The 55,723-nt window shown below is 61.3% G+C and carries 57 protein-coding genes (2 of these 57 cut by a window edge); 16 read left to right on the top strand and 41 right to left on the bottom strand.

All coding sequences use genetic code 11. The annotated features are described in order from the left end of the window. The 8 genes from rarD to cysS all read right to left on the bottom strand — a co-directional run. Positions 1–60: the 5' portion of an EamA family transporter RarD gene (rarD, locus tag G9X64_RS10015; RefSeq protein ID WP_168309778.1), read on the bottom strand. It extends 852 nt beyond the left edge of the window; the window shows 60 of its 912 coding nt (coding positions 1–60); it begins with the start codon at positions 58–60; its stop codon lies off the left edge, out of view. A gap of 208 nt (positions 61–268) precedes the next feature. Continuing rightward, positions 269–1,891, bottom strand: coding sequence for a citramalate synthase (gene cimA / locus G9X64_RS10020; RefSeq protein WP_171376508.1), 1,623 nt, complete (start codon positions 1,889–1,891; stop codon positions 269–271). Between the two features lie 41 nt (positions 1,892–1,932). Further along, the gene (gene pip, locus G9X64_RS10025; protein WP_168309780.1) at positions 1,933–2,895 is read right to left on the bottom strand and encodes a prolyl aminopeptidase; all 963 of its coding nucleotides are present in this window, start codon (positions 2,893–2,895) and stop codon (positions 1,933–1,935) included. After that, a complete protein-coding gene (locus G9X64_RS10030) occupies positions 2,892–3,368 on the bottom strand; it encodes a GFA family protein (RefSeq protein ID WP_168309781.1) in 477 nt (158 codons plus the stop codon). Before G9X64_RS10030 ends, pip begins: the two co-directional genes overlap by 4 nt. Further along, on the bottom strand, positions 3,365–3,853 hold the full coding sequence (locus tag G9X64_RS10035; protein ID WP_168309782.1) for a GFA family protein: 489 nt from the start codon (positions 3,851–3,853) through the stop codon (positions 3,365–3,367). Before G9X64_RS10035 ends, G9X64_RS10030 begins: the two co-directional genes overlap by 4 nt. Next, complete coding sequence (locus G9X64_RS10040; protein WP_168309783.1) at positions 3,850–4,329, bottom strand: GFA family protein; 480 nt, start codon at positions 4,327–4,329, stop codon at positions 3,850–3,852. Before G9X64_RS10040 ends, G9X64_RS10035 begins: the two co-directional genes overlap by 4 nt. Next, the gene (locus tag G9X64_RS10045; protein WP_168309784.1) at positions 4,326–4,694 is read right to left on the bottom strand and encodes an endonuclease domain-containing protein; all 369 of its coding nucleotides are present in this window, start codon (positions 4,692–4,694) and stop codon (positions 4,326–4,328) included. The genes G9X64_RS10040 and G9X64_RS10045 overlap by 4 nt, the downstream gene beginning before the upstream one ends. A gap of 241 nt (positions 4,695–4,935) precedes the next feature. Then, positions 4,936–6,327: a cysteine--tRNA ligase gene (gene cysS, locus G9X64_RS10050; protein ID WP_168309785.1), complete on the bottom strand. Its 1,392-nt coding sequence runs from the start codon at positions 6,325–6,327 to the stop codon at positions 4,936–4,938. 308 nt (positions 6,328–6,635) lie between these two features. On the opposite strand from cysS, the gene G9X64_RS10055 reads away from it, so the two are divergent. Then, the gene (locus G9X64_RS10055) at positions 6,636–7,214 is read left to right on the top strand and encodes a hypothetical protein (protein ID WP_168309786.1); all 579 of its coding nucleotides are present in this window, start codon (positions 6,636–6,638) and stop codon (positions 7,212–7,214) included. Between the two features lie 134 nt (positions 7,215–7,348). Beyond that, positions 7,349–8,098 (top strand): glycoside hydrolase family 25 protein, encoded by a 750-nt coding sequence (locus G9X64_RS10060; protein WP_168309787.1) that lies wholly within the window; start codon positions 7,349–7,351, stop codon positions 8,096–8,098. A 27-nt stretch (positions 8,099–8,125) separates the two neighbouring features. Here G9X64_RS10060 and G9X64_RS10065 read toward each other — a convergent pair whose 3' ends face one another. The 4 genes from G9X64_RS10065 to radA all read right to left on the bottom strand — a co-directional run bounded on the left by G9X64_RS10065 (position 8,126) and on the right by radA (position 12,701). After that, positions 8,126–8,866, bottom strand: a complete 741-nt coding sequence (locus tag G9X64_RS10065) for an SDR family NAD(P)-dependent oxidoreductase (protein WP_017993518.1) — start codon at positions 8,864–8,866, stop codon at positions 8,126–8,128. 78 nt (positions 8,867–8,944) lie between these two features. Next, on the bottom strand, positions 8,945–10,435 hold the full coding sequence (purF, locus tag G9X64_RS10070; protein WP_003547013.1) for an amidophosphoribosyltransferase: 1,491 nt from the start codon (positions 10,433–10,435) through the stop codon (positions 8,945–8,947). A gap of 148 nt (positions 10,436–10,583) precedes the next feature. Continuing rightward, entirely contained in the window at positions 10,584–11,210 is a 627-nt protein-coding gene (locus G9X64_RS10075; protein WP_003547015.1) for a CvpA family protein, read from the bottom strand. A 90-nt stretch (positions 11,211–11,300) separates the two neighbouring features. Next, the gene (gene radA, locus G9X64_RS10080; protein WP_168309788.1) at positions 11,301–12,701 is read right to left on the bottom strand and encodes a DNA repair protein RadA; all 1,401 of its coding nucleotides are present in this window, start codon (positions 12,699–12,701) and stop codon (positions 11,301–11,303) included. A 163-nt stretch (positions 12,702–12,864) separates the two neighbouring features. Between radA and G9X64_RS10085 the strand changes: the two genes are divergently transcribed. Next, the gene (locus G9X64_RS10085) at positions 12,865–13,500 is read left to right on the top strand and encodes a LysE family translocator (protein ID WP_168309789.1); all 636 of its coding nucleotides are present in this window, start codon (positions 12,865–12,867) and stop codon (positions 13,498–13,500) included. A gap of 12 nt (positions 13,501–13,512) precedes the next feature. On the opposite strand, the gene alr is transcribed toward G9X64_RS10085, so the two are convergent. From alr to G9X64_RS10120, 7 genes are all read right to left on the bottom strand, one after another. Further along, positions 13,513–14,682, bottom strand: a complete 1,170-nt coding sequence (gene alr / locus G9X64_RS10090) for an alanine racemase (RefSeq protein WP_171376509.1) — start codon at positions 14,680–14,682, stop codon at positions 13,513–13,515. An 89-nt stretch (positions 14,683–14,771) separates the two neighbouring features. Then, entirely contained in the window at positions 14,772–16,268 is a 1,497-nt protein-coding gene (locus tag G9X64_RS10095; protein ID WP_026188341.1) for a replicative DNA helicase, read from the bottom strand. Between the two features lie 375 nt (positions 16,269–16,643). Continuing rightward, positions 16,644–17,222, bottom strand: a complete 579-nt coding sequence (gene rplI / locus G9X64_RS10100) for a 50S ribosomal protein L9 (protein WP_168309791.1) — start codon at positions 17,220–17,222, stop codon at positions 16,644–16,646. 22 nt (positions 17,223–17,244) lie between these two features. Then, positions 17,245–18,231, bottom strand: a complete 987-nt coding sequence (locus tag G9X64_RS10105) for a DUF2232 domain-containing protein (protein ID WP_168309792.1) — start codon at positions 18,229–18,231, stop codon at positions 17,245–17,247. A 159-nt stretch (positions 18,232–18,390) separates the two neighbouring features. After that, positions 18,391–18,639 (bottom strand): 30S ribosomal protein S18, encoded by a 249-nt coding sequence (gene rpsR / locus G9X64_RS10110; protein ID WP_168309793.1) that lies wholly within the window; start codon positions 18,637–18,639, stop codon positions 18,391–18,393. A 14-nt stretch (positions 18,640–18,653) separates the two neighbouring features. Then, entirely contained in the window at positions 18,654–19,121 is a 468-nt protein-coding gene (rpsF, locus tag G9X64_RS10115) for a 30S ribosomal protein S6 (RefSeq protein ID WP_003547040.1), read from the bottom strand. Positions 19,122–19,436: 315 nt separating this feature from the next. Further along, complete coding sequence (locus G9X64_RS10120) at positions 19,437–20,480, bottom strand: aldo/keto reductase (protein ID WP_168309794.1); 1,044 nt, start codon at positions 20,478–20,480, stop codon at positions 19,437–19,439. Positions 20,481–20,693: 213 nt separating this feature from the next. On the opposite strand from G9X64_RS10120, the gene fabD reads away from it, so the two are divergent. The 7 genes from fabD to gmk all read left to right on the top strand — a co-directional run bounded on the left by fabD (position 20,694) and on the right by gmk (position 27,257). Then, entirely contained in the window at positions 20,694–21,638 is a 945-nt protein-coding gene (gene fabD, locus G9X64_RS10125) for an ACP S-malonyltransferase (RefSeq protein WP_168309795.1), read from the top strand. Between the two features lie 30 nt (positions 21,639–21,668). Continuing rightward, positions 21,669–22,406, top strand: a complete 738-nt coding sequence (gene fabG / locus G9X64_RS10130) for a 3-oxoacyl-[acyl-carrier-protein] reductase (protein ID WP_168309796.1) — start codon at positions 21,669–21,671, stop codon at positions 22,404–22,406. 286 nt (positions 22,407–22,692) lie between these two features. Beyond that, on the top strand, positions 22,693–22,929 hold the full coding sequence (locus tag G9X64_RS10135; protein WP_003547058.1) for an acyl carrier protein: 237 nt from the start codon (positions 22,693–22,695) through the stop codon (positions 22,927–22,929). A gap of 93 nt (positions 22,930–23,022) precedes the next feature. Next, the gene (gene fabF / locus G9X64_RS10140) at positions 23,023–24,285 is read left to right on the top strand and encodes a beta-ketoacyl-ACP synthase II (protein WP_168309797.1); all 1,263 of its coding nucleotides are present in this window, start codon (positions 23,023–23,025) and stop codon (positions 24,283–24,285) included. A gap of 182 nt (positions 24,286–24,467) precedes the next feature. Further along, positions 24,468–25,685, top strand: coding sequence for an endolytic transglycosylase MltG (gene mltG / locus G9X64_RS10145; RefSeq protein ID WP_168309798.1), 1,218 nt, complete (start codon positions 24,468–24,470; stop codon positions 25,683–25,685). An 18-nt stretch (positions 25,686–25,703) separates the two neighbouring features. Further along, positions 25,704–26,591: a YicC/YloC family endoribonuclease gene (locus G9X64_RS10150; RefSeq protein ID WP_168309799.1), complete on the top strand. Its 888-nt coding sequence runs from the start codon at positions 25,704–25,706 to the stop codon at positions 26,589–26,591. 3 nt (positions 26,592–26,594) lie between these two features. Then, on the top strand, positions 26,595–27,257 hold the full coding sequence (gmk, locus tag G9X64_RS10155; RefSeq protein WP_025393970.1) for a guanylate kinase: 663 nt from the start codon (positions 26,595–26,597) through the stop codon (positions 27,255–27,257). A 48-nt stretch (positions 27,258–27,305) separates the two neighbouring features. Here the strand turns inward: gmk and rsmA are convergent, their stop codons facing one another. The 7 genes from rsmA to G9X64_RS10190 all read right to left on the bottom strand — a co-directional run bounded on the left by rsmA (position 27,306) and on the right by G9X64_RS10190 (position 35,763). Continuing rightward, complete coding sequence (gene rsmA / locus G9X64_RS10160; RefSeq protein WP_168316259.1) at positions 27,306–28,133, bottom strand: 16S rRNA (adenine(1518)-N(6)/adenine(1519)-N(6))-dimethyltransferase RsmA; 828 nt, start codon at positions 28,131–28,133, stop codon at positions 27,306–27,308. Next, positions 28,133–29,161, bottom strand: coding sequence for a 4-hydroxythreonine-4-phosphate dehydrogenase PdxA (gene pdxA / locus G9X64_RS10165; protein WP_168309801.1), 1,029 nt, complete (start codon positions 29,159–29,161; stop codon positions 28,133–28,135). The genes rsmA and pdxA overlap by 1 nt, the downstream gene beginning before the upstream one ends. 6 nt (positions 29,162–29,167) lie before the next feature. Next, complete coding sequence (locus G9X64_RS10170; RefSeq protein WP_168309802.1) at positions 29,168–30,112, bottom strand: SurA N-terminal domain-containing protein; 945 nt, start codon at positions 30,110–30,112, stop codon at positions 29,168–29,170. 183 nt (positions 30,113–30,295) lie between these two features. After that, positions 30,296–32,623: an LPS-assembly protein LptD gene (locus tag G9X64_RS10175; RefSeq protein ID WP_168309803.1), complete on the bottom strand. Its 2,328-nt coding sequence runs from the start codon at positions 32,621–32,623 to the stop codon at positions 30,296–30,298. Continuing rightward, on the bottom strand, positions 32,623–33,711 hold the full coding sequence (gene lptG / locus G9X64_RS10180) for an LPS export ABC transporter permease LptG (RefSeq protein WP_168309804.1): 1,089 nt from the start codon (positions 33,709–33,711) through the stop codon (positions 32,623–32,625). Before lptG ends, G9X64_RS10175 begins: the two co-directional genes overlap by 1 nt. Continuing rightward, positions 33,708–34,889 (bottom strand): LPS export ABC transporter permease LptF, encoded by a 1,182-nt coding sequence (gene lptF / locus G9X64_RS10185; RefSeq protein WP_168309805.1) that lies wholly within the window; start codon positions 34,887–34,889, stop codon positions 33,708–33,710. Before lptF ends, lptG begins: the two co-directional genes overlap by 4 nt. A gap of 100 nt (positions 34,890–34,989) precedes the next feature. Continuing rightward, positions 34,990–35,763, bottom strand: coding sequence for a phosphatase PAP2 family protein (locus G9X64_RS10190; protein WP_168309806.1), 774 nt, complete (start codon positions 35,761–35,763; stop codon positions 34,990–34,992). Positions 35,764–35,907: 144 nt separating this feature from the next. Here G9X64_RS10190 and G9X64_RS10195 point away from each other — a divergent pair, with 144 nt between their 5' ends. Together G9X64_RS10195 and G9X64_RS10200 are read left to right on the top strand one after the other, a co-directional pair. Beyond that, positions 35,908–37,398: a leucyl aminopeptidase gene (locus G9X64_RS10195; protein WP_168316263.1), complete on the top strand. Its 1,491-nt coding sequence runs from the start codon at positions 35,908–35,910 to the stop codon at positions 37,396–37,398. After that, positions 37,398–37,847, top strand: coding sequence for a DNA polymerase III subunit chi (locus tag G9X64_RS10200; RefSeq protein WP_168309808.1), 450 nt, complete (start codon positions 37,398–37,400; stop codon positions 37,845–37,847). Before G9X64_RS10195 ends, G9X64_RS10200 begins: the two co-directional genes overlap by 1 nt. 117 nt (positions 37,848–37,964) lie before the next feature. Here the strand turns inward: G9X64_RS10200 and G9X64_RS10205 are convergent, their stop codons facing one another. The 6 genes from G9X64_RS10205 to G9X64_RS10230 form a co-directional block, all read right to left on the bottom strand. Then, positions 37,965–38,468 carry a hypothetical protein gene (locus G9X64_RS10205; protein WP_168309809.1) on the bottom strand — a complete coding sequence of 168 codons (504 nt, stop codon included), beginning with the start codon at positions 38,466–38,468 and terminating at the stop codon, positions 37,965–37,967. 72 nt (positions 38,469–38,540) lie between these two features. Then, positions 38,541–39,467, bottom strand: coding sequence for a Gfo/Idh/MocA family protein (locus G9X64_RS10210; RefSeq protein ID WP_168309810.1), 927 nt, complete (start codon positions 39,465–39,467; stop codon positions 38,541–38,543). 98 nt (positions 39,468–39,565) lie between these two features. Further along, the gene (locus G9X64_RS10215; protein ID WP_168309811.1) at positions 39,566–41,608 is read right to left on the bottom strand and encodes a prolyl oligopeptidase family serine peptidase; all 2,043 of its coding nucleotides are present in this window, start codon (positions 41,606–41,608) and stop codon (positions 39,566–39,568) included. Between the two features lie 150 nt (positions 41,609–41,758). Beyond that, positions 41,759–43,642, bottom strand: coding sequence for an ABC-F family ATP-binding cassette domain-containing protein (locus G9X64_RS10220; RefSeq protein ID WP_168309812.1), 1,884 nt, complete (start codon positions 43,640–43,642; stop codon positions 41,759–41,761). A gap of 158 nt (positions 43,643–43,800) precedes the next feature. Next, on the bottom strand, positions 43,801–44,838 hold the full coding sequence (locus tag G9X64_RS10225; protein WP_171376510.1) for a GGDEF domain-containing protein: 1,038 nt from the start codon (positions 44,836–44,838) through the stop codon (positions 43,801–43,803). 208 nt (positions 44,839–45,046) lie between these two features. After that, positions 45,047–45,556: a DinB family protein gene (locus G9X64_RS10230; RefSeq protein WP_171376511.1), complete on the bottom strand. Its 510-nt coding sequence runs from the start codon at positions 45,554–45,556 to the stop codon at positions 45,047–45,049. A gap of 139 nt (positions 45,557–45,695) precedes the next feature. On the opposite strand from G9X64_RS10230, the gene G9X64_RS10235 reads away from it, so the two are divergent. Both G9X64_RS10235 and ndk read left to right on the top strand, forming a co-directional pair. Next, positions 45,696–46,385, top strand: a complete 690-nt coding sequence (locus tag G9X64_RS10235) for a glutathione S-transferase family protein (RefSeq protein ID WP_171376512.1) — start codon at positions 45,696–45,698, stop codon at positions 46,383–46,385. A gap of 81 nt (positions 46,386–46,466) precedes the next feature. Then, positions 46,467–46,889 carry a nucleoside-diphosphate kinase gene (gene ndk / locus G9X64_RS10240; RefSeq protein ID WP_003547097.1) on the top strand — a complete coding sequence of 141 codons (423 nt, stop codon included), beginning with the start codon at positions 46,467–46,469 and terminating at the stop codon, positions 46,887–46,889. An 84-nt stretch (positions 46,890–46,973) separates the two neighbouring features. Here the strand turns inward: ndk and G9X64_RS10245 are convergent, their stop codons facing one another. Together G9X64_RS10245 and G9X64_RS10250 are read right to left on the bottom strand one after the other, a co-directional pair. Then, positions 46,974–47,477, bottom strand: coding sequence for a hypothetical protein (locus G9X64_RS10245; RefSeq protein WP_011651264.1), 504 nt, complete (start codon positions 47,475–47,477; stop codon positions 46,974–46,976). Next, positions 47,474–48,019 carry a CGNR zinc finger domain-containing protein gene (locus G9X64_RS10250; RefSeq protein WP_171376513.1) on the bottom strand — a complete coding sequence of 182 codons (546 nt, stop codon included), beginning with the start codon at positions 48,017–48,019 and terminating at the stop codon, positions 47,474–47,476. Before G9X64_RS10250 ends, G9X64_RS10245 begins: the two co-directional genes overlap by 4 nt. 65 nt (positions 48,020–48,084) lie before the next feature. On the opposite strand from G9X64_RS10250, the gene G9X64_RS10255 reads away from it, so the two are divergent. Then, complete coding sequence (locus tag G9X64_RS10255) at positions 48,085–48,981, top strand: branched-chain amino acid ABC transporter permease (RefSeq protein WP_171376514.1); 897 nt, start codon at positions 48,085–48,087, stop codon at positions 48,979–48,981. A 9-nt stretch (positions 48,982–48,990) separates the two neighbouring features. On the opposite strand, the gene G9X64_RS10260 is transcribed toward G9X64_RS10255, so the two are convergent. From G9X64_RS10260 to G9X64_RS10280, 5 genes are all read right to left on the bottom strand, one after another. Further along, a complete protein-coding gene (locus G9X64_RS10260) occupies positions 48,991–49,452 on the bottom strand; it encodes a molybdenum cofactor biosynthesis protein MoaE (RefSeq protein WP_168316274.1) in 462 nt (153 codons plus the stop codon). 261 nt (positions 49,453–49,713) lie between these two features. Beyond that, positions 49,714–49,968 carry a molybdopterin converting factor subunit 1 gene (gene moaD, locus G9X64_RS10265; RefSeq protein ID WP_168316275.1) on the bottom strand — a complete coding sequence of 85 codons (255 nt, stop codon included), beginning with the start codon at positions 49,966–49,968 and terminating at the stop codon, positions 49,714–49,716. Further along, positions 49,965–50,555: a CDP-diacylglycerol--glycerol-3-phosphate 3-phosphatidyltransferase gene (gene pgsA, locus G9X64_RS10270; RefSeq protein ID WP_003547103.1), complete on the bottom strand. Its 591-nt coding sequence runs from the start codon at positions 50,553–50,555 to the stop codon at positions 49,965–49,967. Before pgsA ends, moaD begins: the two co-directional genes overlap by 4 nt. A gap of 192 nt (positions 50,556–50,747) precedes the next feature. Beyond that, complete coding sequence (gene uvrC / locus G9X64_RS10275) at positions 50,748–52,790, bottom strand: excinuclease ABC subunit UvrC (RefSeq protein ID WP_171376515.1); 2,043 nt, start codon at positions 52,788–52,790, stop codon at positions 50,748–50,750. Continuing rightward, positions 52,787–53,554 (bottom strand): SDR family oxidoreductase, encoded by a 768-nt coding sequence (locus tag G9X64_RS10280; RefSeq protein WP_168309821.1) that lies wholly within the window; start codon positions 53,552–53,554, stop codon positions 52,787–52,789. The genes uvrC and G9X64_RS10280 overlap by 4 nt, the downstream gene beginning before the upstream one ends. Positions 53,555–53,919: 365 nt before the next feature. Between G9X64_RS10280 and G9X64_RS10285 the strand changes: the two genes are divergently transcribed. Beyond that, on the top strand, positions 53,920–54,555 hold the full coding sequence (locus G9X64_RS10285; protein ID WP_018070534.1) for an outer membrane protein: 636 nt from the start codon (positions 53,920–53,922) through the stop codon (positions 54,553–54,555). Between the two features lie 66 nt (positions 54,556–54,621). On the opposite strand, the gene G9X64_RS10290 is transcribed toward G9X64_RS10285, so the two are convergent. After that, positions 54,622–55,218, bottom strand: coding sequence for a glutathione S-transferase (locus tag G9X64_RS10290; protein WP_168309822.1), 597 nt, complete (start codon positions 55,216–55,218; stop codon positions 54,622–54,624). A gap of 59 nt (positions 55,219–55,277) precedes the next feature. Continuing rightward, positions 55,278–55,723: the 3' portion of a 23S rRNA (adenine(2030)-N(6))-methyltransferase RlmJ gene (locus tag G9X64_RS10295; protein WP_171376516.1), read on the bottom strand. Its footprint extends 424 nt past the window's final position; the window shows 446 of its 870 coding nt (coding positions 425–870); its start codon lies off the right edge, out of view; the stop codon is at positions 55,278–55,280.

Genomic DNA, 55,723 nt, shown 5'->3' on the forward strand with positions numbered 1-55,723 from the left:
GGCAAAACCGCGCGGACTGTCTTCGTTCTTGGCCAACGGAACGGATGCATCGGTCGACATCGGTGTTTCCATCTTTGTTCTTCTTCTGATCCGGCCTAGCTTAAGCGCCGTGAATAGGCCAATTCATTTCGTTGAATGAAGGGTGAGAGGATTTGAAACGGGAGACGACGCAATGATCCCGCACTCTGCGATAGAAGGCGGAGTCCGAGGAAGCGAATGGTATTCCGGCGAGGGGCTGGGACCCCGTCGCCGAGCCGGCGGAATAGGTTTATTCCGCCGCGATCTTGCCCGCCAGCTGCCGGTTCTTCATCAGCTTGTAGATGACCGAATCCATGAGCGCCTGGAACGAAGCGTCGATGATGTTCTCCGAAACGCCGACGGTCCACCAGCGTACACCGTCACTGTCGGTGGATTCGATCAGCACGCGGGTGATCGCCTCCGTGCCGCCATTGAGGATACGCACCTTGAAGTCGGCGAGCACCAGATCGTCGATCTCGTGCTGGTACTTGCCGAAATCCTTGCGCAGCGCGAGGTCGAGTGCGTTGACGGGGCCTTCGGCATCGGCAACCGACATCAGCGTCTGACCGTCGATGGTGATCTTGACCACCGCCTCTGAGACGATCTTCACACGGCCGAGACTGTCGAAGCGGCGTTCGATCATCACGCGGAAGCCTTCGATGGTAAAGAATTCCGGGATCGTGCCGAGCGTTCGGCGCGCCAGCAACTCGAAGCTCGCATCCGCGCCCTCATAGGCATAGCCGATGGATTCACGTTCCTTGACGATCGAGATCAGCAGGTCGAGCTTCGGGTCGTCCTTGGCGACCGCGATGCCGCGCCGCTTCAGCGCATTGATGAAGTTAGCCTTGCCGCCCTGGTCCGACACCATGACCTTGCGGAAATTACCGACGGTCTCCGGCGGCACGTGTTCATAGGTCCGCGGATCCTTGAGCAAGGCTGATGCATGGATGCCGGCCTTGGTGGCGAAGGCGGAGGCGCCGACATAGGGCATCTGGTGGTCGGGCGAGCGATTGAGGAGTTCGTCGAAGGCATGCGAGAGCCGGGTGAGGTTGAGCAGCCGCTCTTCGTCGATCGCCGTTTCGAAACGTGTGTTGTAGGCGCTTTTCAGCGCCAGTGTCGGGATCAGCGTCACCAGATTGGCATTGCCGCAGCGCTCGCCGATACCGTTGAGCGTGCCCTGGATCTGCCTGACGCCGGCTTCGACGGCGGCAAGCGAATTGGCGACCGCCTGGCCGGTGTCGTTATGCGCATGGATGCCAAGACAGTGGCCGGGAACGCCTGAGTCGATCACTGCCTCGACGATCGCCCGCACCTCCGGCGCCTGCGTGCCGCCATTGGTGTCGCAGAGCACGACCCAGCGCGCGCCGCTCTCATAGGCCGTCTTGGCGCAGGCGAGCGCATAGGCCGGATTGGCCTTGAAGCCGTCGAAGAAATGCTCGCAATCGACGATCGCCTCCTTGCCCGCGCCAACCGCCGCCTTGACGCTTTCGGCGATGCATTCGAGGTTTTCCTCGTTGGTGCAGCCGAGCGCCACCGCGACATGATAATCCCAGCTCTTGGCGACGAAACAGATGGCGTCGGATTTTGCCTGCAGCAGCCCGGCAATGCCGGGATCGTTGGAGACCGAAACGCCCGCCCGCTTCGTCATGCCGAAGGCGACGAAGCGGGCCTGGCTGGTGCGCTTCTCGTTGAAGAAGGCGGTGTCCGTCGGATTGGCGCCGGGATATCCGCCCTCGACATAATCGAGGCCGAACTCGTCCAGCATGGCGGCGATCGCAATCTTGTCCTCGACGGAAAAATCGATGCCGGGCGTCTGCTGCCCGTCCCGGAGCGTCGTGTCGAAGAGATAGATTTTTTCCTTGGTCACCACCATGCCTCCCAGGCATTAACTGCTTTTATGCGGGGCTTACCCCCTCAGTCTTGCTTCCCGGCAAACTTATCCGTGGCCCGGATCAACTGATCGAGAATCCCCGGCTCCGAATAGGCATGGCCCGCCCCCTCGATCAGGTGGAACTCTGCCTTCGGCCAGGCCTTGTGCAGCAGCCAGGCATATTTGGCCGGGCAAGGCATATCGTAGCGTCCATGCACGATGACACCGGGAATGTCCTTGAGCCTGCCGGCATCGCGGATCAACTGTCCCTCGTCCATCCAGCCGGCATGGACGAAGAAGTGGTTTTCGATGCGCGCAAATGCATAGGCGAATTCCGGCTCCTCGAACTTGCCGCTCGTCGAAGGTTCCGGCAGCAGCGTAATCGTTTCGCCTTCCCAGATGCTCCAGGCCTGTGCGGCCGCGAGGCGCACGATCTTGTCCTCATGCGTCAGGCGACGATGATAGGCATGCATCATCTCATGCCGCTCTTCCGCCGGAATGGGAGCGATGAACCGCTCCCACTTGTCAGGGAACATTTCCGAGACGCCGAATTGGTAGTACCAGTCGAGCTCCGCCTTGGTCAGCGTATAGATGCCGCGCAGGATGAGCTCGGAGACGTGCTCCGGATGTGTCTCGGCATAGGCGAGCGCCAGCGTCGAGCCCCAGGAACCACCGAACACCTGCCAGCTGTCGACGCCGGCCATCTCGCGCAGCCGCTCGATATCGGCGACGAGGTGCCAGGTCGTGTTGGCATGGAGTTCCGCATGCGGCGTCGACCTGCCGCAACCGCGCTGGTCGAACAGCATGACGTCGTAGAGAGCAGGGTCGAAGAGCCGGCGATGGGCGGGCGAGATGCCGCCGCCCGGACCGCCATGCAGGAAGACGGCGGGCTTGGCGCCGGGCATGCCCGAGCGCTCCCAATAGATCACATGGCCGTCGCCGACATCGAGATGGCCGGAGGCATAGGGCTCGATTTCGGGATAGAGCGTGCGTAGTATCTCGGTCATATCTTCACGCCTTTTGCGGGCCACACTTCGGTGTCGTGGTCGGGATGCTGGAAGGAGATGATCGCTTCCTGCCGTGCGTAGAAATCCTGATCCTTCAGTGCCGGCGCCTTGAAGATTTCCTCGACCCAGGGGAGGCGAGCCTCGTAATTGACCTGGATCTGCGGTGCGAGGTCGCTGCGATCGTCGAAGGTGCCGATCGCAAGCTCCAGCCCGCCCGGATGACGATAGGTCATCGGCGTGCCGCAATTGCTGCAGAAGCCGCGCTCGATATTGACCGAGGATTGGAAGTAGCTCGGCTCGCCGCGCGTCCATTCCATGCCTTCCTCAGGCGCGGTGACGAGCGCGGAGAAGAAGCCGCCGAACTGCTTCTGGCACATGCGGCAATGGCAGATCGAGGGGCGCCCCAACTTGCCTGAGATGCGGAAGCGCACGGCGCCGCACTGGCATCCGCCTGTCTTGATCGTGTCAGTCATGAGGTCTCTCCGAGGGGCCAGCTTTTCGTGTCGTGGTCGGGGTGCTGATGGTTGCTTGCCGCGATCGCGGTCTCGCGGTCGGGCGTTTCAGGCTCTGGTTCCAGCGGCAGGCCGTCCAGCGCATGAAACCAGGACATCTTACGGCCGGTGTTTGATTGCATCACCGGCTTGACCGCATCGGGATCGTCCAACGAGCCGAGTGTGAGGTTGATGAAGTCTTCGCCCGGAATGTCGTAGAATAGCGGCGTGCCGCAATCGCCGCAGAAACCGCGTCGCACCAGATCCGAGGATTGGAACCATTTCGGCGCGCCGCGCGTCAGGGTAAAATCGCTGCGCCTCACGCCGGCAAGCGGCATGAAATAATTGCCCGCCGCCTTCTGGCACATGCGGCAATGGCAAAGATGGGGATAGCTGAGTTCGCCTTTGGCGCGGTAACGCACTGCCCCGCACTGGCACCCGCCGCTTCTGTCCGCTTCCGCCGTCATCCGAGCTCCTTGGGTGGCCATGCCTGCGTCTCATGATCGGGATGCTGGTAGGAAACGAGTTCGTGCAGGAAAGAGCCCGCCGTCAGATCCGCCTCGGTTCTTTCTCCAGGCAGTTCGTGCAGATGATCGACGAATCCGATCTTGCCTTCCACACCCCATTGAATGGTCGGCGGAAACGCCGAAGGATCGTCGAATGCGCCCGCGGCAATCGCCATTCCATCCGGTGCCTCATAGGTCAGCGGCGTGCCGCAATCGCCGCAGAAGCCGCGCTCGACGAAATTGGAAGAGCGGAATTTCTTGCGCTGGCCCCGTGTCCATTCGAATTCCATCCCGCGCACGGAAACCAGCGGCGCATAGTAGGCGCCGAACGCCTTCTGGCACATGCGGCAATGACAGATCGACGAATCCGATGGCGTCCCTCGCGCTCGGAACCGGATCGCCCCGCATTGGCAGCCGCCGGTGTAAGTCTTTGTCATGGCAGGTCCTTTCCGATCGTTCGGATGATATGGCTGCACACGTTGTCAATATCGCGAAGGATGTCCTCGTTCCAGAAGCGCAGGATAGTCCAGCCGTCTACCTGGAGACGTCGACTCCTGATGTCGTCATAGGAGACGTTCGCACCAAGCGCGTGCTGCGAACCGTCTATTTCGACAACAAGGCGATGGGCGGGGCAAACGAAATCGACGATGTAACCGGCGATAGGCATCTGTCGGCGGAAGCCGAGACCCATCAAACGATGAGCACGAAGCTCGTTCCAGAGTTTCAGTTCGGCATCGGTCATGGTTTTGCGCATGCGCCGGGCGTTTGCCCGCCGTAGCGGCGGAACTGGTGCGTGCGACATGTCCTGCCTTCCGCTCTGAAACGTTGGGGCTACACCCCCCTCTGCGCTGCCGGGCATCTCCCCCACAAGGGGGGAGATCGGCAAGACGCGGCGGCCTCGCCAAATCTTGATCGTGTGCCAAGCGGCTTCGGCCACTTGTGATCTTTGATCCGGGCGAGCGGGCGCTCCCAGCCAATCTCCCCCCTTGTGGGGGAGATGCCCGGCAGGGCAGAGGGGGGTATGTCTCGCCGCCGAACCCATCCTACCGCTTGACCTCCCACGTCGTCACGCGCTCGCCGGTCACCGCATCCTTGCCGTCCTTCAACTGGATACCCTTCGCCGTCAGCTCGTCGCGGATTTTGTCGGCCTCAGTGAAGTTCTTCGCCTTCAGCATTTCGAGACGCATCGCGACCAGCGCATCGATTGCCGATGCGACGGCCTCGTCGATCTCCATCTTTTTCGGCAGCAGGCCCAGAAGGTCGGCCGTTGCGGCAAAGACGGCACGGACTGTGGGATCCGCATGGGCAGCCTGCGCCAGCGCATGCAGCGCCTGCACCGCAGCGACCGTGTTGAGATCATCAGCCAGCGCGTTCAGCACGGTTTCGTCGGGCGTCGCGTCGCCAGCCTCGGCCGCCGGCCACTTGGCAAGCAGCCGCTCCGCCTCTTCGAGACGCTTGATCGAGAAGTCGATCGGCTCGCGGTAGTGCGTCATCAGCATGGCAAGACGCAGCACTTCGCCCGGCCACATGCGGCCGCCGAAGACTTCGGTGTGCAGAAGGTCGTAGATGGTGACGAAATTGCCCTCGGATTTCGACATCTTGCGGCCTTCGACCTGCAGGAAGCCGTTATGCATCCAGACATTTGCCATCACCTCGGTCCCGTGAGCGCAACGCGACTGGGCGATCTCGTTTTCATGATGCGGAAAGATCAGGTCCAGCCCACCGCCATGAATGTCGAAGACATCGCCGAGATAGCGCTTGCTCATCGCCGAGCATTCGATGTGCCAGCCGGGCCGGCCGCGGCCCCAGGGGCTCTCCCAGCCGGGCTCGTTATGGCTCGACAGCTTCCAGAGCACGAAATCACCCGGGTTCTTCTTGTGCGCGTCGACAGCGATGCGGGCGCCGGCTTGCTGCTCGTCGAGCGGGCGCTTCGAAAGCTGACCGTAATCCGCCATGGATTTGGTGTCGAACAGCACTTCGCCTGATGCGACATAGGCATGGCCGTTGCCGATCAGCTTTTCGATGATTTCGGTCATCTCTTCAATATTGTCGGTGGCGCGCGGCTCGAAGCTCGGCTCCAGGCAGCCTAGTTCGGCGACATCGGCGTGAAACTGCGTCTCGGTCTTTTCGGTGACCGCGCGGATCGCATCGTTCAGCGGCAGGCCCGGATGATCTCTCAGCGCCCGCGCATTGATCTTGTCGTCGACGTCGGTGATGTTGCGGGCATAGGTGACGTGATCTGCGCCATAGATATGGCGCAGCAGCCGGAACAGCACGTCGAAGACGATGGCTGGCCGGGCATTGCCGATATGAGCGAAGTCATAGACGGTCGGGCCGCAGACATACATGCGGACATTGTCGGGATCGATCGGCGAAAAGACCGATTTTTCCCGTGTCAGCGTGTTGTACAGCTTCAGTTCCGGCGTCGCGTCCATTTCACTCTCCCAAATGCACGATCAGAAAAATATCGCGACCGGCGGACCGGGGCGTTTCGCATCTTGACTATTTGGGAGACGAAAACGGCCGGGCCAGCGCTCGCGCTAGCGAATAATCTTCCGGCAGATAATGCAGATAACCGTTTTCATGGCGAAGGTTATGGCTTGCGCCGGAAAAAAGGTCAAGGGTCTGCTGTTTGTTCTGGCGGCAGTCGGACACCTAACAACTTCCGGAGGAATGAGGTGATGTCTGTTCGTTTCAGGAAATTTCGAATACGAAGCGAAGCTATCATCTAGGAGGGCGGAGAATGTTGGGTCTATTTGGAAAATCCAAAAAGAAGACGATTGTTGTCGTCACACTGAATGCTCGCCTTCAACCCATGGATAGGGCGCCGCTGGAGGATGCTCTGGACGCCTATATGGAGCAACGCGGGCATGGCATGAGGGTGGTTGGGGGTGGAACGCTGCAGCAACCGAGCGGCGAGATCAAAGAATGCGACATCGAAATGGAAGTCGACAATCCCACAGATGCACGATTGACCCTGCTCATCAACGTCTTGGAATCCATGCTTGCGCCAATCGGATCGACTCTGCACATCCCAGGTCAGCAGGGGATCGATTTCGGGCGCCAGCATGGTCTGGCGATCTATGTCAACGGAACCGATTTACCGGCCTCGGTCTACGAAACTTGCGATATCAATCACGTGGTGGATGAATTCGGACGGCTTCTTGAAGACGTTGGTTTGGTCGCAAGTAATTGGCAAGGTCCACAGGACACGGCGCTTTACATATATGGCGATGATTTCGAAACGATGGTATCGCGCCTGAAACCATTCCTCGACAGCTACCCGTTGCTCGAACGGTGCCGGATGGAAAGAATCGCGTAAAAGCCCATGCCGCTCGAACTGGGCATAGCCCTGGTTCACGCTCCGAGCGGTGCGCACGCTGGAGCTCGTCCGCCATTTTCACGGCGCAAATCGCGAATAGCCAATTGGCAGACTGCTGAAAATAGGGGGAATGAGTGAGAAGCTTAGTCTGGGGAACGATCGGAGCGACTGCAGTTCTGGCGGTCGCATTCGCTGCATATTTCGCATACGATTTCGGGATGCTTCGCTTCAACAATCCCTCTCTAAGCAACTATCCGATCCAAGGCATCGATGTCAGCCATCACCAGGGCGATATCGATTGGAAGGTTGTTGCCGCGCAGCCGAATGTCCGTTTCGCCTTCATGAAGGCGACCGAAGGCGGAGACCATCGGGATTCCAAGTTCGCAGACAACTGGCAGCGCGCCGGAGATGCGGGAATGGTCCGGGGCGCTTATCACTTCTTCACCTTCTGCCGTCCGGGTAAGGATCAGGCGCAGAATGTCCTGGCGACCGTGCCGAAGGAGCAGGGAACTCTGCCGATCGCCGTCGACCTGGAGTTTGTCGGCAATTGCAGCAAAGTCCCGACGCTCGAGGAAATGGTTGCCGAGGTGAACGCCTTCTTCACCGAGCTGAAGGGCACTTTTCCGGAAAAGCCTATTTTCTACGTCACGAAGGAGTTCTTTGATCAATATATGAAAGGCAATGAATCACGCTTCCCCGACCACTATCTGTGGCTGCGCAGCGTGTTCAGAGAGCCGAGGCAGGAAGAGTGCAGTCGTTGGTCGATCTGGCAATTTGCCGATAACGGCGCCTTGGACGGCATCCAGGGACCGGTTGACCTCAATGCACTATGCCCGTCGGAAACGGCCCTGGCGCATCTGTTCCCCGCCGTTGCAGCGAATTGAAACGTCCGGCCTATCTGAAACGCCGGCCTATTCGGGCAGCCGGTAATCGACGAGCTTGTTCTCCCGGACGATGAACAGCTTGCCCGTCTCCGTCACACCAGGCCCGAGCAACGGCAGGATCGCCTTTGCGACCTCGGACGGGTGCGGCAGTGACTGTGGATCTTCGCCCGGCACCGCCTGTGCCCGCATCGCCGTGCGTGTCGCCCCCGGATCGACGCTGGTGACCCGCAGCGGGGTGCTTTGACTTTCGCCGGCCCATGTGCGTGCCAGCGCTTCGACCGCGGCCTTGGAAGCGGAATAGGCGCCCCAGAAGGGGCGGCACTTGTGAGCGGCACCCGAAGACAGGATCACCGCACGGCCGGCATCGGAGCGGGCAAGCAGCGGGTCGACCGAGCGGATCAGCCGCCATGTCGCGGTGACGTTGATGGTCATCACCTTCTCGAACACCTTCGCTTCGATATGACCGATCGGCGAAATGACGCCGAGCACGCCGGCATTGGCGACGAGGATGTCGAGCTTGCCCCAGCGCTCGAAGATTGAGCCGCCGAGCGCATCGATCGCATTCATGTCGGCAAGGTCGAAGGGCACGAGCGTCGCCGTGCCGCCGACAGCCTTGATCGCATCGTCCAGGTCCTCAAGCCCGCCGACCGTGCGTGCGCAGGCAATCACATGGGCGCCGGCTTTGGCAAGTTCCAGCGCCGTGAAATAGCCGATACCGCGCGACGCACCGGTGACGAGTGCGATCTTGCCCTCAAGATTGATATTCATAATGTTGTGTTCCCTCACGAAGGGAGAGGGGTGCGATGCACCCCTCGGAATGGACAATGGAAAAACCGGCGCGCCGTGTCAGCCGTTGCTGGCAAGCATGGAAATCTTGTTGCCCATGGACTCGCCGTTCTTGTCGAGCAGGCGGGTCGGATAGTCGCCGGTGAAATAATGGTCGGTGAACTGCGGCCGGACCGGATTGCGATCCTCACCGCCAACGGCGCGATAGAGGCCGTCGATCGACAGGAAGGCGAGCGAATCCGCACCGATATATTTGGCCATGGCTTCGACATCGGCATATTGGTTTGCCAGCAGCTTGTCTGCGTCAGGCGTGTCGATGCCGTAAAAATCCGGGAAGAAGATCATCGGGCTTGCGACGCGGACATGGACTTCGCGCGCCCCGGCTTCACGGATCATCTGGACGATCTTGAGAGACGTTGTGCCACGCACGATGGAATCATCGACCAGCACCACGCGCTTGCCTTCGATCATTGCCCGGTTGGCGGAATGCTTCAGCTTCACACCGAAGGCGCGAATCTGCTGCGTCGGCTCGATGAAGGTGCGCCCGACATAATGGTTACGAATGATGCCGTATTCGAAGGGGATGCCACTCTGCTGCGCATAGCCGAGCGCCGCAGGTGTGCCGCCATCCGGCACCGGCACGATCACGTCGGCATCGACGGGCGATTCCTTGGCGAGGTTCATGCCCATGCTCTTGCGCGTCGTATAGACGTTGCGGCCGCCGACGACCGAGTCCGGGCGGGCGAAATAGACATATTCGAACAGGCAGAGGCGCTCGGGCTGCGGCTTGCTGGGCTTGCGCGCATCGATGCTGATCGAACCGTCAGGCTGGATTTCGCAGATGACGACTTCGCCGTTCTCGACGTCGCGGATGAACTTGGCACCGATAATGTCGAGCGCACAGGTCTCCGAGCAGAAGATCGGCTTGCCGTCGAGCTCGCCCATCACCAACGGGCGGATGCCGGTCGGGTCGCGCGCGGCAATCAACTTGGTGCGCGTCATGGCGAGCATTGAATAGCCGCCTTCCATCTGTCGAATGGCATCGATGAAGCGGTCGGACGTGGAAGCGTGGCGGGAACGGGCGATGAGGTGGAGGACGACTTCGGTATCGGAGGTCGACTGACAGATGGCGCCGGTCGCGATGATCTGGCGGCGCAGCGTCAGGCCGTTGGTGAAATTGCCGTTATGGGCAATGGCGATGCCGCCTTCTTCCAGTTCGGCAAAGAGCGGCTGCACGTTGCGCATGGCCACTTCGCCGGTTGTCGAGTAGCGGGTATGACCGATCGTAATGCTGCCGGGCAGGCGGGCCAGCGTCATCGGATTGGTATAGTGGTCTCCGACAAGGCCCATGTGGCGCTCCTGATAGAAGCGCTTGCCGTCGAAGGAGACGATGCCGGCCGCTTCCTGTCCACGGTGCTGCAGAGCATGCAGGCCAAGAGCCGTGAGCGCGGCGGCATCGGGATGTCCCAGAATTCCGAAAACCCCGCATTCTTCATGCAGCGTATCTCCGTCGAGCGGATCGTCGGTCGGGAAGGAATGGGACTGGTTCATTTCTGCGGGCCTCTGCTCTCACAAGAATGGATCGGCATTTCCAGAAATAGCTGAGCCCGGCGGAGCTGGAATGCCCGGCCGGACCCTCATTTCACGTCCCGCTCAAATGGCGATTGCCGGATGGCGGGTCAAGCTCTTGAACACTGTGTCAATTCGCCGGCTGCTGTGCGCCGTCTGCAGGCGCGGTCGGTGCGTCTTCCGCCGGAGCCTGGTCGCCCGTCGGCGGAGTGGTACCTTCGGCGCCCTGTGCCGGCGGCTGCAGCTTATCACGGATGCTTTCCGGTATCATCTGGGCAAATTGCTCTGGCAGAACCGATTTCAGCTTCACGACCATCGAATCCAGGAAAGGTTTCGACTTTGCTTCGTTGACCCAGGCCGGACGGTGGTCGACATCGACGAGCCAGTTCCAGAAGGCGACTGCGACGACCAGGAGCAGCACGCCGCGCGCTGCCCCGAACAGGAAGCCGAGCGTGCGGTCGAGCGCGCCGACACGGCTGTCGATGATGAAATCCGCGATCTTCATCGTGATGAAGGAAATGACGATGAGCGCGATCAGGAAGACGACCGCTGCCGAACCGACGATCGCGATACGGTCGTCATCGGTATATTTCTTCGCATAGGGCAGCAGGTACGGATAGAGATAATAGGCAGCGGCTGCCGAACCGCCCCAGCTCGCGATCGAAAGAATCTCGCGTGAAAAGCCGCGGACCATCGCCAGCACGGCGGAGAAGAGCACGACGCCGATGACAATACCGTCGAAAATCGTAATGGGCATGTAAATTCAACTCCAGGACTGCCGCTTGGCGGCCGTGTCGTGCCTTATCGTGTGCCTCCTATATCATCACCATTCCCGGCAATGAAAGGATCAAACCTCGTCTTCCACACGCAGCGCTCCCTTCGACCCGGCGATGCGCGCGACCAGATCCGGCAGGCTTGCGACTTCGCTCCAGCGCCCACCGGAGCCCTTCGGCAATTCGGCGGAGGCGGACGGAAGCAGCGCTGCGGAAAAACCCAGCTTCTCGGCTTCCTTGAGGCGCTGGGCGGTGTGCGCAACCGGTCGGATGGCGCCCGACAGGCTGACTTCGCCGAAATAGACGCAATCGGCAGGAAGGGCAATACCGGCAAGCGAGGAAACGAGCGCCGAGGCGACGGCAAGATCAGCCGCTGGCTCGGAGATGCGGTAACCGCCGGCGACGTTGAGATAGACGTCGTGCTGGCCGAGCCGGACGCCGCAATGGGCTTCCAGCACCGCCAGGATCATAGAGAGCCGTGCTGAATCCCAGCCGACCACGGCGCGCCGCGGCGTGCCGAGCGAGGTTGGGGCCACCAGCGCCTGCACCTCGACGAGAATGGGGCGGGTACCCTCCATCCCCGCAAAGACAGCAGCACCCGGCGATTTTTCGTTGCGCTCACCAAGGAACAGCTCGGAAGGATTGGCGACTTCGCGCAAGCCCCTGTCGGACATTTCGAAGACGCCGATCTCGTCGGTCGGGCCGAAGCGGTTCTTGACTGTGCGCAGGATGCGGTAGTGATGGCCGCGGTCGCCTTCGAAATAGAGCACGGCATCGACCATGTGCTCGACGACGCGCGGCCCGGCAATCTGTCCGTCCTTGGTCACGTGGCCGACGAGCACCATGGCGGCCCCCGTCTGCTTGGCGAAACGGATCATTGCCTGCACCCCGGTGCGCACCTGCGTCACCGTCCCCGGCGCGGATTCGGCAAGTTCGCTCCACAGCGTCTGGATGGAATCGATAATGACGAGGTCTGGCCGCTTGCCCTCGGCGAGCGTCGCAAGAATATCTTCGACATTGGTTTCGGCAGCCAGCATCACGTCGGTATCGGCCGCCGCAAGGCGTTGCGCCCGCAGCCGGACCTGCGCCACGGCTTCTTCGCCGGAGACGTAGATGATCTTGTGGCCGCGCCGCGCAAGGGCGGCTGCTGCCTGCATCAGCAGCGTCGATTTGCCGATGCCGGGATCGCCGCCGATCAGCACCGCCGAACCGCGTACGAAACCGCCGCCGAGCGCTCGGTCGAGCTCCGAAATTGCGGTATGGATGCGCGGCGCCTCCTCGATCTCGCCGGAGAGTGCCGTCAGCGCCACCGGTCGGCCCTTCTTCGGCGTCTTACCGGGACCGGAGCCGATCCCGCCCATCGGATCTTCCTCGACGATGGTGTTCCACTCGCCGCAGTTCTCGCATTTGCCGGCCCAGCGGTTATGAACCGTGCCGCAACTCTGGCAGATGAATTGTGTCCTGGCCTTCGCCATCAATTACTCTTTCAGTCGGGGTTCCCGAGTGAAGCGACGCGCCGCTTCACCGAATCATTGTCGTGCTTGAGATAATGGCTATCGCGACGGATCAAAACTAATGATTTCCCCATCAGCGCACCCGTGCCTATCCTTGGCCGCTGCTTATCCGGAACGGTGGAAGATGTTCGATTATTCATTTGCGCACTGGCTTGCATTTCTGTCGGCGGCGGTTCTGCTCAATCTCTCGCCCGGCCCCGACATCGCCTTCATCCTCGGCCACACGATGAGAAGCGGAAAACGCGCCGGTTTTTCCGCGCTGTTCGGCGTCTGGTCCGGCGCCTGCCTGCATGTGCTGATGGCCGCACTCGGTCTCTCCGCCATACTTGCCGCTTCCGCCGTCGCCTTCTCCACCGTCAAATGGATTGGTGCCGCCTACCTCGTCTGGCTCGGCATTCAGGCTTTGCGCTCCGGTGGCGGCGATGGCCTGATAAGGGCTGCCGGTGAAAGTTTGCCGGTTGCAAGAATCTACCGGCAGGGAATTCTGGTGTCGCTGCTCAATCCGAAAGTGGCGATATTCTTCCTGGCCTTCCTGCCGCAATTCGTCGTCGAAGGGGCAGGGCCGGCATGGGCGCAGCTCATGCTGCATGGCGGGCTTATCATCGTCGTCGCCGCCTTCATCGAACCGCCGCTCGTCCTTCTCGGCGGGCGCCTTGCGGATGCGATCCGGCATAATCAAAAAGTCGGACTCTGGCTCGATCGCGGCCTCGGTGCGCTTTTCGTGGCGCTCGGTGTGCGTCTCGCCCTCAGCAGCCGCTGAATAGGAAGGCGGCTATTCCTCGGCCAGGTAGCGCCGCTCGTGGCGCAGCCCCATGCTGGTGAGAATCTCGTATCCGATCGTGCCGGATGCCCGCGCCACATCATCCACCGGCAGGTTCTTTCCGAACAGCTCGACATAATCCCCGGCGCGCACAGCATTGTCAGGCAGGTCGGTGATATCGAAGATGGTCAGGTCCATGGTGATCCGGCCGGCAACTGGAACCGTGCGTCCAGCGATGAAGCCTTGCCCGCCTTGCGGCACCACCTGGCGCAGCGGCACGCCGCCGCTCGACTGGCTGCGCATGTAGCCGTCGGCATAACCGGCAGAGGCGATCGCCAGCCGGCTTTCACGGCGAAGCTGCAGCGCTCGCCCATAGCTGACAGTCTCGCCGGCTTCGACGCTGCGCACCTGGATGATACGCGCTTCCGCCGTCGCTACCGGCCGCATCTGGTTCGCCATGCCGCAGACCGCTTCGCCGCCATAGAGCGCGATGCCGGGGCGGGTCAGGTCGAAGTGATAATCCTCGCCGAGAAAGATGCCGGCTGAGGCGGCAAGGCTTGAATCGATGCCTTCATAAGCGGCGCTAACCCTGTGGAATGATTCGAGCTGCTGCCGATTCATCGCATGGGTGGGATCGTCGGCGCAGGCGAGGTGGCTCATGACAAGCACGGGCGCGAAGCTCGCCGGCCGCGAGACGTCGTCGGCGAGCGCGATCGCATCGTCGATATGCAGTCCGAGCCGATTGAAGCCGGTATCGACATGCAGCGCGCAGGGGTAGTCGCCGTAGTCGGCAAGCACCGCCATCCAGAAGGCGAGCTGTTCGTCGGAGGAAATCACCGGCACCAGATCATTGTCGAAGAAGCGCCGCTCGGTGCCCGGCCAGATGCCGGAAAGCACGAAGATGCGCGCCTCGGGTGCATAGAGGCGAAGCGTTACGCCCTCGTCGACGGTCGCGACGAAGAAGTCGCGTGCGCCTGCCATATAGAGCGCTTCGCCGGCATCCTCGATGCCCATGCCATAGGCATCCGCCTTGACGACCGCAGAAGTGCGCGCCGCACCGGAGCGGCGCGCCATGTCGCGCCAGTTCTCGGTCAGGGCGGTCAGGTCGACAGTCAGCCGCAGGCCTGCCGAGGCAAAATTGTCATCTTTGGGGGCGTCGAAAAATTCGCTCATGATCCGCATCGAAAAGAGGCCGGAGAAGGATTCTCCGGCCAGTTTAAAGGTCAACTATGTCAAGGGAAAGCCCGGCGCTGCACGCAGCATCCGCGCGATCAGTGCTCTTCATATTGGGTGAAGGAGGGATCGGCGAGATCGGCAAAGCGCGTGAATTCCGACTGGAAGGCGAGCTTCACCGTGCCCGTCGGCCCGTGGCGCTGCTTGGCGATGATGACGTCGGCCGTGCCCTTCACCTTGTCGAACAGCGCTTCCCATTCCGGATATTTGGGATCGTGGATGTCGCGCGGCTCCGAATTCTTGACGTAATATTCCTCGCGGAATACGAAGAGCACGACGTCGGCGTCCTGCTCGATCGAGCCGGATTCGCGAAGGTCGGACAGCTGCGGCCGCTTGTCGTCGCGGCTTTCGACCTGACGCGAAAGCTGCGACAGCGCGATGATCGGAACGTTGAGCTCCTTGCCGAGCGCCTTCAGGCCGGTGGTGATCTGGGTGATTTCCTGCACGCGGTTGTCGCTGGATTTGCCCGAGCCGGTCATCAGCTGAATGTAGTCGACCACAAGCACGTCGAGGCCGCGCTGGCGCTTCAGACGGCGCGCGCGGGCCGAAAGCTGGGCAATCGAGATACCACCGGTCTGGTCGATATAAAGCGGCACCTTCTGCATCATCATCGAGCAGGCAACGAGCTTTTCGAAATCGGCATCGTTGATGTCACCGCGGCGGATCTTCGAGGAGGAGACTTCGGTCTGCTCGGAGATGATACGGGTGGCGAGCTGTTCCGACGACATTTCGAGCGAATAGAAGCCGACGACGCCGCCGTTCTTCGCCTTCATGCTGCCGTCCGACTGGACTTCGCCTTCGTAGGCGGCGGCGATATTGTAGGCGATGTTGGTGGCAAGCGAGGTTTTGCCCATGCCGGGGCGTCCGGCAAGCACGATCAAGTCCGACCGCTGCAGGCCGCCCATCTTGGAATCGAGCGAATGGATGCCGGTGGAAATGCCGGAAAGCCCGCCGTCGCGCTCCTTGGCGACGGCCGCCATGTCGATCGCCAATGCAACCGCATCGTTGAAGGCTTGGAAGCCGCCGTCGTAGCGGCCGTTTTCCGCCAGTTCGAAGAGGCGGCGTTCGGTATCCTCGATCTGCGACTGCGGCGGCATGTCGAGCGGCGCGTCATAGGCGATGTTGACGACGTCCTCGCCGATGGTGATCAGCGCCCGGCGCAGCGCCAGGTCGTAGATCGCCCGGCCGTAATCCTCGGCATTGATGACGGTGACGGCATTGCTGACCAGGCTCGCCAGATATTGCGAAACCGTCATGTCGCCGACCTTCTCGTCGGCCTTCAGGAAGGTCTTGATCGTCACCGGATTGGCGATCTTGCCCATGCGGATGATATCGCCGGCAACCTCGAAGATCTTTCGATGCAGCGGCTCATAAAGATGGATCGGCTTCAGGAAGTCCGACACCCGGTAATAGGCGTCGTTGTTCATCAGGATCGCACCCAGAAGCGCCTGCTCGGCTTCGATATTGTTGGGTGCTTCGCGATAATGCTGCTCCGACGGGGCAACAGCTGTAATCTTTCGAGCGGCGTCGTTCATCATCATCCGTTCTGTCTTTTTCCAGCTCCGGATTTGCAATTCCGGACGCGAAAATCAAGAGGCTACGAAAGGAGCGGGAGCTCGCTTCGCCTAAATCCTGAACGCTGTGCACGTTGTTCGACTTCTCCACAGTCTTGGGCGACACAAAGGAGAAATACTGGCAGTGTCACCCGCACGACACGGTATGGCGCCGACTCAGCCCATCCGTTTCGGAGAATGTTATTTTAGCGCGATGCGATAACACACGCAGCAAAAACATCCGGAAGATCCCCTTAAAAAAAGTGAACCGATCAGCGGCTCATATCGAAGGAGTGGAAACGAAAAAGCCCGGCGCGGTGGCCGGGCTTTCCCTCAAGCGGATCGCTCCGACGAGAATTATGCTTCGTCTTCGTCGACGCCGTCGGCTTCCGGATCGAAGAAGTCTTCCGGACGCAACGCGTCTTCGTCGACGCCGTAGATCGCGTCGACCGAGGTGAGTTCTTCGCCCTTAGACTGGCGCTCTGCCTCTTCGGCCGAACGGGCAACGTTCAGCTCGACGTGGATTTCGACTTCGGCATGCAGCTGCAGCTCGACCTTGTGCAGGCCGATCGACTTGATCGGCGTGTTGAGGTGAACCTGGTTGCGGCCGATGTTGAAGCCTTCGGCGCCGAGAATCTCGACGACGTCACGGGCAGCAACCGAACCATAGAGCTGGCCGGTTTCGCCGGCGGAGCGCACGACGATGAAGGACTTGCCGTCGAGAACGTCGGCGACCTTCTGGGCTTCCGACTTGCGCTCGAGGTTGCGGGCTTCGAGCGTCGCGCGCTCGGCTTCGAAGCGGGTCTTGTTGGCGGCGTTGGCGCGCAGCGCCTTGCCGAGCGGCAGCAGGTAGTTGCGGGCAAAGCCGTCGCGAACCTTTACGGTTTCGCCCATCTGGCCGAGCTTGGAGATGCGTTCGAGAAGGATGACTTCCATTTTCTTCTTCCTTTCTTGTGTCTCAGATTTTCGTATCGGATTGTTTGGGGGCATCAGCATCTTTCGTCGGGGTCAGTGCGATCGCCTTGCGCGTATCGCTGAGACCGAGGACGAGGATGAGGAGAGCTGGCAGCAGCATGAGCATCGAGGCCAGATAGCAAAGGATGAGGGCTGGTATGCGCCAGTCCTTGCCGCGCGTGCGGAAATGCAGCGAGGCGAAACCGGAAAGCATGAAACCGGCACCGAAGGCGCCGATCACGGTCGCGCCGACCAGCGCCGGAACGCCGCCGAAAAAGCAGGCGGCAAGTCCGGCCAGGAAGATGAAGATCGAGTTGCGGTTCATGCGCAGCGACGAGGGAATATCTTCGCGCGGACGAAGGCCGCGGCCGGAGGCTGAAACGATGCGCACGGCAAAATAATAGGCGGCAAACAGCATGCTGACCCACATGCCGCCCTGCAAAGCCGGCAGCATCAGCAGGATCAGCGACTTGGTCTGCGCGGTCGCTGCCGGATCGGGCATGAATTCCGGCTGCTGCTGCTTGAGCGAGGTGATCAGCAGATCGACGATCGGATCGGTGATCTCAGGCCCGTAGCCGATGATCACACCGATGACGATGACGGCGAGCGTCACCAGACCGCAGAGATGCAGCAGGATATCGGAGAGCGGGTACCAGGCAAGCAGATGGTCGGGTCCGCCGAGTTCGGCGGCCGGACGCGCCAGATTGGCGAGATGGCTGAGCCAACCGGCCGGCAGCAGCGTCACCATCGTCATGATCAGCGCGAAGGAAGGCGAGATCAAGATCGCGCCGAGTGCTGCGGCGCTGACGACGGCCGAGACCGCGGCGGTATTGCCCCAGCCGAGCCCGACGATCAGGATCGGCAGAGCCGAGGCCGTGTAGAGAAGCGCGCTGAAAAACGACGGCTGCATGCTCGCGCCCAGCACCAGCAGGGCGGCGGTCAATCCGGCGAGTGCGCCGATCAGCAGCGTTTTAATGTTCGGTCGTTTCAAGGTCGCTGTCCTGCTTCATCAAGCAGTTAGAGGATGTTGCTGAATCGAATTCAGAAACGTCTCAACATGGGTTTTAAGAGTTCCGATCCGCGCCCATCGCGGAAGGGAGAAGGGAAGGCACGAGTGCCTTCCCTCAAGGGTGAGTGCGTCGGCCGATGATCAGGCGACGACGTAGGGCAGCAGGCCGAGGAAACGGGCGCGCTTGATCGCCTGGGCGAGTTCGCGCTGCTTCTTCTGGGAAACGGCCGTGATGCGGGACGGAACGATCTTGCCGCGCTCGGAAATGTAGCGCTGCAGCAGGCGTACGTCCTTGTAGTCGATCCGCGGCGCGTTGGCGCCGGAGAACGGGCAGGTCTTGCGGCGGCGATGGAACGGGCGGCGGACCTGAGCGGAGGAAGTTTCAGACATATCTCAGATCTCCCTTATACACGGTCTTCGCGCGGACGGCGCGGACGGTCGTCGCGGTCGCCGAAGCCACCTTCACGCGGCGGACGCGGGCCGCGGTCACGATCGCCGAAGCCGCCTTCACGCGGGCCACGGCCGCCTTCGCGCGGACGGTCGTCACGGTCGCGCTTCTGCATCATGGCAGACGGACCTTCTTCATGCTTCTCGACGGCAATGGTCATGTAGCGAAGAACGTCTTCGCTGATGCGCATCTGACGTTCCATTTCCTGGACGGCAGCAGCCGGTGCATCGATGTCCATCAGGGCGTAGTGCGCCTTGCGGTTCTTCTTGATGCGGTAGGTGAGGGACTTGAGGCCCCAGTTCTCGATACGCCCGACCTTACCGCCATTCGCTTCGATCACACCCTTGTACTGTTCTACGAGGGCATCGACCTGCTGAGCGGAAATATCCTGCCGGGCAAGGAATACATGTTCATAAAGAGCCATGACAGCTTTGCCTTTCTTGCGTTTGGTTCAACCCGATATTCGGCGGCTAAGCCTCAACGACTGCTCCTGATTGGGCGGGCCCAGGCAAGAAAGCGTTTCCGAGACGGTCGAGAGCGGAGACACGGGAGGCTGGAACGCTTCCGTTCCGAACGATTTCCGTGAGGAAACCGGCCCTCCGTTCAGCCACCAGCCAGAAGACCGGGTTAACGAACAGGGCGGCTTATACGGATTTTTTGGGCAAAGGCAAGCGCAATCGGACACCCGAACCCGATGCAGGCCAATGGTCGGCATCGGGCCGGCGCCAAACAAATATGATCAAAGTGTCAGCGGATACTGCCGGTGCACCTTGGCGATTTCCGCCAGGAGCTCGTTCGAAAGCGCAATGTCGGCCGCGCCGATATCGATTTTCAACTGCTCCATCGAGGTCGCGCCGATGATGACCGAGGCCATGAAGGGACGTGACAGGCAGAAGGCGAGCGCCATGGCTGCCGGGTCGAGGCCATATGTTGCGGCGATCTCCAAATAGGCTTTGGTCGCCGGCTCTTGCAGCGGCTGCAGGCGGCCGCCGATATCGTGGTTGATCGAACCGCGCGAACCTTTCGGCCTGCCGCCGTCGACATATTTGCCAGTCAGGATGCCGCCGGCGAGCGGCGAATAGGCGAGCAGCCCGACATCCTCATGATGCGAGAGTTCGGCGAGATCGAGGTCGAAATGGCGGTAGAGCAGGTTGTATTCGTTCTGGACGCTGGCGACCCGCGGCAGGCTCTTCTGTTCGGAGAGCGTCAGATATTTCTGTATGCCCCAGGTGGTTTCGTTGGAAAGGCCGATCGCGCGGATCTTGCCTTCCTTCACCAGCGCACCGAGCGTTTCCAGGATGTCGAGCATATTGGCGACGGCCTTGTCGCGATCCTGGGTGAACGGATTGTAGCTCCAGTTCTGGCGGAAATGGAAATGGCCGCGGTTCGGCCAGTGGATCTGGTAGAGGTCGACATAGTCCGTCTTCAGCCGCGTCAGGCTGGCCTCGACCGCCAGGCGGATATTCTTTGCATCGGCGCCTTCGCCGCCGCGCAGATAATCGCGGCCGCGGCCGGCGACCTTGGTGGCGAGCACGATATCGCCGCGCTTGCCGGTCTTCTCAAACCAGCTGCCGATATAGTCTTCCGTCCAGCCCTGTGTCGCGGCCGAAACCGGGGTCGTCGGATAAAGTTCGGCCGTATCGAAGAAATTGACGCCCTTTTCGACGGCGTAATCCATCTGCGCATGGGCATCGGCTTCGCTGTTCTGCGAGCCCCAGGTCATGGTGCCAAGGCAAATCTCTGAAACGGAAATCTCGGTGCGGCCTAATGAATTGTACTTCATGGAAAAACCTTGGGAGAGAGGTGAAAGCCTTGGGAAGGTCCGCGCAAATCTAAGTTGGATTTGGCGGAGCGCAAGAACAAAAACCGGGCTTTTGCACGCGCGCGAAAGGCTTTGCGGAGAATGAGCCGCCACTTGACTCTGCCGGAAAGAATGTCAATTGGAGGCAAAACAGCCTTAAGGGGCGCAATCAGGGCATCAGCCAGGGACATGAGAATGACCATTGCTTTCACTTTTCCCGGTCAGGGCAGCCAGGCCGTCGGCATGGGCAAGGATCTCGCCGAGAATTTTGCCGAAGCCCGCGCCGTTTTCCAAGAGGTAGATGAGGCGCTTGGTGAAAAGCTATCGGACGTCATGTTCAACGGTCCCGAGGATACGTTGACCTTGACGGCGAACGCCCAGCCGGCGCTGATGGCCGTCTCCATCGCCGTCGTCCGCGTTCTCGAAGCCAAAGGGCTGGATCTGAAGTCCAAGGTCGCCTACGTCGCCGGCCACTCGCTCGGCGAATATTCTGCACTTTGCGCCGCCGGCACCTTTTCGCTCGCCGACACCGCGCGGCTGTTGCGCATCCGCGGCAATGCCATGCAGGCCGCCGTCCCCGTCGGCGTCGGCGCCATGGCCGCGATCATCGGCCTCGAACACGCCGACGTCGTTGCCGTCTGCGAGGCAGCGGCCGCCGTCGGCGCCTGCCAGATCGCCAACGACAATGGCGGCGGCCAGATCGTCATCTCGGGCGAGAAGGCAGCCGTCGAAAAGGCGGCCGCCCTTGCGACCGACAAGGGCGCCAAGCGCGCCATTCTGCTGCCGGTCTCTGCTCCGTTCCATTCGACGCTGATGGCGCCGGCCGCTGATGCCATGCGCGAAGCGCTGGCAAAGGTCGCCAAGTCCGATCCCGTCGTGCCCGTCATCGCCAATGTCCGTGCCGCCCCGGTGACCGGCGCCGACGAGATCGCCAGCCTGCTGGTCGAGCAGGTGACCGGTCAGGTTCGCTGGCGCGAGACGGTGGAATGGTTTGCCGGAAATGGCGTCACGACGCTTTATGAACTCGGTTCCGGCAAGGTGCTGACCGGCCTTGCCCGCCGCATCGACAAGACGATCAACGGCATCTCCGTCAACGGTCCGGCGGATATCGACGCGACTGTTGCCGCCCTCATGGCCTGATTGGTATCTCCAGATATAAGGAACGTTTTCATGCTCGATCTTTCCGGCCGTAAGGCTCTCGTCACCGGCGCATCGGGCGGTATCGGCGAGGAAATCGCCCGCCTTCTTCATAAGCAGGGGGCCGTCGTCGGCCTGCACGGTACCCGCGTCGAGAAGCTGGAAGCGCTGGCTGCCGATCTCGGCGAGCGTGTCAAGATCTTCCCGGCGAACCTCTCCGACCGCGATGAGGTCAAGGCGCTCGGCCAGAAAGCCGAAGCCGAACTCGAAGGCGTCGACATCCTCGTCAACAATGCCGGCATCACCCGCGACGGCCTGTTCGTGCGCATGAGCGACGAGGACTGGGACAGCGTCCTCGAAGTGAACCTGACGGCGACCTTCCGCCTGACGCGCGAATTGACGCATCCGATGATGCGTCGCCGCTATGGCCGCATCATCAACATTACCTCCGTCGTCGGCGTCACCGGCAATCCGGGCCAGACCAATTACTGCGCCTCCAAGGCCGGCATGATCGGCTTCACCAAGTCCCTGGCGCAGGAGATCGCCACTCGCAACGTGACGGTCAATTGCGTGGCACCCGGCTTCATCGAGAGCGCCATGACCGGCAAGCTGAACGACAAGCAGAAGGAAGCGATCATGGGGGCGATCCCGATGAAGCGCATGGGCACGGGCGGCGAGGTGGCTTCGGCGGTCGCTTACCTTGCGTCCTCCGAGGCTGCTTATATGACGGGCCAGACGCTGCACGTAAACGGCGGCATGGCGATGATCTGAAACGACAAACTGTTGGCGTGTGAATAATTCCGCCTATAGCATGTTGAGCAATCACGAACCGTTGATTTTCTGGCTTTGCGGCAGACATAAAGCATGTTAAGCGGGCCATGACTGTGAACAGTCGTCCCGAGAAAGCAGACGGACCGCCGGGCTTTTTGCAAGCCTGGGACATCTCTGAAGCCGGGTAAACGAGTTTGCCGAGGATGTCTGAAAACATCGCAGGCTGAAACAGGGTAGGGGTGCCGTGATGGCATTCCGATCAGGACATAAGGTCGAGGAAACCGACATGAGCGATATCGCAGAACGCGTAAAGAAAATTGTTATTGATCATCTTGGCGTCGACGCCGACAAGGTCGTCGAGAGCGCCAGCTTTATCGACGATCTGGGCGCTGACTCGCTCGACACGGTCGAACTTGTCATGGCTTTCGAAGAAGAATTCGGCGTTGAAATTCCTGACGACGCTGCCGACTCGATCCTGACGGTCGGCGATGCAGTGAAGTTTATTGAGAAGGCCCAGGCCTAATCCTGTGAATTTGAGAAAGGGCGGGCCTGGAGTCCGCCCTTTTCTTTTCGGCATATTTCTCCATAGAACATAAGAGACGGGGGAAAGCACGCGATGAGACGTGTCGTCATCACCGGTACCGGCATGGTATCACCCTTGGGATGCGGAACCGAGGTGACGTGGTCCCGGCTGCTTGCCGGTCAGAACGGCGCCCGCCTCGTCACCGAATTCGAGGTCGACGACCTTCCCGCCAAGATCGCCTGCCGTATTCCTATCGGTGACGGCACCGACGGCACCTTCAATGTCGATCAGTGGATGGAGCCGAAGGAGCAGCGCAAGGTCGATCCCTTCATCATCTACGGCATGGCCGCCGCCGACATGGCGCTTGCCGATGCCGGCTGGCATCCTGAAACCGATGAGGACCAGATCGCCACCGGCGTGCTGATCGGCTCCGGCATCGGCGGCATCGAAGGCATCGTCGAGGCGGGTTACACCCTGCGCGACAAGGGCCCGCGCCGCATCTCCCCCTTCTTCATTCCCGGCCGCCTGATCAACCTCGTCTCCGGCCAGGTCTCGATCCGCCACAAGCTGCGCGGACCCAATCATTCGGTCGTCACCGCCTGCTCGACGGGCGCGCATGCGATCGGCGATGCGGCGCGGCTGATTGCGCTGGGTGATGCCGACGTCATGGTCGCCGGCGGCACGGAATCCCCTGTCAGCCGCATTTCGCTTGCAGGCTTTGCCGCCTGCAAGGCGCTGTCGACCCAGCACAACGACGATCCGCAGAAGGCGTCACGCCCTTATGACCGCGACCGCGACGGCTTCGTCATGGGCGAGGGCGCCGGCATCGTCGTGCTCGAGGAACTGGAACACGCCAAGGCGCGCGGCGCCACGATCTATGCCGAAATCGTCGGCTACGGCCTGTCGGGCGATGCCTTTCACATCACCGCGCCCTCCGAAGACGGCGAGGGCGCCGGCCGCTGCATGGCGATGGCGCTGAAGCGCGCCGGGCTGACGCCCGCCGACATCGACTACATCAATGCCCACGGTACCTCGACCATGGCCGACACGATCGAACTCGGCGCCGTCGAGCGGCTCGTCGGCAATGCGGCGTCGAAGATCTCCATGTCCTCGACCAAGTCGGCGACAGGACACCTTCTCGGCGCTGCAGGCGCCATCGAGGCGATCTTCACCACGCTCGCCATTCGCGACAATATCGCGCCGCCGACGCTCAATCTCGACAATCCCGAACGGGAAACGGCGATCGATCTTGTTCCGCACAAGGCACGTGAACGAGACATCAACGTGGCGCTGTCCAACTCATTCGGATTCGGCGGCACGAATGCATCGCTCGTACTGCGCCGTTACGCGCAATAAGAGTCCTGCAAGCGGTGTGACGGGTCTCCCTTGCACCGCAGACCGGCCGTCCTCTACGTTGCGTAAGCGGGCGTGCGAAAGCATAACGACCGTCAGCGGCTCGTTGAACGGCGGCAGAACCTGCTTTTGCCGCATTGCTTCGCGAAATAGCGAAGTGAGGGTCAAGTTTTAGAGGATTGCCGGTGAGCGATACGACGAACCAGAGCAACGATACCCAGGCGCAGAAGGGACCGATTATCCCGAAGTCGCCGAGCGAAGCCCTGCGTCCGGAGCGCGTTCCGGAGCCGCCGAAGCGGTCCAAGAAAGCCCGCGGCCAGGTCGTTCTTTTCCTGAACTTCATCATGACGATGGCGGTTCTGGTCTGCGTCGTCGCCGTCATCGGCTTCTACTACGCCACATCGACCTATCGGAACCCGGGTCCGCTGCAGACCAACACCAATTTCATCGTCCGCAACGGCGCAGGTCTGACCGAAATCGCCTCGAACCTCGAGCGCAACGCGATCATCAGCGATGCCCGCATCTTCCGCTATCTCACGGCAACGCATCTTTCTGCCGGTGAGAGCTTGAAGGCGGGTGAATACGAGATCAAGGCGAGGGCCTCCATGCGCGATATCATGGAGCTGCTGAAATCGGGCAAGTCCATTCTTTATTCCGTTTCCTTCCCCGAGGGTCTGACGGTCCGCCAGATGTTCGACCGCATGCTGCAGGATACTGTGTTGGAAGGCGACTTGCCGGCGGCACTGCCGACCGAGGGCAGCCTGCGTCCGGATACCTACAAATTCTCGCGCGGCACCAAGCGCTCGGAAATCATCGAACAGATGGCGGCTGCGCAGCAGAAGCTCGTCGATCAGATCTGGGACAAGCGCGACCCCTCGTTGCCGTTGCGATCCAAGGAGGAGTTCGTGACACTCGCTTCGATCGTCGAAAAGGAAACCGGCGTTCCCGACGAGCGTGCCCATGTCGCCTCTGTTTTCCTGAACCGGCTCGGCAAGGGGATGCGCCTGCAGTCCGACCCGACGATCATCTACGGCCTCTTCGGCGGCGAGGGTAAACCGGCCGACCGGCCGATCTACCAGTCGGACCTGAAGCGGGACACGCCTTACAACACCTATGTCATCAAGGGTCTGCCGCCGACGCCGATCGCCAATCCCGGCAAGGATGCGTTGGAAGCCGTCGCCAATCCCTGGAAGACGCAGGATCTCTATTTCGTCGCCGACGGCACCGGTGGCCATGTTTTCGCTGCGACGCTCGAGGAGCACAATGCCAACGTCAAGCGTTGGCGCAAGCTCGAAGCCGACAAGGGTTCGGACCCGAACATCGCAGTCGACGGCCAGCCGGAGGAGCAGCCGGCGGATAATGGCGCGACCGTCGCGCCGCCGAAGAAGAAGAAGATCAACTGAGACTTTCGGGAGGCTCGCATGGCTTTGCAGTCCATGACCGGTTTTGCGCGGCGCGAGGGAACGAGCGGCCGCTGGCGCTGGGCATGGGAACTGCGCTCGGTCAACGGCAAGGGCCTCGACCTGCGTCTGCGCCTGCCGCCCGGCCTCGAGCGTATGGAGGCAGAGGTCCGCCGCCTTGCCGGCGAAAGCTTCAGCCGCGGCAACCTGCAGGCATCCCTATCCGTCACCGCCGACGAGAACCGTTTCGAGGCGGTGCTGAACAGGCAAGCGCTTGCCGCCGTGCTGGCCATGCGCGAGCAGTTGGACGGTGACATCGATCCGGCGCCGCTGAAGCTTGATACGCTGCTTCTGGTGCGCGGCATCGTCGAATTTCGCGAAAGCGAGGATGGCGAGGAGGCGCTTGCCGCCCGTGACGCCGATATCGCTGCCGGCCTGTTGGGCGCACTTGCCGATCTGAGAGCAATGCGCGAACAGGAAGGTTCGGCGCTGGCCCGCATTCTTCACGACCACGTCACGACGATCGAAGGCCTGACGCGGACGATCGAGGCCGATCCGTCGCGCTCGCCGCAGGAGATCGCCGCGCGGCTTGCCGCGCAGGTCGCCTTGTTGATGGATGGCATGGCCGCGCTCGACCGCGAAAGGCTGCATGCCGAAGCCGCGCTGTTGGCGACCAAGGCGGATCTGCGCGAGGAAATCGATCGTTTGAAGGCTCATATCGCCGCAGCGCGTGATCTCCTGGTGAAAGGTGGCCCCGCCGGGCGCCGGCTGGACTTCCTTGCACAGGAATTTAACCGCGAATCGAATACCATCTGCTCGAAGTCGAATGCCTCGGCGGTCACCGCCGCCGGCATCGAGCTGAAAGTAGTGATCGACCAGTTCCGCGAGCAGGTCCAGAATTTGGAGTAAGACATGAAACCGGCGAAATCCTCGCCCGTGCAGATCGCCCGCCGCGGTCTGATGCTTGTCATCTCGTCGCCGTCCGGCGCTGGCAAGTCCACCATCGCGCGCACGCTGCTGGAGACCGACAGGCAAATCGGCCTTTCCGTCAGCGTCACCACGCGCCAGCGCCGCCCGAGCGAAGTCGAGGATGTGCATTACCACTTCAAGAGTGTGCGCGAGTTCGAGCGGCTGCGCGATAGCGACGCGCTGCTCGAATGGGCCGAGGTGCATGGCAATTTCTACGGCACGCCGCGCGAGCCGGTCGAACAGGCCATGGCCGAAGGCCGCGACATGCTCTTCGACATCGATTGGCAGGGCGCCCAGCAATTGCAGGAGAAGATGTCGGCCGACGTCGTCTCGATCTTCGTGCTGCCGCCGACCATGACCGAGCTTCAGTCGCGGCTGCATCGCCGTGCCGAGGATTCCGAGGAGGTCATCCAGACGCGCCTCGCCAACAGCCGCGCCGAGATCGCCCACTGGCGCGAATACGACTATGTCATCGTCAATGACGATCTCAACGCCGCCCTCGACGCCGTCCAGTCGATCGTCAAGGCCGAGCGCCTGCGCCGCGACCGCCGCCATGGCATGTTCGACTTCGTCCGCGAGTTGCTGGAAGAGACGCCGTCACTTTAAATTACCGCATGTCCTGGGAAAGCCGATTCGGACGTTGCTGGAATTGACCTACAGGCTGTTCGCGAGAAGGCAGAATTCCTCGACCGACAAGGTTTCCGCCCGACGCGCCGGATCGATCCCGGCCTTGACGAGCAAGCTCTCGCCGCCGAGCGGTTTCAGGCTTTGGCGCAGCATCTTGCGGCGCTGGCCGAAGGCCGCCTGTGTCACCTTTTCCAGGTTGCCGACAGCGCAGGGGATGGGATTTTCGCGGGGGGTCAGTTGCACGACCGTCGACGTCACTTTCGGCGGCGGCGTAAAGGCCTGCGGAGGCACGTCGAAGGCCATGCGTGCCTCCGTCCGCCAGCCGCAGAGCACGCCGAGACGGCCGTAATGATCGTCGTCTTCGTTGGCGACGATACGCTCGCCGACCTCTTTCTGAAACATCAGCGTCAGCGACTGCCAGAACGGCGGCCAGGCTTTCGGCAGCAGCCAATTGACCAGCAACTGCGTGCCGACATTATAGGGCAGGTTGGCAATGATCTTGATCGGGCCTTCCGGCGCCAATGTCTCGAAATCCGTCTTCAGCGCATCGCCTTCGATCACCTCCAGCCGGCCGGGATAATGATCGGCGATCTCGGCAAGCGCCGGCAGGCAGCGGGCATCGCGCTCGATGGCGATAACTTTCCTGGCGCCGAGCGCCAGGATCGCGCGCGTCAGCCCGCCGGGGCCGGGGCCGACCTCGAAAACGGTCGCATCTTCGAGCGCTCCCGCCGTGCGGGCGATCTTCTGCGTGAGGTTGAGGTCGAGCAGGAAGTTCTGCCCGAGCGCCTTGCGTGCATCAAGGCCGTGACGCTGGATGACGTCGCGAAGCGGCGGCAGGCCATCGAGTGCTGCCATCAGCGGCGGCTTTCCGCGCTACGGCCGAGCTGGGCGGCGAGCTTCAGCGCCGCAACGAGGCTGTGCTCGCGCGCCAGTCCCTTGCCGGCAATGCCGAAAGCGGTGCCGTGATCCGGCGAGGTGCGCACGAAGGGAAGCCCGAGCGTCACGTTGACGCTGTCGTCGAAACCAAGTGCTTTGGCCGGGATCAGCGCCTGATCGTGATACATGCAGACGGCGACGTCGTAGCGCGCCCGCGCCTCGTCATGAAACATCGTATCGGCGGGCAGGGGGCCGATCGCATCGATGCCCTCGTCGCGCAGGCGCTCGATCGCCGGACGGATGACGTCCTCGTCCTCCGTACCGATCGCCCCGCCTTCGCCCGCATGCGGGTTGAGGCCGGCAACGGCGAGCCGCGGCGCCGCGATGCCGAAGCGCTGCCTCAGATCTTCATGGGCGATCCTGCAGGTTTCCGTGATCAGGTCGCCCGTCAGCGCCTGCGGCACGTCCCGGACCGGAATATGGATGGTGACGGGAATGGCCCGGAGCTTCGGTCCGGACAGCATCATCACCGGTGTCACCGGCCGGCCGGTCGCCCTGACGGCGAGATCTGCGAGAAATTCGGTATGGCCGGGAAACCGGAAACCTGCCTCGTAAAGCACGGCCTTGGCGATCGGATTGGTAACGACTGCGAGCGCCTCGCCGTCAATGACAAGCGACACGGCTTTCTCGATCGACGCGATCGTGCCTTTCGCCGTTGCCGCATGCGGTTCGCCAGCCACGACCTCGATACCGGCCGGTATGGTCATGACGGGCAGCGCATCGGCAAACATGCCGGCGGCCTTGCCGGCTTCATCGGTCTCGCGGATCGAGACCGCCAGATTGAGCTGGCGGGCTCTCAACGCCAGAACATCGGGGTCGCCGATCAGGAAGAAAGGCGGCAGCCCGAGTTCACGCCGCCGGAGCCAGGCCATCAGAGTAATATCCGGCCCGATGCCGGCGGGGTCGCCCTGGCTCAGCGCAAGCGGTCGCGAAAACGGTATCGCCATTGTCGGTCAGCGATAGGCGATCTGCGCCTTTTTGCGCAGTTCATCCAGATATTTCTTGCTGTTTTCGTTTTCCGGGCTGGCATCCTTGCCGGCCTTGGACTTGTCGAGATCTTCCTGGCGGAAGACCATTTCGGCGGCCTGGTCGTCGGAGACCTGCCGCTGGCTGCAGATTGCCAGATATTCGACGCCCTTGTCGGTGACGCGGGTCCCTGTCGTGTTGCCCTTTGCCTGCTCGACCAGCGGCTTCCAATCCGGCGGGATCTCGGGGGCGAGCATGCGGCCGAGATCGCGCACGGAGACGTCGCGCATCGTCGCCGCAAACACCTTTGCCTGATCGCAACCCGGAAATTTGGAGCGCGACGCCTCCGCCTCGCCCTTGCGCTTGCCGGTGATGGCGCCGCGCTTGGCTTGCGGAATGACGAAGATGATCTGCTGCAGCATATATTCCGTCGTCACCGGCTTCTGCTTGTTGTTCTGCATCATGCGCGAGACGAGATCATAGTTCGACAGCCGCGAGGTCGAGCCGTAGCGGGCGTTGACGACGCGCGGCCAGCTCATCTGCACGGCGATAAAACCCTTGAAATGATCGACGCCGACGCCGGCACGATCGAGGATCTGCGACATCTGCTCTGGGGAAAGCTTGTTGCCGCTCGAAAATCGCGCGAAGGACGCATCGACGTCCTGCTGCGAAACCGACATACGCACGCGGGCGACTTCCTGCCGCTTGAGCGTCTCGTCGATCAATTGTTCCTGGGCGGTCTTGGCATCGGCCTTCGTATGCTGCAGGCGCAGGAAGGCCTGGCGCTTGGCGACATCGCCGCTGGTGATGGCGGTGCCGTTCACCACGGCCTTGACTTCACTGGCCGCAAGCGCGGGACCGGCAAGGCCTGTCAGCAATGCAAGCGCTGCCCCGGCGAGGAACTTGGTTATGGCTTTTTTCGCGTCAATCATCTGTTGACCTCCCGATAGCGCCGCGAGACGTTGTTCGCGGCGTTCTTACACAGTGCGAGACACGCTGAAATCGCTTCCATCACGGCGCGAAACCCCTATGCCTCAGATACCGACTGGCGGCAATGTCCTGCACAGGCTTACGGCGAAAGAATGGCTTCAGGCCATGTTTGCGCCGATCGCCCGTCATTCGAGGGTGTCGGTACCGATCTTGATGTCGCCGAGCGTGCGGAAGGTCAGCCGTGCGCCGATCGTCCAGTCGCTTCCCGACTCGTCGTCGGAATCTCTGCTGTCCGTATAGGCGATCGTGAAGATCGTGCATTCATCGTCATAAGAGAGGCCGATCGTCCGCCGGCTGATCACATCATTGTTCAGATCCCAGGCAATGCCGCCGAAAATCGACCAGTAATCCTTGAACTTGACGCTGCTGTTGGTCTGGATCTCGTCATTGTCCTCGGCGAAGCCATATGCCGGTTGGGCGCTGAGATGAGTGTAGGTCAGCTGCGTCGAGAAGGTGTCGTTCTGGTAGGCCGTCGTCAGATCGCCGCGGCGGAACTCGAAATCTTTTTCGTCGAGCCGGTAGGAGGCCGCGACGGAAACGCCGTACGGTGTTTCGACGCCGCCAAGGCCGACATAATCGGAGCGGTCGGTTTCAAGGCCCGAATCCGCGCCGACATTGACGAGGTCATCGGTCGCAAACGAGTTCTGGCCGGCGATCTGATACGATTGGCCGAAGATGCCGTGCAGCTTGTAACCGCTGTCGAATGTACCGGTATACTGAACGCCGACATTGGCGCGGGTACCGCCTTCCACCCGGTCGTAACCGGAGAATTTGTCGCGGTCGAACAGCGAGGTGGCGTCGAAGACGAAACTTTGCGCATCCTCGTTCGGCAGGCGGCCTGCCAGCTGCTCGTCGGGGCGGGCATAGATCTGTGCGATCGGCTCGAGGATATGGGTGCTGTTATCCGTCGTCATCAAGATCGGATAGCGCATCTCCAGCCCGGCTGTGAACATCGAGCGGGTGGCGGAATTGCCGTCGATATAGTTGCCGGTGTAGCCGGCCGGATCATCCATGTTCAGCGCGAAGACATCGCCGCGCGCGGCCAGAAGCGGCGTGATAACCAGGCCGGTCGGCGTGACGTAGGTGCGCTTCCATTGCAGCTCGGCAGTCAGCCGCGAGGTCTGGCCTTTCAGGCCGCGGAAACGGTCGAAGCCGTCGACGGTATAGAAGTCATCATGTGTGCGCGAAATATTCGTCAGGTTGACATCCGCCGAAAGCTCGCCGCCGGCAAGCGGCTGCGGCGCCACATAGTGATAGTCGAGCGACGGATAGACGATCGCCTGCTGCTTTTCAGCGGTATTCGTCCGATCGGCATCCTGGACGTCGAAATAGAACGCCCGCATGTCGAAATAATTGCGTTTCCCGAGCCCTGTCAGGTAGATCTGGTTGGTACGATCCGTACCGGTCAGGCCGCGCAGCTTGTACGTTTTCGAGAAATTGTTGTCGCTCTGCATCATGACGTCCCAGCCGAACGTCCAGCGCGGATTGATGCGGAATTCGGCCTTCGATGTCACCATGCCACGCTGGCCGGCTTCGGCATCGCTGGTGCCTGAGCTGAAGTTGCCCGGCTTTGCCTGGTCGATGCCGGCGACGCGCAGAATATGCGTGCCATTTTCGAATCGTTGGCGAAATTCGCCTTCGATGAGGAAGCCCTGGGCGGTGTAGCCCGTGGCGGTGACCGTCGCGTCCATACTCGGCGAGATCACATAGTAATAAGGAACGGAAAGACCGAAGCCGAGATTCTGCGACAGGCTCATCGTCGGAAACAGAAAGCCGGACTTGCGTTTCACCGTATTGTCGGGAACTTCGATGAACGGCAGGAAGGCAATCGGATGGCCGAGCAGCTCGAAGCGCGCTCTCTCCAGACGGATCGTATGCGTCTCGCCGTTCTGGATCACCCGCTGGGCCTTGACCTGCCAGAAGGGGGCGCGCTTCGGATCTTCGGCGCAGGGAAGGCAGGCCGTATAGACGCCCTTGTTGAGAATCATCAACGTGCCGCCGACGCGCTCGCCGCTTTCGGCAACGATACGCGTGTTGTCGGCGGTCTCGATGCGCAGCGAGTTCAGGAACCCGTCGGCAAAATTGTCGGTCACGTCAAGGTTATCGGCATAGATACGATTGCCGTCGGGGCTGACGAGCTCGACATTGCCGAGCGCCATCATCCGGCCGGTCTTCTGATTGTACTCGACCTTCTGCGCGACCATTTTATAGCCGCCATAGTTGATCTGCACGCCGCCAACCGCCGACACCAGATCGGCGTCACGGTTATAGACGAGTTCATTGGCCGAAAGCAGGAGCTTGGCCCCTTCGGGAATATTCTTCTCTATATTTTGTTCGGGCGCGCTGGCCTGGCTGAAAGAGGCCGGGGCGCTGCCGAAATAGGAACATAAAGCCGCACCGACAAGCAGGGCAACCAGCTGTTTACTAAAATACTTGCGGTCGCCTGCCGCCACTAGCCGTCCTCCTGATGAAGCAGAATAGTCGCACCCAAGGCCAGCGCGACGACCACCGGTATCCACGTCGCCACGAAGGGAGGCACGACTCCACTGCTTCCGAATGCCTTTACAAGCACGGTGATGACATAAAGCATGAAGCCCGAAAGGATGCCACCCAGAATCACGGAGCGGGATTGGTTGAACCGGCTAAATTTTAGGGACACTGTTGCGGCTATGAAAGTCATGGCCACCAGCAGCAATGGCTGGGACAACAGGGAGTTGAATTGCGTCTCCAGCGCCTTGGTCGAGATGCCGAAGGATTTGGCCGCCGCAATCCGGTTGGAAAGGTCAAAGAAACCAATTGTTTCCGGCGCTGTCAGCCGCTCCTGGACGAAGTCCTGTTTCAGATTGGTGCGAAGTTGAACCGAAGCTTTACGCACGGGGATTTCGCCAGGCTTGCGCTCGACAACGGTGTTAAGTTGCCAGTAACCATCTTCCAATTTTGCCGTGGCGGCGTCCTGTCTCAGAATGACCTGACCGCGTGAATCGAAATGGATCAGCACCGCGTCGATCAGCTTGGTTCCGTTCTCCTGAACCGTCTGGGCGCCGATGATGACATCGTCGCGGCCGCTGATCTGGCGCAGCCACGGAATCTGCGGTGCCTTGCGCAGAATCGCGTTCTCGCCGCGCCAGTCGGATTCGACGAGCAGCGCTTGGCGCTGTCCCCAGGCGGCAAGCGGGTTGAGTGCCGTCATCGTCAGCAGGCCGAGCAGCAGCGAGCCGGCGATGAAGGGGAACATGAACTGCCAGACCGAAATACCGGCGGCGCGCGTGACGACGAGCTCATATTTGCGGTTGAGCCCGATCAGCACCGTCATGCCGACGAACAGCGCGATGAAGGGTACTGTCTGCTGCAGGATGAGCGGCAGGCGCACGGCGGTCATCAGGATGCCGCCGCCGATCGTGTAGCCGGGAAGGCCGGACATGCGGCCCGCCGTCTCGCTGAAATCGAGGAGGAAAGAAATCGCCGAGACGCCGATCAGGAACCAGCCCATCGTCACCAGGTAGCGGCGAAAGAAATAACGCGACAATGTCCCGAACATCATTGGGCAGCGCCCCCGCCGATCCGGCCGGTTGCAGCAAGTAGCCTTTCCTGCATCCGTCTCCAGAAAGACGAAATCCGGTCCCGGATGAACGAAGGCATGACCAGTCGTTTGTGCAGGCCGAGGAAGACGATCGAGACGATGCTGCTGACGATCGGGATGGCGTAGAGGACGGCGATATATTCAGGGTCGGTGTCGATCTGATTGGCCGCGTAGAAGGCCGCCCATCGCATCGCGAAGGCATAGGCGAGAGCGCTCACCATCGGATGCAGCCGCGCTTCGCGGTGCGAGCGCGCATCGCCGGCGATCGCCAGTGAAAACAGGGCAAAGACGACAGGCAGGATCCAGTCGGTCAGCCGCCGATGGAGTTCGGCGCGATAGCTTTGCGGCCGGATCGTATAGTCCTTGTCGGCGGGATCCGGATTGAACAGGAACCACAGGTCACGGTCGCTGGCGCGCAGCGTCGCCTGACCGCGATTCTCCGTCATGTCCGAGAGGTCGAAGGAATAGGAATCGAAATTGATGACCGAGACGTTGCCATCGGGCGTTTTGCGATGCACTTCGCCTTCATGCATGATCAGCGTCGTGCCCGTGTCGTCGACGGCGCCTTCCTTCGCATAATAGATCAGTTCATAGGCCGGGTCGCGCTCGTCGGCGACGAAAAGGCCCTTCAGCATGCGGCCCGCCATCCGCTGCGAGATCTGGACATAGAGGCCTTCATCGAGCTTGCGGAAGGTCTTTTCTTCGATCACCGAAGAGAGGAGGTCAGCATAGGTCTCGGCGATCATCTGGCGCACGACGGTCTTTGCGCGCGGCTCGACGACGTTGTCGACGAAGAAGGAAAAGACGCTGATGACGGCGGCAAGCAGCAGGATCGGGCGGATCAGCACGCTGCGCCGCGCCCCGGCCGCGTCGATGACGGTGAGCTCGGAATCATTGTTCATCGTCGTCAGCGTCTGGGTGATCGCGATAACGAGGGCGAAGGGCAGCACGACAGGAATGATCGACGGCAGAATCATCGTCGCCAGCTTGGCGAACGAGCCGATCGACTGGCCGCTGTCGGTGACCAGATTGATGCGCTGCAGAACCTGAGTCGTCCAAATGATCGCCAGAACGGGCAGGAGCGCCACGAGAAACATCTGGCCGACGCGCCGCAATATGTATGTTTCGAGTAGTTTCATGCCTGCCCTTGAAAGCACCTGCACGCCCAAACGGCTTTGCAGGAGAATCCCTCTACGCTCTTTGTCGCGCTTTTGCGACAAGCTGGTGTCAAAAATTCATTCAAATTTCAGAATTTTTTTGATGCTGTTGCGACTCAGTTAACGCCAGCAATGCGGCGAAGACGACAAGAGAGGAAAGCCATCCAAGAACGACGTCGGAAAGGTAGTGTGCGCCGAAGGATAGCCGCATCGCCGGGGTGAGGATCGAGATCGCCGCCACGGGCGGTGCCAGCGCATAACGCAGGGATTTTGGAACGAAGAGCAGAAGGCAGAGGAGCCAGCCGGCACTCGCCGCCTCGCCGGAGACGAACGAGCAGTTCGAAACGCATTTTCCGGCAAGCGAACCGGCCTCGACGAAATGCAGCGTACCGCCGAAAATGTCCGTCTGTATCGGCCGCGGCCGGCCCCAATGTTCCTTCAGGACGACATTGACGAGCAGCACCGGCCCGATCAGCAGCGTTCCGAGCGCGACTTTGAGCTTTTGCGCCCGTACGGCGTTGAAGGTCGCGCCATGCTGCTGGTAGCATTCGACGAGTTTCCACGCCATCACGATCGCCACCACATAGGGCAATCGGAAGAAGACGGTGCGCAGCAGGTCGAAGGTCGCGACGTCGCGATAGGGAAAGCCGCCGCAGATGCTCCCGGCAGCAGCAGTCGCGTCGCAACCTGCGCCCACGAAGAAAAGCTGGGAAAAATAGATGTCTATTCCGGGAAAGGCGCGGAAGACGGCAAGCAGCGCCCACCACATCCAAAACAGCAGCATGAATGCGCCGAAAGTCGTTTTCGGCAGGCGGATTGCCAAGCCCCGCCATCGATTTTTCGAAAAAACTGTCAACGCGAATATCTACGAAACTGACGAAAACATGAGAGCCCTGATGGCTGCGGGCGACCATAACAATTGTCGCAAGCCATTGACAGACCCGCCAAACGCGAAATTATCCGCGAGGGACGGATTTCAAAGAATCCCAGCGGAGAAGACATGTCAGTAAAGTTGGAAATTTCATTCTCGAAGTCGGCAAAGCTCAACGGCGGCCTGGCGATCCTGTTGAAGACTGCGGAGGCCGACAGCGCTGCCGGCGCCGATACGGTCGACCCGGCAGGTGTGATCGCCAAAGCTGCCAGGATCGCCCGATTCTCCGCGAAATCCATGAGCGGGCTCGATATCGTCGCACCCGAAGGCGCGCCCGTCGAGCGCATCGTCGTCATCGGCCTCGGCAAGGCCGCCGAACTCACCGGCCATGACTGGCTGAAGGCGGGCGGTGCTGCGGCTTCGAGAATCAAGAACACCGACAAGGCCGCTGTCTTCATCGACGTGCCGGGGCTCGATACCAGCGCGCGGGCAGCCGCCGATTTTGCGCTCGGCATGCTGCTGCGCGCCTATAGCTTCGACACCTACAAAACGAAGAAAGGCGACGAGGAAGAAAAACCGGCGAAGTCCGTCAAGGTGACGATCGTCACCGCCGATCCGGGTGGTGCCAAGAAGGCGTTTTCCGATTCCGAAGCGATTGCCGGGGGCGTCAATCTTGCCCGTGACCTCGTCAACGAACCGCCGAACGTGCTCGGTCCCGTCGAGTTCGCCGCCAAGGCGAAGGAACTGGAAAAGCTCGGCGTCGAAGTGGAAATCCTGACGGAGCGCGAAATGCGCCGCCTCGGCATGGGCGCCCTTCTCGGCGTCGCCCAGGGCTCCGTGCGTCCGCCACGCCTGGCGATCATGCAGTGGAAGGGCGGCAAGGGCAAGGATCGCCCCGTCGCCTTCATCGGCAAGGGTGTCGTCTTCGATACCGGCGGCATTTCGATCAAGCCGGCGGCCGGCATGGAAGACATGAAGGGCGATATGGGCGGTGCGGCAGCCGTCACCGGCCTCATGCATGTGCTCGCCTCCCGCAAGGCCGCCGTCAATGCCGTCGGCATCATCGGCCTGGTCGAGAACATGCCTGACGGTAACGCCCAGCGTCCGGGCGACATCGTCACCTCGATGTCCGGCCAGACGATCGAGGTGATCAACACCGATGCCGAAGGCCGCCTCGTGCTCTGCGATGCGCTCTGGTACTGCAACGACCGCTTCAAGCCGCAGTTCATGATCAATCTCGCCACGCTGACCGGGGCGATCGTCGTGGCGCTCGGCAATGTGCATGCCGGCCTGTTCTCCAATGACGACCAGCTTTCCGCCCAACTGACGGCAGCCGGTCTTTCGAGCAACGAAAAACTCTGGCGCATGCCGCTCGGCAAGGATTACGACAAGCTGATCGACAGCAAGTTCGCCGATATGAAGAACACCGGCGGCCGACAGGCCGGCTCGATCACGGCCGCGCATTTCCTCAAGCGCTTCGTGCAGGACACGCCCTGGGCGCATCTCGATATTGCCGGCACGGCGATGGGCTCGCCGCAGGACGAGATCAACCAGTCCTGGGGTTCCGGCTTCGGCGTGCGGCTGCTCGATGAGCTCGTTCGCGCCCATTATGAATCCTGATGACAGACGTTCTCTTCTATCATCTTACCGAATCCAGGCTGGAGGACGCGCTTCCGCCGCTCATCGACAAAAGCGTCGAGCGCGGCTGGCGTGTTGCCGTCCAGACGCGCGAACCGGCGCGGCGTGATGCTCTCGATCAGCATCTTTGGACTTTCCGCGAGGAGAGCTTCCTGCCGCACGGCACCGACGAGGCGGATTTCGCCGAAAGCCAGCCGGTGCTTTTGACCGTGACGCCGGACAATGCCAATGCGGCGACCGTGCGTTTCATCATCGACGGCGCCGAGCCGCCGCCGGTCGATGCCTATGAGCGCATCGTCTTCATGTTCGACGGTCACGACCAGGAGCAACTGGAATCCGCCCGTGCGCAATGGAAGAAGCTGAAAGGCGAGGGGCATAACCTCGCCTATTGGCAGCAGACACCGGAAGGGCGGTGGGAGAAGAAGGCCTGAGCGTTTCGCCACGACGCCACAGCGCCGCGCGTCTTTTCAGACATGCAAAGGACGCTGTAACACTTTGAATGGCTGTATGAAGCCGTCCAACTTCGCTCTCCCGGCGAGCGAATACCGCTACCGTTTCGAACCTTTGTCCTCGTCGAGGTTCGTCAGGATATTGAGGGGCACGATCCCGCCAGCACTTTCCGACGCGTCGAGCGCCTCGACTGCCAAAACCTGCTTTCCATTCGGACTGACAAAAGCGAATGCCCACGCCTTGTCGGCAAAGGTGCTGACCGGCATTTCCGCCCAGCCGGCTTGATGGACAAGGCGTTCGGCATAATAAGTCTTGATGGTCTGCGGCTCGGTGGTGCTGGCGAGATTGCGCGACAGGATACGCATGGACTTCTCTCCGAACCGCCCTTCCAGTTGGCCCAGCACCTTGCTGGTGGCCTGCCAATCCTGGGCCTGGGTCGCCGATCCGAAGGAATATTCCTCGGATCGGGAAACGCCCGGTGCATCAGGCGGCATGACGACCTCTTCGCCCCAACATGCTGCAAGGCTGAGAAGCGGCACCACAAGAATGCCAATCTTCAACACGCGGAAAAATCGGCCCTTGCGGCCAGTTCTGTTGCTCATGAGCGGCCGCCCCCGAACACTATTGCCATAGGCCGGCAAATCTTGCCGGTTTCTATGACGTTATTGCGACGCTCAGTCGTGGAAGGCGTCGACGAATTTGCGCTTGCCGAGCATGAAGGCATCGGCGACGTGGCGCAGCGGCGCGAGGTCGACATCCGATTTGCCGGCCTTGATGATTTCGGCGAAGCGACGGTAGAGCGAGGGATATTCCTGCTCCGGCTCGGCGAATCTGAGCGCGCCGTCGATCAAAAGCTTGGCGCCGCCCTCGGCGAGCACCATCTGGCCCGCTGCCGTCTCCGCGACGATGTCCCAGCTCTGCTTGCCGGTCTGTCGCCAGTCGAATTCGGCCTGAACCGGCAGGCCGTCCGCATTGCGGAAGTGAATGTCGGCCGCGATCGGCGCGTCGCGGTTGTCGGGAAATTCGAGCACCGCCTCGGTGATGAAGATCGGCCGTGGCAGGATATGGGTGACGATCGACAGCGCGTTGATGCCGGGATCGAAAACGCCGAGGCCGCCAGCCTGCCAGATCCATTCCTGGTTCGGATGCCAATGGCGGACATCCTCCTTCCAGATCACATGCACGCTTTCAATCGTCGTCGAGGCAAGAAACGCCTTGGCAGCCTCGACGCCCGGTGCATAGCGCGAATGCCAGCTGGCAAAGAGCGACGCACCCTGCTTGTTTGCCAGCGCTTCAAGGTCGGCCACTTCGCTGAGCGTCGCGCCGGGCGGCTTTTCCAGGAAGACGTGCTTGCCGGCGACGAGCGCCTTATAGGCCGCCTCGTAGCGATATTGCGGCGGCATGCAGAGCGAAACGGCATCGATCGAGGGCTCGGCGTCGAGCATCGCTTCGATCGTCGTATAACTCTTGACGCCTTCGACCGTGCCGTGGCGGCTTGCCGTGGCGACGAGTTCGAAATCCGGGTTCTTGGCGATGGAGGGAAGGTGCTGGTCGCGGACGATCTTGCCGACGCCGACGATGGCGAGATTGATAGGAGACATGGTGTTTCGCTCGAGCCTGTATGAAAAGTATGATTATTGACGCGTTTGTATCAGAAAGAGGCGTGCCGACAAGCTCTCCTCCTCCATTCTATGGCATCCTATCGCATGATGGTTTGGCGAAGGAAGCTGTAACCCATCGCCGCGCGGGCGGCGCGCTCTTCGGAATTACCGTCGCCGCCATGCCCGCCGGAGCCGAATTCATGGAAGAGCGGCCGGTGTCCTTCTTCCTCCAGCCGCGCGGCAAAGCGGCGCGCATGCGAGGGATGCACGCGGTCGTCATTGGCGGAGCTTTCGACATAGATCGGCGGATAGCTGACCTCGGTCGCCGGCCTGACATTGTGAAGCGGCGAATAGCCGAGCATAAAATCCCGGTCCACCGGCGTCTCCGGATCGCCGTATTCGTCCATCCAGGCTTGCCCTGCGCTGAACAGGTGGAAACGGGTCATGTCAAGGACCGGCACCTGGCACCAGACGGCGCCGAAATCGTCGGGATAGCGCGTCAGCATCACGCCGGTCAGCAGACCGCCATTGCTGCCGCCCTGGCAGGCGATCCGCGACGGCACTGTATAGCCGCGGGCGACGAGATCGCGAGCGATGGCGACGAAATCGGCAAAGGCCCGGTCTCGCCCCTGCCGCTTGGCACTGCGATACCAGTCAGGCCCGAATTCGCCGCCGCCGCGAATATAAGCCTGCACATAGGCGCCGCCTTGTTCCAGCCAGCGTCCTGTCACGCCGGAATAGTTTGGCGACAACGGGACATCGAAGCCGCCATAGCCGTAAAGCAATACCGGCAGCGCGCCCTTGGTCCACTGCTTCGGCAGGACGAGCCGATAGGTAACCCTCGTTCCGTCCTCGGAAACAGCCTCCAGCAGTTCGGATGACATATCGGTCGCATCGAAATAGCTCGGCGCCGCGGCGACGAAAATCGGCTCGGCCAGCTTGCTGCGATCCGACAGCGCGAGACGGTAACAGACGGGCGGCTGCAGGAAGCCCTGGCCGACGATGTGGAGCGTGTCGTCGCCAAGATGCAGATCTGCATGAAGCGGCCTGAAGTGAACCGTCTGCATATCCGCCGGCAGTGCGATCTCGCGCTGTTCGGCATCGGGCCTTGTCAGGTCCAGCACCATGAGACGCGGACGCAGCCGATCGGAGATGATGAAGACGCACCACTCCTGCATCAGCATCATCTGCGCGATGGACTGGCCCTCGGCAGGCTGAAACAGGATCCGCTCCGGCCCGAGCAGGGCCGTCTCCGAGGCGGGATCGAAGCGTTGTAGCACGAGGCTGCCGGTCGCAACGCGCTCATCGGTCTTTGCCCGCCAAAGGCAATGATCATGATTGAACTGGAAATCGGCTTCCTTAGGCAGATCGATGCGCCGCTGTGTGCCATTGTTGGCGATCAGGAAAGCGCTCGCGACGCCGATCTCGTGGGCGGCGACGAAAATATCGATCAAACCGCGATCCGCCGAAGCGCCTGATAGGGCAGGGTCGATGACGAGATTGAAGCCGTAGACGTCCTCGTCTGCGGCTTCGAACATGACGGCGGCATCTTCCGGTCGCTGCCCGCGCTTCAATCGCCGTCCGACGCGCGGCCATCCGGAGCGGGTCGCCGAAAATCTGTCGATGGAACCGAAATAGCAGATTTCGTCACGGCTCAGCCAGGTGGCATGCGATCGTGCGGCCGGTGTATCGAAGCCGCCCTCGACGACCTGTTTTCGCTCCGCGTCGAATTCGAGCAGCCGGAGAAGGTCGGAGCCGCCGTCCGAAAGCGTGAGCAGCACCCGCGTCGGCTCCCATGGGCAGGTGACGGCGCCGCGCCAATTCCAGCGCTTGCCTTCGCTGACGCAGAAGGCGTCGAGATCGAAGACCGGCTCCCAGGCGGCGTCCGGCAGCGGCTCCTGATCTGCCGGCAGGCGCAGCCAGATGCCAAGGGGATTGTCCTTGCTCTGGCGGAAATCGAACAGCCATTCGCCTCGGCACATCGGAACGATCAGCCTGTCCTGCCGCTCGATCAGCGCCTTGATCGCGTCGCGATCCCTCTCGAATTCAGGTGTTCTCAGTGCCGCGTCGGAAACCCGGTTGTGCTCGTCGATGAACTGGCGGGTGCGCGGATCGTCGTCCGTTTCGAGATGAAGGTTCATATCCGACCTGCCGGCTTCCGTTGACGTCGGACAGATCTAGGCAGCCGGTCCCGATTTGGCAACCCGCCTTAGCGGATCGTCACGAAGTCGGCCGAGGCGACGACGGTGTTGGGCACATCGGTCTTCTTGAACTTCAGTGTCACCCTGTGGCTAACCCGCCATCGCTTCTTCGTATTCGGCAGACAGCATCAGCCAGTCTTCCTCGGCGGCAGCCAATTTCGCCGCAGCTTCGCCGCGCTGCTTTGCCTTCTCGGCCGCCTTGGCGGGCGTCTTCTCATAAAGGGCCGGATCCGCAAGTTCCGCGTCAAGCGCCTGAATCTGTTTCTCCAGCTTCGCCGTCAAGGATTCGATTTCGTTGATCTTTTTCCTGAGCGGCGTCAGCGAGGCGCGACGTTCGGCATTGAGCTTGCGCTGGTCGGCCTTTGACGTCGCGTCTTCAGCTAGCTGCGGCTTTTCTTCTTTTTTTTTACCGGAACTGACGATCAGGTCGCGGTACTCGTCCATATCGCCTTCGAAGGTCGTCACCGTGCCGCCATTGACCAGCCACAACCGATCGACCGTCGCCTCGATCAGGTGACGATCATGCGAAATCAGGATGACGGCGCCTTCGTAGTCGTTCAGCGCCTCGATCAGCGCGCGGCGGCTGTCGATGTCGAGGTGGTTGGTCGGCTCGTCGAGGATCAGCAGATTGGGCGCATTGAAGGCGGCAAGCCCCATCAGCAGTCGGGCTTTTTCGCCGCCGGAGAGATCCTTGGCGGCCGTCGCCATCTTCTCGGTCGCAAGCCCCATCTGGGCGACGCGGGCGCGCACCTTGGCTTCCGGTGCACCGGGCATCAGCCGGCGCACATGCTCCACCGCCGATTGCTCGGGAATGAGGTCGTCGAGCTGGTGCTGCGCGAAGAAGCCGATCTTCAGGCTCGGCGCGATCTTCACTTCTCCGCTTTCTGGCGCAAGCCGGCCGGAGATGAACTTGGCGAAGGTCGACTTGCCGTTGCCGTTCGAGCCGAGCAGGGCGATACGGTCGTCATTGTCGATGCGCAGATTGAGGTTCTTCAGGATCGGATTGCCGGGCTCGTAGCCGACGGCGCCGCTCTGGATCGCGACGATCGGCGAGGCCGGCTGCTTTTCCGGCTCGGGAAAAGTGATCGGCTGTACGTGGTCCTCGATCACCGCCGCCACCGTTCCCATGCGCTCGAGCGCCTTGACGCGCGATTGTGCCTGCCGGGCCTTGGAAGCCTTGGCCTTGAAGCGATCGATGAAGCCCTGCAGATGTTTGCGTGCCGCGTCGTTCTTGGCCTTGGCCTTCGTCTGCAGCTCGTCGGCCTCAGCCTTTTGCCGCTCGAACTGGTCATATCCGCCGCGATAGAAGGTGAGCTTCTTCTGGTCGAGATGGACGATCGCATTGACCGCGTTGTTCAGGAGGTCGCGATCGTGGCTGATGATGATGACGGTGTGCGGATAGCGCCTGACATAATCTTCCAGCCACAGCGTGCCTTCGAGGTCGAGATAGTTGGTCGGCTCGTCGAGCAGGAGCAGGTCCGGCTCGGAAAACAGCACGGCGGCAAGGGCGACGCGCATGCGCCAGCCGCCGGAAAAGGAGGAGGCGGGGCGGGCTTGCGCTTCCTTGTCGAAGCCGAGGCCGGCAAGAATGCTCGCCGCGCGCGCTTCGGCCGAATGCGCGTCGATATCGACAAGGCGCATCTGGATTTCGGCGATGCGATGCGGATCGGTTGCCGTTTCCGCCTCGGCAACGAGGGCGGTGCGTTCCTTATCCGCGGCAAGCACGATTTCGATCAGGGCGTCTTCGGTTGCCGGTGCCTCCTGCGCCACCTGGCCGATGCGTGCGGCCTTGGGGATAGACACCGTTCCGCTCTCCGAGCCAAGATCGCCGGTGATGACACGAAAAAGCGTGGACTTGCCGGCGCCGTTGCGCCCGACGAGCCCGGCCTTCGTGCCTGAAGGCAGCGAAACGCTGGCATTGTCGAGAAGCAGGCGCCCGGCGATGCGGGCGGAAATATCGGTGAGCGTGATCATGGCCGGCGTTTTGGCCGAAAGCGCTCGCCAAGGCAAGAGCGCTTATCCCCGCGCCAAGCTTGCTTGTGCGCTGACAAGCTTGCTTGTCCCCGGGACAAGCTTTGTTTGTCCCACCGCAAGCGCGCTTGTCCCACAGCAAGCGTGCTTTGTCCGCCGCCTCAGCGGCCGAAAGCCTGCACCGGTTGCCGGGGGTTCGACTGCGCGGCGAGAAGCGCCACGCGGGCATTGGCCTGCAATTGTCCCGGCGTTGCCGCATCGGTGCTGAGCGCCACGCCGATCGAGATGGTGAGCCTGCCGGGATCGGCTTTGTCGGATGTCGCAAAGACCAGATTGTCTTCGACGGAGGCGCGCAGGCGCTCGGCAATCGTCATCGCATCCTGCATGCCGACATTGGAAAACAACAGGGCGAATTCGTCAGCCTCTGTGCGGGCGACGAAATCGTTTTTCTTGACCGACTTGCTGAACAGGCCGGCGAGCTTCTTCAGGAGCTTGTTGCCAGCCTGGGTGCCGTATTTGTCGTTGAGATCGGTGAAATTGTCGATATCGACCATGATCAGCGCGCTACCAGCGGCACCTTCTTCACGCGCGTAGAGATCGGCCATCGTCCGGTTCAGCGCGATGCGGTTCGGAAGCCCGGTGATCCTGTCGGCGATCGCCGCCGATTGCATCGCCGAAATGCCGCGCTCTAGCGTTTCCAGCGTCTTGATATCGTCCTGCAGCTTCGCGCCGATTTCCATCTCCGCTGCAAGAACGGTCGAAAGCGAGGCAGTGAGATAGTCGATCTCGCTGAGGAAGGCGGCAAGGCTCTGATCGTCATGGCCGGAAACGGATTTCAGGATAGTGCCGCAGGCGCGCGCAAAGGCATTCTTGTGCTTCAGCCCTTCGGCAAGCCTTTCCGCCACGTCGCGCAGCATCCGGCTCGCCTCGTTTCGGGATGTCTCGCCCGCCAGCCCGCAATGGCCGACGAGGCGGTATTTCAGGCCGAGTTCGTCGAGCATCGGCTGTTGTGGCTGGGATCCGAGTGCGGCGATATCCTGCGCAAGGCCGGCATTGAGCCCGACGATCGCCTCGTGAAAGAGTTCGTAATTGCGCGGCAGCGCGGCGACGTTCAGGCGCGCCATGTGCTGGGCGATCTTCTGAATATTCGCCATCGGCGCGGCGCGCGGCGCCAATGCGTTTGCGCTTGCATTCTGCATGACGATCCCTCGCGACCCGGCCTCATCTCTCACATCCGCTATGCCCGCAAGCTTTTAAGAGAGGCTGAATTTTGAACGGGAAGCCCGGGATTGGCGGGTGGAACTGGCAAAGGCGGTTAATTCAGTGTTGATGTCAGAACATGATGCCGAAAAGTGTAGGCGGTTTTGGATGACATCATGTTCTAATTTTTCTAATTTAGATCGGGCTTCACATCCACTCGCGGCCCTCGTTGCGCAGGAAGTAGATGAGATCCAGCATGAGGCTCTGCTTGCCGAGCGCCGTCAGCGTCATATGGCACTGGCCGCGATGATGGGTCTGGTGGTTGAAGAAATGCGCGAGCGCCGATGCCAGCGGCTGGGTGATCTCGGCCGGCTTTACCACCGTGACATAGGTGAAGTTGGCAGCAAGCGTTGCCTCATCCAGCATGTCCGTCCAGGCAATGATCCGCTCGTCTTCTGCCTTGCGGGCGGCGGCCAGCGTGTCCAGCTCTTCAAAGAGTACGGCATCGAGTGTCGTCGGCGCTTCGCCGGTGCCGGTGAAGCGCTTCATCCATATCCGGTCGGCGACGAGCAGATGATTGAGCGTGCGATGCAGCGAGCCGAAGAAGGCGCCGCAATCATTGCGGAACTCTGCATCGCTGAGTTCGGCCGCAGCCGCATAGACTTGCGTGTTGGCCCAGCGATTGTAGGCGGCGAACATCCTGTAATGTCTGAGCATCCTGTCCCCTCCCGTGTCGTATCGGCAGTCTAGCCTTTTTCCTTAGAAAGCCGAGTGATGACGCCATGAAATTTCCTGATTTGATTGCAGGCGCTTTCTGTCGTGGAATGGATAGAGCTGAGATCTCGAAAGGACTGTCATGACCAGAGCCCTCTATTCCCTCTGCGGCGCCGACGAGCGGCGCTTCTTTTCGCCGCATTGCTGGAAAGCGGTGATGGCGCTGGCGCATAAGGGGCTCGATTTCGAGGAGATTCCGACGACCTATGCCCGCATCCGCGCGATCGGCGGCGGTGTCTCGTCGATCGTGCCCGTTCTCGACGACAATGGCCGGCTGATCCCCGACAGTTTCGACATCGCCCTCTATCTGGAGGAGGCCTATCCCGAGCGGCCGTCACTGTTCAACGGCGAGGGCGGCAAGGCGCTGTCGCGCATGGTGGAAGGTTATTCGCAGATGATCATCCATCCGGCGATCATGCGCATCGCCCTTCTCGACATCCATGCGAACCTCGACGAGGAAGACAAGGCCTATTTCCGTCAAAGCCGGGAGGCTCGGCTTGGCAAGCCTTTGGAAGTGGTTGCCGCCGACAGCGAGGCGGAGAAGGCTGTCTTCGGCGCCAAACTGGAGCCGCTGCGGCACATGCTGAAGTTCCAGTCCTTCATCGGTGGGCAGACACCGCTCTTTGCCGACTATATCGTCTTCGGCGCGCTGCAATGGCTGCGTGTCTCCGCCGGTCTCGCCATGCTAGCCGCCGACGATCCCGTCATGGCCTGGTTCGAACGCTGCCTCAGTCTCCACCAAAGCCGCGGCCGGACTGTGACAGCGGCGTGAAATTGCCGCCTACCTCTTGTTTTCGGACGTTGGGGCGGGTAAAGACCGCCCACTTTTCCCGAGAAAACAGAGGATTTGACTATGGCGATTGAACGCACCTTCTCGATGATCAAGCCGGATGCAACGAAGCGCAACCTGACGGGCGCCATCACCAAGATGCTCGAAGATGCCGGCCTGCGTGTCGTCGCTTCCAAGCGCGTCTGGATGAGCCGTCGCGAAGCCGAAGGTTTCTACGCCGTTCACAAGGATCGTCCCTTCTTCGGCGAACTGGTCGAAGGCATGACCTCCGGCCCGACCATCGTCCAGGTGCTGGAAGGCGAAGGCGCGATCCTCAAGAACCGCGAGATCATGGGCGCCACCAACCCGGCAAACGCTGACGAAGGCACGATCCGCAAGGTTCACGCTCTGTCGATCGGCGAAAATTCCGTTCACGGCTCGGATGCTCCGGAGACGGCTGCCCAGGAAATCAAGTACTGGTTCTCCGATACCGAAATCGTCGGCTGAGGCCACGCTTCGGCATTCGCCGGCAATACCTTGAATTGACTCTCGAAAGCCGGGGCCTTGCTCCGGCTTTTTCTATGCCTTTCTCTATGCCGGGCATTTGTCGGTATTCGAGAAATCGACGCTGCCGTCAGGCTTGAAGACCTCGGGGTTCTTGTCATAAAGCGCGCCGACGACGAGCGGCTTGCTCGGCAGGACGGTCTGATCGAGGTCGGACCGGAACTGCGTCTTCAATTCCTGCAGCACCTTGCCATCCTTGTCGACCAGCCGGACACTCACGGAATAGGGGCGGTCCTTGCGCACGCAGTGCAGGTTTTCGCTCTGCAGCGCAATCTTGTCGTCGATCGGATAGATCTTCTGGTTCAGCACCAGCGGATCGCCCCCTTCAGGATTTTCGAATTCGGCGATAATGATCGAACCGTCGGGGATGGGGCCGGTCTTCTTCAGCGTCAGCAGATAGGTGGCGCTCGCCACCCGATAGTTGAAGACGAAGAGATGGCCGGTGACCTCGACCAGGTTTTCAGCCTGGCGTTGACAGGCGGAAAGCAGAAGGGCGGCGGCTGCCGCCATCACGATCCAATAGTTTCTCATGGCGTCTCCTCCTTCTTGCGGCGATAGTGACGGTTCGCCTTGGCGCGGTTGCCGCAGACCGCCATGTCGCACCAGGCCCGGCTCCTGTTCTTGCTGCGGTCGATGAACAGCCAGCCGCAATTGCCGCAGATCTTCATGCGTTCCGGATCGGGCATGGCGATCAGCCGCAGTGCCGAATGGGCGGTCGCCGCAGCCAGGCTGTCGGGGCCCGCGTGGCGCAATGTCTTCGCCAGCGCTTCCAGCAGCCTAGCCAGCAATTGGTCGTCGCCGCCATTCAGTATACGCTCGCGGAAATAGAGGTCGATCGCTTCCCGCAGCGCGATGAAATCCGGTTCGTTTTCCGCCGCCACCGGTGCGATGTCGCCGAAGAGGGCGCGCTCGGCGCAGAATTCGGCGGCGGCGCGCGGAAAGCTGCGCATCTGGTCCCTGACCGCGAAACGGTCGATCCGCCGCGTTGCATCGTGGCGCAGAACCACGCTGTTGACGACATCGAGCGCCAGTGCGCCGCCGGCAAAGCGGTGAGGGGTCCAGGAAAAGCTCATGATGAAATTATAACTGGTGAAATTGGTTTTACCAGTTATAATTTTGGTGACGCGGAGTGTCTCGAATGGCCTATCTTCTGCAGCAGCTGGCGAATGCGGTTCCGCTTGCCGCCCTCTATGCGGCGCTTGCCTTCGGTTATGCCGTCGCCTTCGGCGTGACGAAGCGGGCCGACATCACCTATGGGGCGATCTTTGCCTTCGCGGGCCAGATCCTGCTGCTCTTCACCGAACTCGCCTATGTCAGGTTTTGGCTGGTGCTGCCGGCGGCGCTTGCCGTCGGCGCCTGCGCTTCGATCGTCTATTCGCTGGCGGCGGGCCTATGGATCGGCCGTTCGATCATGCTGCCGCTGGTCAACAAATCACCGAATACGGTCATCGTCGCTGCCCTCGGCATCATGATCGTACTGATGGAAACGGCCAGGCTTGCTGCCAATACCCGCGCCATCTGGTTGCCGCCATTCCTGAACGACACGGTCGTCTTCTGGAGCGACGGCCCGTTCAAGGTGACGCTCACCCATATCCAGCTGATCAACACCGCACTGATGTGCGCCATTGTCGGGGTGGGTACGCTGATCCTCAGACGCACGGCCTGGGGCCGCGTCTGGCGCGCCGTCACCGATGATCCGCTGGCAGCCGAACTCTGCGGCACCAGCGCCGACCGCGTCTTTCTGCTCGCCTATGGGGCCGCAGCCCTCGTCGCCACGATCTGCGGCATCCTCGCGACCTTCTATTACGGCTCGATGGATTTCGGCGCCGGTCTGATGTTCGGGCTGAAGGTGCTGCTGATCGCAGCCGTCGGCGGCTATTCCGATCCGCTGCGCTCGGCAGGCGGCGCTGCCGGGCTCGCCGTCGTCGAAACCATGTGGGGCGCCTACGGCCCCTTCGTCTGGCGGGATCTGGTCGTCTTCTCGCTGCTCGTCCTGCTCTTGGTCATGAGCCGCAGGGAGCGAGTGGTGCTCTAATTTACGAATTTACTTCCACTTGTCGCGCGCCGTGTCGTCGGCGTCTTTCGCCGCGACCCAGTCGCCGGTGGCGCCATCCCTGGCGTGCTCCTTCTTCCAGAAGGGGGCTGCGGTCTTCAGGAAATCCATGACGAAATTGGCGCCGTCGAACGCCGCCTGCCGGTGCGGCGCGGCTGCGACGACGAGCACGATATTCTCGCCGGCGGCGATCTTTCCGTAACGGTGGATGGCGGTGAGCCCGAGAAGCCCGAAACGGGCGATGGCGAGATCGCCGATGCGCCGCATCTCCGCTTCCGCCATGCCGGGATAGTGCTCGAGTTCGAGGGCAGCCAACGTGCCGCCTTCATCGCGGCAGAGGCCGGAGAAGGTGACGACGGCGCCGATGCCGGCTTTGTCCTTGGAGAGCAGGTCGACCTCGGCTCGCAGGTCGAAGTCTTCATGCTGGACGCGGATGGTGGGGGTGACGGTCATGATAACATCCCCAACTGCTTTGAGGCTGTAGCGAAGGCTGTGGAGAGGGCGTGCCGCACCCCCCCCCCTCTGCCCTGCCGGGCATCTCCCCCACAAGGAGGGAGATTACGGGCGGCTTGACCATCGTACCCATCCAAAGTTTTGCCGGGCTGAAACGTCGATTGTTTGAGGAAATCCGTGCTTCCAGCCAATCTCCCTCCTTGTGGGGGAGATGTCCGGCAGGACAGAGGGGGGTAGCAACACGGCACCACCATCACCGCCTCATCCCCCCGTCATCGGCGGAAATATACCGATCTCTTTCGCGCCCGATATTGGCTCGTCATGCTCGACATGCTCCATGTCGAGCGCCACGCGGATCACGTCGGGATATTGAAGTGCGGTCTCATATTCTTCGCCCAGCGTCTTCAAATGATTCAACAGATCGTCAACGGTGACGACGGAGGAGGGGAGGTCGATCTCCTCCTCGCCCTTGCCGATGCGCTCGCGCACCCAGGCGAAATAGACAAGCCGAGTCATTCCTCGTCATCCACGATATGTTTCACCCCGGCGCGGAAATAGTCGTAGCCGGTATAGATGGTCAGCAGCGCCGCGATCCACAGCAGCGCGATGCCGGTCTGCGTCGTATAGGGGAAAATCTCATCGCCGGCCGGGCCGGCGAGCAGGAAGGCGATGGCGACGAGCTGCAGCGTCGTCTTCCACTTGGCGATCCGCGTCACCGGTACGCTGACCTTCAGCGCCGCCAGATATTCGCGCAGTCCCGACACCAAGATCTCGCGGCAGAGAATGGTGATCGCCGCCCAGATCGACCAGCCGGCGATGGTCTGGTCGGCCGCGACCAGGAGAAGGATCGAGGCGACCAGCAGCTTGTCGGCGATCGGATCGAGCATACGGCCGATATTCGACGTCTGGTTCCAGATGCGCGCGAGATAACCGTCGAGGAAATCGGTGAGCGAGGCGATGACGAAGATCCACAGCGCCACCCAACGCGCCGTGTTGCTGATCGACAGCCTGCCCTCGATGAAGAAGCAGAGAACGATCAGCGGTACGGCGAGGATGCGGCCGTAGGTCAGAAGATTGGGAATGCTGTACGCACGCGATGCCATGGGATCGTTTCTCTGAATTGATGCGCTGCTACAGCGCCGCGCGGCTTTTCAGACGCGCAAACGACGCTGTAACACTTTAGACCCTCCGCATCATGCTCGGGCCGATGCGGTAGATGACGGCTTTGGCTGCGGACCGTCAATATTCTTTCTGTCTTTTCACCGCCTTTGCGTGGAATTTGCGACGGACGCCGGTTATTTCGCGGCGTCGTCGTGGAAATGATTGTAGACCTGCCTGGCGACCGCTTCCGATATGCCTTCCACCGCCATCAGGTCGGACAGGGCGGCGCGCGAAACCGCCTTCGCAGTGCCGAAATGCTGGAGCAACGCGCGTTTGCGCGATGGGCCGATGCCGCCGATCTCGTCGAGCGGGTTCTTGATCATTTCCTTCTTGCGCCGTGCCCGGTGCGAGCCGATCGCGAAACGGTGCGCCTCGTCGCGCATGCGCTGGATGAAATAGAGCACCGGATCACGCGGCGGCAGGGTGAAGCTCTCGCGTCCCGGCGGGAAGAAGCGTTCGCGCCCGGCGTCGCGGTCGACGCCCTTGGCGATGCCGATCGCCGTCACGCTGTCGGTGATGCCGAGTTCGGCAAGGATGGCACGCACCGCCGTCATCTGCCCCTGGCCACCGTCGATGAGGATCACATCAGGCCATGTCGGGAAGGGCATGTCGGCTGCATCGGGCGTGGCCACCTGCGCCGTCCGGTCAGGAATGCCTTCCTCCTTGATCAGCCGGGAGAACCGCCGCGTCATCACCTCCTTCATCATGCCGAAGTCGTCGCCAGGCGTGATGTCGGTCGATTTGATATTGAACTTGCGATACTGGTTCTTGACGAAACCTTCCGGTCCCGCGACCACCATGCCGCCGACGGCATTGGTGCCCATGATATGCGAGTTGTCGTAGATCTCGATGCGCTGCGGTGCATAGGCAAGCCCGAACGTCTCCTTGAAACCCTCGAGCAGCCGCGACTGCGACGCCGTTTCGGCAAGCTTTCGTCCATGCGCCTCGCGTGCATTGCCGACGACATGGTCGACCAGATCCCGCTTCTCGCCGCGCTGCGGCACGAGGATGGAAACCTTGTGGCCGGCCTTTTCGCTGAGTGCTGCGGCGAGCAGTTCCAGCTCCTCCACCGTCTGCGACAGCATGATCTGCTTCGGCACCGGCTTGTCGTCGTAGAACTGCGCGAGGAAGGAATTCAGCACTTCGGCGCTCGAAAGCTGCGGATCGGCCTTCGGGAAATAGGCGCGATTGCCCCAGTTCTGGCCGGTCCGGAAGAAGAACACCTGGATGCAGGAGATGCCGCCCTCGTGATGGATGGCGAAAACGTCAGCCTCCTCGACGCCGGCCGGATTGATGCCCTGATGGCTCTGCACATGCGACAACGCCGCCAGGCGATCACGATAGATCGCCGCCCGCTCGAAGTCGAGGTCCTCGGCGGCCTGGTTCATCGCTTCGGCCATATGCGACTTCACCTTCTGGCTCTTGCCGGACAGGAAGTCCTTCGCCTCCTGCACCAGTTCGCCGTACCCCTCATCGCTGACCTCGTGGGTGCACGGACCGGAACAGCGCTTGATCTGGTAGAGCAGGCAGGGTCGGGTGCGCGTTTCGAAGACGCTGTCGGTGCAGGTTCGAATCAGGAAGGCGCGCTGCAGCGAATTGATCGTCCGCCCGACCGCGCCGGCCGAAGCGAAGGGTCCGAAATAGTCGCCTTTTCGCGCTCTCGCACCGCGATGCTTGAAGATCGCCGGCGCCCGGTGGTCGCCGGTGATGAGAATATAGGGAAAGGACTTGTCGTCGCGCAAAAGCACGTTAAAGCGCGGCCGCAAGCGCTTAATCAGATTCGCTTCCAACAGCAGCGCTTCGGTTTCCGTGCGCGTCGTCACGAACTCCATATTCGCCGTCTGGCGCACCATCTGGGCGATGCGGTTGGAATGCACGCGGCCGACGGCGTAATTGTTGACGCGCTTCTTCAGGCTGCGCGCCTTGCCGACATAGAGCACGTCGCCCTCGGCATTGAACATGCGGTAGACGCCGGGGCTGTTCGGCAGCCGCTTGACGAATTCGCCGATCAATTCCGCGCCGATGAGCCCGGTTTCATTGAGGCTGCCCGCATTCCAGTCGACCGTCGCCGCAAGCGGGGCGGCGGCGGAAACGTCGCCTTCCACTTCGATATCGTCTTCGCTCTCATCCGTGTCGTCGTAGAGAACGCCGCCATCCGGCAGCTTTCGTCCGTTCATTCCGTAATCTCCGCCACATCGGGCGTCTGCCAGGCGAGGTGCTGGCCGCCGTCGAGGGCAATCATCTGGCCGGTGATCGAGGGCGTGTCATAAAGGAAGCGAATCGTTTGTCCGAATTCCTCCAGCGCCGGCCCTCGCTGCAAGATAAGGGCTGAGACCTGCGCTTGGAAGTCCTCCATCGCCTGCCGCTCGCTCGGCATCGAGGGGCCGGGGCCGATGGCATTGACGCGGATGCGTGGCGCCAATGCCTGGGCAAGCGTCTGTGTCGCCGTCCACAGCGCGGATTTGGAGAGGGTATAGGAATAGAAGCTGGGCCTCAGCGCCCAAACCCGCTGGTCGATGATATTGACGATCAGCCCTGCTGCCTCAGCGGGCATCTGCTGCGCGAAGGCTGCCGCAAGGATAGAGGGCGCACGGACATGCAGGTCGAAGTGCAGTGCCCAGGTGGCGGCATTGAAGCTACGCGCTGAATCATGCTGGAAGACGGACGCATTATTGACGAGCAGATCGAGCGGCCCGAGCGCTTCCGACGCCTTCGCGACCAACGCGCCCGTTTCGCCGAGATCGCTAAGGTCGGCCTGCAGGGCGACCGCCCGATATCCCTTCCGCCGCAATTCCGCCACCAACTCTTCGGCCTCACCGATAGAGCCGTTCGCGTGGATCGCAACGGAAAAGCCATTTGCAGCAAGGTCTTCGGCGATTGTCCGGCCTATTCTTTTAGCAGCCCCTGTTATAAGGGCCGAGCGAAGTCTTTTGTGCTTCAAAATCTTGCCTTCTGATCCCGCGAGTCTGTCTGCAGACTATATAGGGGCCGACGGAGATTATATAAATAGGCCGTTGTGGTTGCGCCCGGGAGCTGGATATTCTATGTATTATTTAAGAATGCGATTTCCTAAAATAAGTATTTTCAGTTTAACACTTCAGTAGGGTTAATGAAGTGTATGTTGCGCCAAAGCAACATCGAATTTCAGCCATGCGGCAGCCACAATGATATCACAATTTGGCTCTTTCAAATCCGCATTTGAGTTCCAATTTCAGTCTCGATCCGGAAGGGACATCTGGCAATATCCCGCCAATGCTTCACTGATAGACAGATGACAAGCGGCGCGGGACTGAAAGGAGACTAAGTATGCGTGTACTCATTGCTGGCCTCATGGCCTCCGTTTTTGCAATTGCGGGCGTCTCGGCAGCTCAGGCGGCCGATGCCGTCGACCAGGTTCCGGAAGCACCGGTCGCCCAGGACGCTCCAGTCAAGCCGGCAGGCAACTGGGAAGGCTTTTACCTCGGCGGCGCCGGCACCTACAACATGGGTGACTTCGGTTCCGACCGCCACACCTATGGTTTCGGCGGCCAGGTCTTTACCGGCTACAACTGGCAGCAGGGCCAGATCGTTTACGGCGTTGAATCCGATCTCGGCTACAGCGGCGACGACGTCTCCTCGGGCGGCGTCAAGAACAAATACGGTTGGAACGGTTCCGTCCGTGGCCGCGTCGGCTACGACATGAACCCCTTCCTGCTCTACGGCACGGCCGGTCTTGCTATCGGCGACGTCAAGGTTTCCGACGATACTTCGGACGAAAGCAAGACGAACTTCGGCTATACGGTCGGCGCCGGCGTCGAAGCCTTCGTGACCAACAACATCACGACGCGCCTCGAATATCGCTACACCGACTACCAGAGCAAGGATTACGACCTCGACTCCGGCAGCTTCTCGCGCGGTTACGACGAGAACAGCGTCAAGCTCGGTATCGGCGTCAAGTTCTAAGCTGGTCGAATATCCTGACATGGAAAAGCCGGGCACCTCGCCCGGCTTTTTGTTGCCCGTTTGTTGTCACCCCTGGGACTTGAGCTCGCTATGGGCAGGGAATTTCTTGTCGAACTGCCGCAGCCAGTCGGTGAGCGGCGCATGATCGGCTTCCCACTGGTCGTTGAAGCGCAGCTCGAGATAATCGAGCGTCGCCGCCAGCGCGAAATGTCCGCCATTGAGCTTCTTGCCTGTTTTCGGCGGATTGGCGCTGAGATGAGCGAGCCCGCTCGTCGCCTTCTTCCACTGCCGGTCTATCCACGGCTGATGGACCTTTTCCTCGTCGCGGAAGCGCCGCTCGTAGACGATCGCCAGCAGGCAATCGCAGATGCCGTCGCAGAGCGCCTCGAGGATTTCCGCATCCGTGCGCTTGCCCTTCTTGGAAGGGTAGAGCCCGCCCTTCGTCAGCCGGTCGAAATAATGCATGATCGCCACGCTGTCATATATCGAGACCCCGTCATCGGTCAGCAGCGTCGGGATCTTGCCGAGCGGATTGTTGTCCACCAGGATCGCCGGTCCGGTATTGGTGTCGACCCGGATGGCGTTCAACTCTAGGCCCAGAAAATGCGCGGCCATCCGCACCTTGTTGGAATAGGGCGAGGCGGGCGAACAAAGGAGCTTCATGGAACACCTGATGAGATTTTGGACTGCGGCGCAGACTATTCCGCAGGCAGCTTAAGTGGTCAATCGTCGTTGACGGCCTTGTTCTCTCCGCGTAGCCAGAAGGCGCGGTGCGAGGCGAAACGGTCTTGCGCCAGATGGTCCTTCAATGCGGGCAGCAATTGGTGCAACTCGTCCTTCAGCGTGAAGGGTGGGTTGACGATGACGAGGCCTGAGCCGGTCAGTCCGGTAATGCCGCGGTCGCTGCGAACGGCAAGTTCGGCGCAGAGCATTTTCGGGATGTCGAGCGCCTGCAGCCTCTCGTGGAATTCCTTGATCGGCGCGCCCTTCTTCAGCGGATACCACAGGCAATAGGTACCGCCGGGAAAGCGCCGATAGGCCTTTTCCAGCCCTTCGGCCAGCCGCTGATATTCGTCCTCTTCCTCGAAGGGCGGATCGACGAGGACGATGCCGCGCTTCTCCTTCGGCGGCAGATGCGCGCCGAGCGCCAGCCAGCCGTCAAGCTCGG

The sequence above is a fragment of the Rhizobium sophorae genome (assembly GCF_013087515.1).
Lineage (GTDB): Bacteria > Pseudomonadota > Alphaproteobacteria > Rhizobiales > Rhizobiaceae > Rhizobium > Rhizobium sophorae.

Bases quoted from the DNA above. Each gene is read 5' to 3' on its own strand.
- cimA (WP_171376508.1), bottom strand. From the start codon at position 1,891: ATGGTGGTGACCAAGGAAAAAATCTATCTCTTCGACACGACGCTCCGG.
- pip (WP_168309780.1), bottom strand. From the start codon at position 2,895: ATGACCGAGATACTACGCACGCTCTATCCCGAAATCGAGCCCTATGCC.
- G9X64_RS10030 (WP_168309781.1), bottom strand. From the start codon at position 3,368: ATGACTGACACGATCAAGACAGGCGGATGCCAGTGCGGCGCCGTGCGC.
- G9X64_RS10035 (WP_168309782.1), bottom strand. From the start codon at position 3,853: ATGACGGCGGAAGCGGACAGAAGCGGCGGGTGCCAGTGCGGGGCAGTG.
- G9X64_RS10040 (WP_168309783.1), bottom strand. From the start codon at position 4,329: ATGACAAAGACTTACACCGGCGGCTGCCAATGCGGGGCGATCCGGTTC.
- G9X64_RS10045 (WP_168309784.1), bottom strand. From the start codon at position 4,694: ATGTCGCACGCACCAGTTCCGCCGCTACGGCGGGCAAACGCCCGGCGC.
- cysS (WP_168309785.1), bottom strand. From the start codon at position 6,327: ATGGACGCGACGCCGGAACTGAAGCTGTACAACACGCTGACACGGGAA.
- G9X64_RS10055 (WP_168309786.1), top strand. From the start codon at position 6,636: ATGTTGGGTCTATTTGGAAAATCCAAAAAGAAGACGATTGTTGTCGTC.
- G9X64_RS10065 (WP_017993518.1), bottom strand. From the start codon at position 8,866: ATGAATATCAATCTTGAGGGCAAGATCGCACTCGTCACCGGTGCGTCG.
- purF (WP_003547013.1), bottom strand. From the start codon at position 10,435: ATGAACCAGTCCCATTCCTTCCCGACCGACGATCCGCTCGACGGAGAT.
- G9X64_RS10075 (WP_003547015.1), bottom strand. From the start codon at position 11,210: ATGCCCATTACGATTTTCGACGGTATTGTCATCGGCGTCGTGCTCTTC.
- radA (WP_168309788.1), bottom strand. From the start codon at position 12,701: ATGGCGAAGGCCAGGACACAATTCATCTGCCAGAGTTGCGGCACGGTT.
- G9X64_RS10085 (WP_168309789.1), top strand. From the start codon at position 12,865: ATGTTCGATTATTCATTTGCGCACTGGCTTGCATTTCTGTCGGCGGCG.
- alr (WP_171376509.1), bottom strand. From the start codon at position 14,682: ATGCGGATCATGAGCGAATTTTTCGACGCCCCCAAAGATGACAATTTT.
- G9X64_RS10095 (WP_026188341.1), bottom strand. From the start codon at position 16,268: ATGAACGACGCCGCTCGAAAGATTACAGCTGTTGCCCCGTCGGAGCAG.
- rplI (WP_168309791.1), bottom strand. From the start codon at position 17,222: ATGGAAGTCATCCTTCTCGAACGCATCTCCAAGCTCGGCCAGATGGGC.
- rpsR (WP_168309793.1), bottom strand. From the start codon at position 18,639: ATGTCTGAAACTTCCTCCGCTCAGGTCCGCCGCCCGTTCCATCGCCGC.
- rpsF (WP_003547040.1), bottom strand. From the start codon at position 19,121: ATGGCTCTTTATGAACATGTATTCCTTGCCCGGCAGGATATTTCCGCT.
- G9X64_RS10120 (WP_168309794.1), bottom strand. From the start codon at position 20,480: ATGAAGTACAATTCATTAGGCCGCACCGAGATTTCCGTTTCAGAGATT.
- fabD (WP_168309795.1), top strand. From the start codon at position 20,694: ATGACCATTGCTTTCACTTTTCCCGGTCAGGGCAGCCAGGCCGTCGGC.
- fabG (WP_168309796.1), top strand. From the start codon at position 21,669: ATGCTCGATCTTTCCGGCCGTAAGGCTCTCGTCACCGGCGCATCGGGC.
- G9X64_RS10135 (WP_003547058.1), top strand. From the start codon at position 22,693: ATGAGCGATATCGCAGAACGCGTAAAGAAAATTGTTATTGATCATCTT.
- fabF (WP_168309797.1), top strand. From the start codon at position 23,023: ATGAGACGTGTCGTCATCACCGGTACCGGCATGGTATCACCCTTGGGA.
- G9X64_RS10150 (WP_168309799.1), top strand. From the start codon at position 25,704: ATGGCTTTGCAGTCCATGACCGGTTTTGCGCGGCGCGAGGGAACGAGC.
- gmk (WP_025393970.1), top strand. From the start codon at position 26,595: ATGAAACCGGCGAAATCCTCGCCCGTGCAGATCGCCCGCCGCGGTCTG.
- rsmA (WP_168316259.1), bottom strand. From the start codon at position 28,133: ATGGCAGCACTCGATGGCCTGCCGCCGCTTCGCGACGTCATCCAGCGT.
- pdxA (WP_168309801.1), bottom strand. From the start codon at position 29,161: ATGGCGATACCGTTTTCGCGACCGCTTGCGCTGAGCCAGGGCGACCCC.
- G9X64_RS10170 (WP_168309802.1), bottom strand. From the start codon at position 30,112: ATGATTGACGCGAAAAAAGCCATAACCAAGTTCCTCGCCGGGGCAGCG.
- lptG (WP_168309804.1), bottom strand. From the start codon at position 33,711: ATGATGTTCGGGACATTGTCGCGTTATTTCTTTCGCCGCTACCTGGTG.
- lptF (WP_168309805.1), bottom strand. From the start codon at position 34,889: ATGAAACTACTCGAAACATACATATTGCGGCGCGTCGGCCAGATGTTT.
- G9X64_RS10195 (WP_168316263.1), top strand. From the start codon at position 35,908: ATGTCAGTAAAGTTGGAAATTTCATTCTCGAAGTCGGCAAAGCTCAAC.
- G9X64_RS10200 (WP_168309808.1), top strand. From the start codon at position 37,398: ATGACAGACGTTCTCTTCTATCATCTTACCGAATCCAGGCTGGAGGAC.
- G9X64_RS10205 (WP_168309809.1), bottom strand. From the start codon at position 38,468: ATGAGCAACAGAACTGGCCGCAAGGGCCGATTTTTCCGCGTGTTGAAG.
- G9X64_RS10210 (WP_168309810.1), bottom strand. From the start codon at position 39,467: ATGTCTCCTATCAATCTCGCCATCGTCGGCGTCGGCAAGATCGTCCGC.
- G9X64_RS10215 (WP_168309811.1), bottom strand. From the start codon at position 41,608: ATGAACCTTCATCTCGAAACGGACGACGATCCGCGCACCCGCCAGTTC.
- G9X64_RS10220 (WP_168309812.1), bottom strand. From the start codon at position 43,642: ATGATCACGCTCACCGATATTTCCGCCCGCATCGCCGGGCGCCTGCTT.
- G9X64_RS10225 (WP_171376510.1), bottom strand. From the start codon at position 44,838: ATGCAGAATGCAAGCGCAAACGCATTGGCGCCGCGCGCCGCGCCGATG.
- G9X64_RS10230 (WP_171376511.1), bottom strand. From the start codon at position 45,556: ATGCTCAGACATTACAGGATGTTCGCCGCCTACAATCGCTGGGCCAAC.
- G9X64_RS10235 (WP_171376512.1), top strand. From the start codon at position 45,696: ATGACCAGAGCCCTCTATTCCCTCTGCGGCGCCGACGAGCGGCGCTTC.
- ndk (WP_003547097.1), top strand. From the start codon at position 46,467: ATGGCGATTGAACGCACCTTCTCGATGATCAAGCCGGATGCAACGAAG.
- G9X64_RS10245 (WP_011651264.1), bottom strand. From the start codon at position 47,477: ATGAGAAACTATTGGATCGTGATGGCGGCAGCCGCCGCCCTTCTGCTT.
- G9X64_RS10250 (WP_171376513.1), bottom strand. From the start codon at position 48,019: ATGAGCTTTTCCTGGACCCCTCACCGCTTTGCCGGCGGCGCACTGGCG.
- G9X64_RS10255 (WP_171376514.1), top strand. From the start codon at position 48,085: ATGGCCTATCTTCTGCAGCAGCTGGCGAATGCGGTTCCGCTTGCCGCC.
- G9X64_RS10260 (WP_168316274.1), bottom strand. From the start codon at position 49,452: ATGACCGTCACCCCCACCATCCGCGTCCAGCATGAAGACTTCGACCTG.
- moaD (WP_168316275.1), bottom strand. From the start codon at position 49,968: ATGACTCGGCTTGTCTATTTCGCCTGGGTGCGCGAGCGCATCGGCAAG.
- pgsA (WP_003547103.1), bottom strand. From the start codon at position 50,555: ATGGCATCGCGTGCGTACAGCATTCCCAATCTTCTGACCTACGGCCGC.
- uvrC (WP_171376515.1), bottom strand. From the start codon at position 52,790: ATGAACGGACGAAAGCTGCCGGATGGCGGCGTTCTCTACGACGACACG.
- G9X64_RS10285 (WP_018070534.1), top strand. From the start codon at position 53,920: ATGCGTGTACTCATTGCTGGCCTCATGGCCTCCGTTTTTGCAATTGCG.
- G9X64_RS10290 (WP_168309822.1), bottom strand. From the start codon at position 55,218: ATGAAGCTCCTTTGTTCGCCCGCCTCGCCCTATTCCAACAAGGTGCGG.